The sequence below is a fragment of the Flavobacterium sp. genome, from assembly GCF_039932285.1.
Lineage (GTDB): Bacteria > Bacteroidota > Bacteroidia > Flavobacteriales > Flavobacteriaceae > Flavobacterium.
Map to the genome: position 1 here is coordinate 1 of NZ_JBDTQE010000008.1, position 57,671 is coordinate 57,671.

Below are 57,671 nucleotides of genomic sequence, written 5' to 3' on the forward strand. Positions count from 1 at the left end.
AACGTTTACGTAAAGAAAAAGCTGATGCCGATGCAAAAGCTGCCGCTGATGCTGCCGCAAAAGCAAAAGAAGCAGCTGATAAATTAAAATCAGAACAAGATAGAGCTAAAGCCGAAGCAGAGCGTTTGCGTAAAGAGAAAGCGGATGCCGATGCAAAATCTGCAGCTGATGCAGCTGCGGCAGCAAAAGAAGCAGCTGATAAATTAAAATCAGAACAAGATAGAGCTAAAGCCGAAGCAGAGCGTTTGCGTAAAGAGAAAGCGGATGCCGATGCAAAATCTGCAGCTGATGCAGCTGCGGCAGCAAAAGAAGCAGCTGATAAATTAAAATCAGATCAAGCAAATGCCAAAGCCGAAGCAGAACGTTTACTAAAAGAAAAAGCAGACGCGTTAGCTAATGAAGCAAAAGCAAAAGTCGAAGCAGAACGTTTACGTAAGGAGAAAGCAGATGCAGATGCAAAAGCAAATACAGCGGCCGAAGCAGAACGTTTACGAAAAGAAGCTGAAGAAAAAGCTAAAATTGATGCTGCTAAATCTGTAGAGGATAAAGAATTGGATAATTTAAGTCAAGTTTTAGATGACTCGAAGAAAAACCAAAAGGAATCTTTAAATAGATTAGACTCTATTACAAAAGCAAAAGACAATGAGCTTAGAGAACTTAGAAGAGTAAATGATTTATCTGATAAAGGTATTGTAAGTGAAGCAAAAGAGTTTCAAAGTACTTCTGCTGCAAACAGAGCACTTGAATCTTTGAAAATTGAGATAGCTGAGAACACTAAAAATCAAAGCAATTTCATTAAAGAATTTGAAACACGTACAAATGAAAGATTGAAAAAAGTTCCTAATAAAAATGATATTGTTAATCAAAATTATTTAAAAACGCTTGAAAAATTAAAAGCAGAAAAATTAGCGGCTGACAAACAAAATTTAGATTTATTAGCAAAACTTGAAACAATCAAGGCTGAAACTGATATCGAAAAGAAAAGAAGAATTAAACGTGCTGCATTTGATAGTGATGATACAAAATATCAAAAAGATAGAGAAACATTAAAACAAATTAAACTTAAAACAACTCCTACAGGTCAGGCTTATAAACCAGAAGACTTTGATTTTGGAGAAGAGCAAGCGGGTACACAAATTATCAAAAATAATGATAATGTAGGTGACGGATACTACCTTGTAGTAGCGGCTCATAAAGATGCAGCAAAAAGAGATGCATTTATAACAAAAGCAATACAAGCAGGTCAAACCAATATAGATTTCTTCTATAATTCAAGTAACGGAACATACTATATCTATTATCAAAAACTTACAGATATTCAAGATGCTACAAGTGCAATGGAATCTAAAGGAAGCAAGCCTTATAATGGTAAGATGGTAATTGTTAAGGTAGAGAAATAGTCATAAAAATATTTTTTAGTACTTTATTTTTAAAATAAAGTGCTAAAAAAATGTTAATTAAATAAAAAATAAATAACTTTAGCCCCATTTCTGAATTAAAAAGTTGTCCCATGAGAATAAAAAACTACATATTATCGGTCTTAATTTTACTGTGCAGTTACAATATAACAGCACAGGTTGTTACCCCATTTACACAAAGATTAGCCGGGGGAAGCTTAAAACTAAAAGGTGATATCGTATTTGTTGGTAATAATATTGTCAATAGGACAAATACCAATCCAACATACGATGGAGCAAATAATGTGACTAATCAAGCAGTACTTACTGCTGAAGCTAATACACCATACAATGGAACTTTAGCTAATAACAATTTTAATTTTGATTATATTGATATAGATGGCGATCCTACAACTTTTAGTTCTAGTACCGCTGATTTAAATATTGTATCACCATGTAAAAAAATTATTTATGCAGGACTTTATTGGACGGCTACCTACCCGTTTGAGAGAATAAAAAGCAATGGGACAATAACAATACCTAGACAAAATGATTGGAATCAAGTAAAATTCAAACTTCCAGGTGGTGCATATCAAACATTGGTAGCAGACAACGCCGCCGACCCTGTAGGACAAGAAGATGATATTATTGTAGATAACAATACAAGTAATACAAATGGAGTTTATGGTGTACCTTATGTATGTTACAAAAATGTAACAAGTTTGTTACAAGGTTTGGCAAATGCAAATGGAACCTATGCTGTTGCTAACCAAAGAGGACAATTAGGAAAATATACAAACACAGGAAGTTCTGCCGGATGGTCTATTGTAATTATTTATGAAGACCCGTCTTTACCAAGTAAGTATATATCTGTTTTTGATGGTTATGCTAATATTGATGGTGGAGCCCCTGTTGATTTTAATATAAATGGATTTCAAACACTGCCCCCACCTTTTCCTGTTAAAGCAAGAATTGGTGTTGGTGCATTAGAAGGAGATTATGAATATACAGGAGATAACCTTAGTTTTAAAGCTAACTCATTAGGAGGATTTACTACAATTACAAACGGATTAAACCCATTAAACAACTTTTTTAATTCCTCTATTACAAATAATAATGTTGCAATAACAAATAGGAATATAAATAGTAGTAATACGTTAGGTTTCGATTTAGATTTGGTGCAAGTTAATAACCCACTTAATGCGGTTATCCCTAATAATGAAACAGGCGCAACATTAAGACTTACAACAAATGGAGATTCTTACGGTGCATATATTACAACATTTGATGTTGAAATTATCGAACCAAAAATAATACTTACAAAAACAGTAGCCGATCTTTCTGGAGCGGATGTAGGAGGACAAAATGTAACTTTGTGCCAACCCTTAAATTATACTATCGGGTTTCAAAATATAGGAAATGATGCTGCTGATGTTTTTACTATTAGAGATGTACTCCCTCCCAATGTTTCTTTTAATCCAGCATCGGTTGTTTTGCCAACACCACCTGTTACTGTTCCTGTAACACCAGCTATTACTTTTGTTTATACTGCAGCAACAAGAACTATTGTTTTTACAATTCCAAAAGGATTCGTAACAGTAAATGCTCCAAGATATACAATACAACTTGGTGTAAAGGTATTATGTACATGCCTAGAATTAGATGACGCATGTTCTAATTTAATTACAAACCAAGCTTTTGCAACTTATCAAGGAGTTCTAAACACAGCTCAAATTTCAAATGACCCGAGTTTATCTTCATATACAGTTTGTAATTTAAGCGGAGCAAGTCCAACAAATACTTTGGTTGGTCTTGATTCTTGTAATTTTACTCAAGACGTAGTTTTATGTGGTACAACTGTAACACTGACGGCAGCTGGAGGTTATACGACTTATACATGGTCTGGTCCTCCTGGAGCAACAATAACACCTGTAGCGGGCACAAATAATCAAAGTGTAGTAGTAAACCAAGTGGGTACATATACTGTAAATAATTTGATTAATATAACACCTTGTAAATCTATAGTTCAAACGATAAATGTTGTAGATATTACAGGTACACCACCTCTAACAAATCCTGTTTTACCTTATGCGGATCAAATAGTAATTTGCCCTAATGACAATAAACAATTACCTCTTATATTTTTATGTGGAGCAGCAGATTCACAACTTATAGCCACAACTATTACAGGCGCTACTTCTATTAGTTGGGAACAATTAAATACAGGAAGTTGTGCTGCAGTTGTAAATCCTAATTGTGCAAACGAAAATGCCGCTTGTACTTGGACAAATGTAGGAACAGGACTAAATTATACTGCTAATAATGCTGGACAATTTAGAGTAGTAATAGTTTATCCAGGAGGTTGTCAGCGTATATTCTATTTTAATGTTTTCAAAAATTTATTAAATCCAATAGCGACTCCAAGAGATGCTGTTTGTTCTACACCAGGACAAATAACAATTACAGGAGTTCCTGCTGGTTATGAATATAGTTTAGACTGTACAGCAACTTGGCAAGCAAGTAATGTTTTCCTATCTGTTCCAGTTGGAGTTCACTCTGTTTGTATTCGTCAAACAGGAATAGTAGGCGGTTGTGTGTTTACATTAACAAATATTCCTATTGTAAATAGAGTTTTTACTGTTTCGGCAATTATTACACAACCTATATGTAGTGGCGATAAAGGAAGTATAAACTTAGCAGCTAACAATGTATTACCACAATATACCTTTAGTATAAATCAAGGAGCTGTATTAATTAGTACATTTGGTCCAACTAATAGTAGTAGTACTGTGTTTAATAATCTAACACCAGGAAACTATACTTATACAGTAACGACACAAGATGGTTGTAGTGTTACAACACCTTTTACAATTAATCAACCGCCATTACTAACAATAACTGCAGCGTTAACAAAACCATTAACTTCATGTGGACCTGGAGAGATTACGGTTTACCCAGTGGGCGGAACACCTCCTTACAATTTTAATGTAACAGGAGCGGTTACAGTCACACAATCAAGCCCAATAATTTCAGCACCAGTTGCTGGAATCTATAATATTCAAGTGGTAGACAATAACAATTGTACTGCAAATGTTTCGATTACAGTTGCATTGGTTCCACCACCTGTTTACACGGTTACACAAACAAATGTTTTGTGTTATGGTAGTAATACAGGAGCAATTAATTTTAATGTTACGAATGCTAATGGGTTTACTTTAGCATATAGTATAGACGGAATAAATTTTTTCCCAACACCTAACTTCCCTAATTTAGTAGCAGGTACTTATACTATAATAGTTAGATATACTTTAGGAACAGCTGTTTGTTTAACAACCCCAGTTACTATAACAATAACACAACCAGCAGCAGCTTTAACAGCTTCAGCAGGAGTTTCTGAATTAGCAGGTTGTGGTCCTTTAGGAGAAGGAAGAGTTAGAATTATAAATCCTCAAGGAGGCGTTCCTCCATATACTTACAGTTTTGATAATCAAGCAACGTATACCGCTGTAAACCAAGCTTATTTATTGCCAGGAACTTATACCGTATATATTAAAGATGCAAATGGTTGTATTTTTCCAATGACGGTAACACTAGATCCTGCACCTGCACCACCAACAATAGTGGTAACTCCTCCGGTTTTTGCTTGTAACGGTAATGCAACAAGCACAGTTACAGTAAATAATAACGGTGGTAGTTTTATATATACTTATTTGTTAGATGGCGTACCTAATACTCCTCCAACAAATAACGTATTTACCCCAGTTACTTGTGGACCTCATACTGTGACGGTAAACTATCAAGCTACAAATATTCCAACACCAAGTAACTTATTGTTTGAAGATTTTGGTATTGGTGCCAATACAACAACCCCAGGAATTGCGGCAGCTTATTGTTTTAACCCTCAGGCTTATCCAGCGGGACAGCCTTGTGGTAATGCTGTTGCTGGATTCCCAGCTTCTGCATGTGGTACATGGTTCGTAAATGACAATCAATATGTTGTAACACCTTTACTTAATCCTAATAATTGTGCTTGGTTCCCTTACCGTGATCACACATCGAACGGAACAAATCCAAAAGGAAGATTTTTAGCTGTAAATATTGGATCTGCAGCAGGTCCTAATGGTGTTTTATATAGTAAAACAATTAATAATGTTTTACCAAACCAACCTGTAATTGTAGATATTTATTTAGCAAATTTATTAACCGTGGGTAACGGAGGGGCAGATCCTTCTTTTATATTAGAATTAGTAGATGGAGCAGGAACAGTTATTGCTTCTCAATCTACAGGAATTATAGATAATACGGTAAATGCTTGGCAATTAAAATCATTAAGTTTAAATCCAGGTCCTAATACTACTCTTATATTTAAGATAAGATCTGGAAGTATTATTTATGGAGGAAATGACGCGGCTATAGATGATATAAATGTTTATCAGCAACCAATAGCTTGTATTACAACTAGAAATTTCCCTATAAATATAGCTTGTAATCAAGCATTTACAGCTCAAGTAACAGGTTCTAATAATGTATCTTGTAATGGTGGTAACAACGGTACTATCACAATTTCAGCTCAAAATTTTGCAGCTACAGGTTTTCAATATAGTACAAACGGTGGAGGTACTTGGATTACTTCATTAGTATCGCCAGTTACTATAAACGCTTTAACAGCAGCAACTTATAATATTCAAATTAGATATGATAGTAATCCAGCGAATACAGCTTGTAGTTTCCCTTTTACAACAGTAATTACACAACCAGCTGCACTAGTACCTTCTGTTATTGTAACACCAGCTACTTGTTTAACTGGAGCAACAATAACTGCATCAGCAGTTGGAGGTACACCAGCATATCAATACCAATTACAAACGTCTCCAGGAGCAGTAATAGTTAGGCCTTATCAAGCTAGCGGAATATTTACAAATGTTCCTGCAGGAAATTATGTTGTACTTATTCGTGATGCAAATTTATGTACAAGTAGTTCTATTCTTGTAAGTGTTGTTGCGGCAACACCACCAACAGCTACAATTTCATTAGCATCAAACTTCTGTTATTCTAGTCCATCGGGAGCTACAATTATTGTAACACCAGCAGGAGGAGTTGCACCATATACTTATACAATAAATGGTGTTCCAAACGCAACAAATGTATTTTCTAATTTAACACCAGGGTCATACACTATTATAGTAACAGATGCTTTTGGTTGTACTGTAACTTTGCCAGTACAAACAATTGCACCACAACTGACATTAAGCACAGTACTGACTAAGGATTTAGATTGTACCGCTTCACCTAACGCTGTTATTACAGGAACAATAGCAGGTGGTTACTCACCATATACTTATCAAGTAAGCTTTAATGGTGCTCCATTTGCAAATCTTGGAGCAACTACATCGCCATTTACTTATTCGACAGCAGTTGCTGGGACTTATCAGTTTCAAGTTACTGATTCGAGAGGATGTGTTGCACAATCTATTATTCATACTGTAAATGCGCTTGTTCCAGTGACAGCAACACATACACAAATAAATAATAAATGTTTTGGAGATACTGCAGGAAGTGTAACTATTACACCTTCTGGGGGTGTTGCACCTTATGTAATAAGTTTTAATGGAAGTCCTTTTACCTCTACAACAACTTATTCAGGATTATCCGCAGGGACATATCCTTATATTGTAAGAGATTCTAAATTTTGTACTTTTAACGGAAGTGTTACTATAACACAACCAGCACAAATTGCTTATACTGCAATAGTAAATCCTATTACATGTAGTATTGCTGGATCTGGATATGCTTTAGGATCTATTTGTGTAAATGGATTAACAGGAGGTGTTGCACCTTATACTTATACTTTAGTAGATATAACAAATGGTGGTGCAGTAATAAACCATGTTGAACCTTTGGGTGCTAATTATTGTTTTCCAAATGTAGATTTTGGTTTATATGATTTGAGTGTTAAAGACGCTAATGGGTGTACGATTGTAAAATCTAATTTAGTAATGGCTAGTCCGCCAGGTGGTTTGAATTTTACATTTGCTAGTGTTGCTAGTTGTGCTACAGGGGCTGATTTAACAGTTTCTATCTCTGGAGGTGTTATCGGTTCTGGACCTTATGAATTTGGTATAGTTAATTTAACAGCTTTTCCTTGGTCAAGTACTTTTATGCCAGCTAATCCAGGACCTGCAACTCATATTTTTACAAACCTAATACCTGGAACTATATATACTATTGTTGTTAGAGATTTAACTACAGGATGTTATTATTTTCAAACTGCTCCTACAGCAGCTACATTGTCTACAATAAATGTGACACCTTTGGTTGCAAATCCAGTTACTTGTAATGGAAGTGCAGATGGATCAGTAACATTTGGCTTAACAGGAATAGATCCAACAACAACATCAATTACTTACAGTGTACATTATGCATCAAATAATTTACCTGTTAGTGTTGCAACAACTGGAATTCTTACAGCTCCTTTTACGATGTTTCCTTTTACAACTGGACCATTATCACCAGGTAGTTATAATATTCAAATTGTTGAATATGTTGGTGCAGTTCGTGGTTGTGGAGTGACTTCAATTAATTTTACAATAGTAGAATCGGCAACTGCATTAACATTATCTGCAGCAACAACAAATGATAATTGTAATCTAAATGCAGGACACATTGCTCCTATTGCTTCAGGAGGAACAGGACCATATACATATCAATATTTACCTTCACCAAGTGTAGCTCCTACCGCAGCTTCAGCAGGATGGGTTGCTACCAATCCTTTTAATGGAGAAAGTGGTAATTATGATGTGTATGTTAAGGATGCGAATGGTTGTATTAAAGTAGTTACAGTTGTAATTGGACTAGATCCTTCACCAATTATTAATGCTACTTTAGTAAATGCTTGTGTGGCTCAAGGAACTTATCAAATACATGTAGAAATGCCTACAGCGGGTGTTGCGCCTTATACATTTAGTATAGATGGTGGTGCTTTTGTAACCAATACAACTCCATTTAATATTTCAGGATTATCTTCAGGAACACACACTGTAGAAGTTAGAGATAAAAATGGTTGTGGTAATGGTGTTCAAACTGTTACAATTCTAGCGCCACTTACAGTTTCGGCAGTATTTACAATACAACCAACTTGTTTTAACAATAATGGTACAATTACGGCATCAGCTTCTGGTGGTTCTGCGCCAGCAAACTACACTTATACTTTATTAACAAGTGCCTCGGTCGTAATTACAGGACCACAAGGAAGTAATGTATTTGCTAGTCAACCTGCAGGATGTTATATTATTAGAGTAACAGATTCTGCTACAGGTTGTAGTGCTAATACTCCATTTTGTCTTGCATTGCCAACACCAGTAACATTCACTGCTATTCCTACAAATGTAACTTGTAGCGGAGGAACCGATGGTACGATTACTATAAATTTACCAGCAGCAAATAATAACCCAGCTTATACATATCAAATTATTGCACCATTAGCCTTTGCTACAGGACCACAAGCATCGAATGTGTTTTTAGGTTTACCAGCTGGAACTTATACAGTTCAGGTAAATTCAGGCAGAGGTTGTACACTAATAGACAATAATGTAATTGTAGGAACACCAGCTCCTATTGTTGTACCAGCAACTACAATCACACAATTTGGTTGTAATGCAGGAACAAATGCTGTAAACCTTGCTACTATTACCGTAACTGGTGTTACAGGAGGTTCAGGAGTTTATACGAACTATGAGTTTATATTGGGTGGGGTTATACAACAAAGTGGATCGAGCAACACTTATTCTACAGCAAATGTTGCTGGAGGTACTTATACTATCAATGTTTATGATAATAAAGGTTGTTTGGGAACTACTACTGCAATAATAAATGCTTATATATCAATAAGTAATCCTACAGTTGTTGTAGATAGTCCAATTACTTGTACTACAAACGAACAAATCACGATTTCAGTTACTGTTGCTGGTGGAGCACCTCCAGTTTTCAGTTATACTGTTACTGGATATCCAACAAATGCAATTCCATATAATGTTACACAAAACTCACCAACGTTTACAGGTCTAACAATCGGTGATTACTTAATTACTGTTTTAAATCCTGTAACAGGATGTAGTGTGCAAACCATACATTATGTGTTTAATCCAAATACATTTGGTTTATTACTTAATAATGTGGTTGATGTTACTTGTTTTGGAGGTAATAATGGAAGTGTAGATATTACAATCGTAGATAATGATTTGACACCAACAAATGATGCTGGACCTTTCAATTATACAATTTTAGATAGTTTAGGAGCAACAGTTGCTTCAGGAGTTAGCCCTACTGTAGGACCTATAACAGTTTCAGGATTACCTTCAGGAATTTATACAGCAAATGTTTCACTAACTGCTACACCATTTTGTACAGTGACAAAAAATTTCACAATTTCAGGACCAACAAGTGCATTAGGAATTTCTGCAACTAGTTCTCCTATAACTTGTGTTACAGGAAATAATGATGGAACAATTACTGCATCAGCTACTGGTGGTTGGGGAGCTCCTTATGAATTCCAACTTCAGATAGGTGCCGCTATTGTAGGAACTTATACTTATAGTGCTAATGCAAACTTTACAGGATTAACACAAGCGACTTATACAGTTTATGTAAGAGATGTAAAAGGTTGTATCACATCAACTAATGTAACATTAACGAATCCAACTCCAATAAATGCTGTTATTACATCAAGCGGACCAACAGTAACTTGTTTTGGAGATTGTAATGCAACGATTAGTATTTCTTATCCAACAGGTGGACAAGGAAGTAATTATTCTTATGTATTACATTCTACAATACCAACAGTTTCTGATTCGGGTCCAATTGCAATACCTCTTGGAGGAATTGTGTTAACTGGATTATGTGCAGATACTTATAGTGTTACAATTACAGATGGTTTTGATTGTTCGTTTACATCAGCTAATATTGTAATTGCGCAACCTGCTAAAGTAGTTGCTAGTTTGTCTACTGCTACAACACAAACATGTTTAACACAAGCTACATTGACACTTACAGGTTCTGGAGGTACGCCACCATATAGTTATAGTGCCACAGTAGGTGGTCCGTTTATAGGATCATTTAATCCATCAACAGTAATTTCTGTTCCAGTTGGTACTTATAATTATTATATTCAAGATGCTAATGGTTGTAAGAGTTTAGTTTCTGGAGATGTCATTATAACACCTTTAGATCCATTAATAATTGCTCCACCAATACATCAAGATATTCTTTGCGGTGGAAGTGCAACAGGAACAATATCTGCAACAGCGACTGGCGGATTGTTAAACTATGTATATACACTACTTGATGGTGCAGGAAATCCTATTTTACCAGCACCAACACAAACAACGCCTGGAAACTTCTCTAACTTACCAGCAGGAACTTATATTGTTCATGTTCAAAGTTTAGATTGTGCGGTAAATTCAATAAGTGTAATAATTTTTGAGCCAACACCATTTAATGTTGTTCCAACTTCAATTCCAGTAAAATGTAATGGAGGTAATGATGGAGCTGTAAATCTTGTAATAACTGGAGGGACAGGAGCAATACAATATGCTATTTCACCTAATTTAAGTCAGTTTATAACAATTACAAATCCTTACGTGGCAGGTGGATTTAATGTTCCAAATCTTGCATCTGGTTCTTATACAATAATTATTCAAGATGAAAATGGTTGCTTTGTAACTTTTAATAATATTACTATCAACCAACCAACAGCTTTGACATATAATATCACATCTTTTGTAGATGAAGACTGTGCTGAGTTAGATTTAGGAGAAATTACAGTTGCAGGAATAGGCGGCGGTACAGCTCCATATAGTATAGGCTATACAGTCGTTTATCCAGGTTCTTCAACAGTTGTTAACGGTCCAATAGTTCCTTTAGCTCCGGGTGTTACAACATACACTTTTACAGGATTGAATGGAGGAAATTATACTGTTTTTGTGATAGATGGTAATAATTGTAATCCATCTGGAATAGATCAAATTATAGGAAGTGGTGTGTTATATGAACCGAGAGCGGAAGTTACTTTCCCTTGTGTTAGTAATAGTCCTGCAGTAAGAGTTGAGGTTCTTAATTTAAGTAACACTCCATCTTTAGCATTTACACCGCTATCTGATTATTTGTTTTCATTAGATGTAAACAGTTCAGCAGGAGCTCAGGCTAGTAATATATTTACTTCAGCAGCCTATCCAAGTTTATTAATTCCTGGGTCACATATTATTTACGTATTCCATGTAAATGGTTGTGATAAAGCAACAATTCCGTTTACAATTAATGCAACAGACATTGATCCTTTAAACCTAATTTTAACGCAGGTGTTCCTTAATCAGCTTGTTGCAACATTAAATCCTGTAACAGGAGGAACTGCACCATATACTTATACTTTCCAAGACGAAACAGGAGCAACTGTTCAATATGGTCCAAATAATATTCATATTTACGATCATACAGCAACATACACTGTAACAGTTACAGACAGTAAAGGATGTACAGATACAGAGACTAAAGCGGTAGTATTTATACCTATTAAAATCGATAATGTCTACACACCTGGTGACGGTAGTGGTTGGGGTCCAAAAAACACATCAAACTATCCAGACATTGTGACTTATATTTATGATAGATATGGTCGTAAAGTTGCTGAATTGTTAGAAGGACAAAAATGGTATGGTAAATATAACGGACAAGAATTGCCTTCTGGAGATTACTGGTATGTAATAAAAGTAGATGCGGGTAATAATAGCGAGTATGTAGGTCATTTTACATTGTACAGATAATTTTAATTCAAGAACTATGACAACGTCAAAAAATAAAATATTTAAAATGAAAAAGTTCCTGATTGCAATTATTTTACTATCGTTTACGAAGAATTTTGCACAAGAGTTAAATGTACCACCAGCAACACAATATTTGGCCGATAACCCATTTGTTATCGCGCCAGTGTATGCAGGAATAGGTGATAATTTTAGAATTAGGCTCAATGGATTTGCCCAATGGGTTGGGATAAAAGATGCTCCAGCAAATCAGGCATTATATGCAGATTTTAGAATTGCTAATCAATCAGGAATAGGACTTTCGTTATACAACGATAAGAACGGATATACAAGACAAACAGGGTTAAAACTTTCGTTTGCACACCATATTATTCTAGATTACTATTCTAAACAATATTTGTCTTTTGGTATTTCTTATAACTTTAATAGTTTCAAAATTGATACAGGAAATTTTGACCTTATCAATTTTCCATTAATTGTTAATGACAGATATACTTCTAATGACAACTTCGATGTGAGTATATTGTATAGAAGAAAGGCTTTTTATTTAGCATTTAACACAGCCAATTTACTAAATAAAAATCTTGAAAAATTCAAATCATCACCTATTAATCTAGAACCTAATTTGTTAAGAAATTATCAGCTTTACACAGGATATACCTTTAGAGGAAATAGAGATAGCAGAACGGAAATAGAACCATCAGCATTTTTTCAATATTTTCAAAGTGATGGTCGTTCTAGTACCGATTTGAATGTTAAGTTAAGATACTTAGACAATCAAAGAACAGGATATTTCTGGATGGGTGCAACGTATCGTTTTCTTAACGATCAGCCAATGAAACCACTTACGGTAGGGCCAATGCTAGGTCTTAAAAAAGGAGGCTTTTATTTAGGCTATTCTTATCAGTTAACATTAAACGAATTGTCAGCCTATAATTCAGGAACACATATGGTTACTTTAGGTTTCGATTTCTTACAACAAGCAAGTAATTGTCCTTGTACACAAAAAGAAAATAACGACGATTAGTCTTTTTTAAATATTAAAAATAAAATTAAACCATTAAGGTTTTAAGAATTTTAAGTAAAAAACTTAATGAGACTTAAAATTTTAATGGTTTAAAAATTCATAAAAATAAAGCTAACAATACAAACAATGAAAACGATATACGACTTCAATTTCCACAACAAAAAAGCTTTAATAAGAGTAGATTTTAATGTTCCACTAAATGAAAGCTTTCATGTTACCGATGCCACTCGTATTGAAGCTGCAAAACCTACAATAGATAAAATTCTTGCCGATGGTGGAAGTGTAATCTTAATGTCGCATTTAGGAAGACCAAAAGGAATTCAAACTGAATTTTCATTAAAACATATTGTAGCTAAAGTTTCAGAAATTTTAGGAGTTCCAGTTCAATTTTCTTCAGATTGTATTGGTGGGGAAGCAGAAAAAATGGCTTCAAATTTAAAATCAGGAGAAGTTTTATTATTAGAAAACCTTCGTTTTTATGCAGAAGAAGAAGCTGGTGATATCGAATTTTCTAAGAAACTAGCAAAACTAGGAGACATTTATGTGAATGATGCTTTTGGGACGGCTCACAGAGCACATGCTTCAACGACAATAATTGCACAATTTTTTCCTGAGCACAAATGTTTCGGCGCACTTTTAGCCAAAGAAATAGAAAGCTTAAATAAAGTGCTTACAAACAGTCAAAAACCAGTTACAGCAGTTTTGGGCGGAAGTAAAGTTTCCTCAAAAATTACAGTAATCGAAAATATCTTAGACAAAGTAGATCACATGATTATTGGTGGTGGAATGACATTTACTTTTGTAAAAGCATTAGGTGGAAAAATAGGAAATTCTATTTGTGAAGATGACAAACAAGAATTGGCTTTAGAAATTTTGCGTTTAGCTAAAGAAAAAAATGTTCAAATTCATCTCCCAGTCGATGTTATTGCTGCTAATTCTTTTTCAAATGAAGCCGAAACCCAAGTTATAGATGTTGACAAAATTCCTGATGGTTGGCAAGGTTTGGATGCTGGACCAAAATCGTTAGAAAATTTCAAAAAAGTAATTTTAGAATCAAAAACAATTCTTTGGAACGGTCCTCTGGGTGTTTTTGAAATGTCAAATTTTGCTAACGGAACTATTCAATTAGGGAATTTTATTGCTGAAGCAACTCAAAATGGAGCTTTTTCACTTGTGGGCGGTGGAGATAGTGTAGCGGCAGTAAAACAATTTGGTCTTGAAGACAAGATGAGCTACGTTTCTACAGGTGGTGGTGCCATGTTAGAAATGCTAGAAGGAAGAGTTTTGCCAGGAATTGCAGCTATTTTAGAGTAAAAAATACAATTTTAACAATTTTTTTACCGTTTTTACGTTTTAAGACTTTATGTTTGCATTCAGTCGCAACATATTGAAATATAACACTTTATAATACCTACTATTATGATGAAAAATAAATTTACTTTTTTACTTCTTCTATTTTCGGTCACAAATATATTTGCTCAAGATATTGTTTCACATGATTCCATAAAAAAAACAGAGCTAAAACTCTCATTTTTAGACTCATTAAAAACCACTTACGTGATAGACGAAATGTCTGCTTGCGTAGATGAAAAATGTTTTAAAGAACTCACAAACGATGATATTTCGAAGCAACTTTTTGATGACATAAAAAATATTGATTTAGACAAAACTGTCGATTTTGAACTACCAACTGAACTGTTAAAAGAAAGATTAAGATTAATGGACGAGAAATCTCCGTTTAATATCGAATACAATGTTGGTTTAGAAAATATTATCAAATCATTTCTTAAAAACCGAAAACATTCTTTTGAAAGGCTAATGGGAATTTCTCAATATTATTTCCCAATGTTCGAAGAAGCGATGGCGAGATATAATGTGCCATTAGAAATAAAATATCTGGCTATTGTCGAATCTGCATTAAATCCAAAAGCAGTTTCTCGTGTTGGCGCGACTGGTTTGTGGCAATTTATGTACGAAACAGGAAAACAATATAAGCTTAATGTAAATTCTTATATAGACGAACGTAGTGATGCACTAAAAGCGAGTGATGCTGCGGCACAGTATATGAGTAATATGTACAAGATTTTTGGCGATTGGGAATTGGTTCTTGCTTCATATAATTCGGGAGCAGGAAATGTAACCAAAGCCATTCGTCGCTCAGGTGGACATCAGAATTTTTGGAATATCAAGAAGTTTTTACCAAAAGAAACAGCATCTTATGTTCCTATGTTTCTTGCCACGATGTATATTTTCGAATACCATAAAGAGCACGGAATTGTGCCAGAAAAAGCAATTGCAAATCATTTTGCTGTAGATACTATAGCAATAAAAAGCAAAATGTCATTCAAACAAATTTCGGCCTTGTTAGATATGCCAGAATCTCAAATTGAGTTCCTGAATCCTTCATATAAAATGAAAGTCATTCCTTATGTAACTAACGAAACCCATTATTTGTGTTTGCCAAAAGACAAAATTGCCATTTTTGCTTCAAACGAAGATAAAATGTATGCTTATGTAAATTATCAGGAGAAAAACAGAGAAAGACCTTTTACATCAAAACCAAGAACAAAAATTTTTAAAGATTCTATTTCTGTTAATGATAACATAGACGAAGCATTGGTGGAAACTAAAACTATTATGAAAAATGTTTCTAGAACTAAATTTCATAAAGTAAAAAGAGGAGATAACTTAAGTGATATTGCAGATAAGTACAATGTTGCTATGTCAGATTTAAAAAAATGGAATCACCTAAAAAGCAATAAAGTACAACAAGGTAAAAGTTTAAAAATCATTACCGAAGAAAGAATTGCAGTGGTTCAGAAGGTTAAAAAACCAAGGGCAATTTTAGAAGCTAAAGTAGAATCAAAACCAGAATTAACAGAAGAAAAAGTAGTTGCTGTTCTTGATAAATCAGTTTCTAAAAAGGAAATAGCTAAAAAGCCTGAAACCGTAACAGAAAAGACAGTTGTTACTAACGAACATATTGTAAAACAAGGAGAAACCCTAACTAGTATAGCAAAAGAAAACAGATTATATGTTGCCGATTTAAAAAAATGGAACAATCTAAAAGACGGAAATATTAAACTGGGAGATAAACTAAAACTTTCTAATACTCCAGATATTGTTGTTGCAGTTGAAGAAGCAAAACCAAGTATTGAAACTACTTTTTATACTATAAAAAAAGGAGACAACATCTCATTAATTGCTAAAAATAATAATGTTACTGTTGATGATTTGAAAGAATGGAATAATCTAGACAATAATGTTGTAAAAGTAGGAGAGAAGCTAAAAATTGAAAAAACTATAGAAGTTGTTGCCGAAGTTTCTAAAAAAGAGACTAAGAAAAAAGACAAATACCAAGATCAAAAATTATATGTGGTACAAAAAGGAGATTCATTATTTAGTATTTCTCAAAAGCATCACACTACAGTTGCAGATATCAAGAAACTAAATGGCATTAAAGACGAAAACTTACAACCAGGAATGAAACTTAAAATAAAAGCATAAAAAAAGGGAATCGTGAGATTCCCTTTTTTATCACATTTGTAGTAAATAAATCTCACAATGTCATTACAATTCAAAATAAAGCGTTTTAAAGACCTTTCTATTCATGAACTATACGAAACCTTAAGATTAAGAAGCGAAGTCTTTGTAGTCGAACAAAACTGCGTCTACCAAGACATTGATAATAAAGACCAGAAAGCAATTCATGTTTTAGGTTATTACAATGAAGAATTGGTGGCTTATTGCCGATTATTTGATGCAGGTGATTATTTTGATAATGCTTCGATAGGGCGTGTTATTGTAGCACGAAAATTCCGTGACAAAAAATGGGGAAATAATCTTATGATTGAAGCTATTGCTGGAATAAAAGAATATTTTGGCAAAAGTAACATCACGATTTCTGCCCAATTGTATTTACAAAAATTTTACGAAAGTCATGGTTTTACGAAAACTTCCGAAATGTATTTAGAAGATGATATTCCGCACATTGAGATGAAAAAATCTTAAATCTTTGTAATCACTAACTCGACTCTGCGATCATACTGTGGTTCTTTTCCTAGGGGTTTTGCAGTACCATATCCTTTATAAATCATTCTTTTTTTGTCTATTTTTTTTGCAACAAAAAAATTGTAAACAATCTTAGCTCTATTAGTAGAAAGTTCTCTTTTTCTAGTATCTCTGTCTATTGCTTCTTTTTGGTATGGCGGTGTACAACAAACATGACCTTGTATTTCGAACTGTAAATTTTTATATTTAAGTAAAGCTTTCGAAATTTTTTCAAGATCATTTTTGGCATTAACACTTAGTTTGCTACTGCCTTTTTCGAAGAGAACATCACCTAAAAAAATTCTATCACCCACAATATGTTTTTTTTGTATCATATCAAACATACCCGGCATCTGAATTTTAGGCAACGGTTTCATGTTGAGAACCACATCTACGCGACGATTTTTAGACCGAACTTCGGGAAGATTTTCTATAATATCATCGTCAATCATGACGCGACCTTTGCCTTCAATAGTGACAATAATCTTGTTTTTGATACCATTCGCAACTAACTTTTTCTGAATAACAGAAGCCCGGTTGTTAGATAATTTAAAATTATAGGATTCTTTGCCACGATCATCACAATAACCAAAAATTTGAACAGATTCAATACGAGTAGAATCGATATTTTTTATAAAATTTACGGTTTCGTTTGCTTGTTTTTCGTCGAGTTTAAATTTATCAAAATCGAAATAAACAGAATGTATAATTTCTTCCTGAGCCATTATTTGCTCAGAAAAAGAAAGGAATATAAGTAAAAATAAAAAATTTCGCATGTTGTTTTTCCAGCCTTGTGTTCACTGGTAAATTTAACCATAATGTAGAATTTACCAACTAAAAAATCAAAAAACCTTACATTATTTCAAGAGAGTGTTTTTTGATTTTTCTTGGAATATTCCTCTGAATCTATTGGAGATAATAGATTCAGAGGAATATTCATGTATTATAATTGGTTTGGGAAGTTTTTTAATATAAGCAACAGCTTCTTTAATTTTTAAATCAGAATCTGACTCAAGAATGGGAATATTATAATAACTTTGATTGTATAAAGTCATTATTTTTTCTTCATTTATTCTTCGGTTTTTATTTTCAGCTTTATTTGAGTGCAAAAGCGACACCACACTTTTTATTTTGCCGTTTAATATAAAACTAAAAAACTCTTCATCCGTTGGATACGGAGTCAAATAACAATCTTCATCTAGTTTATATATGTTTCCACGTTCAAAACGGGATATTGTATCGAGATTTCGGGTTGTAAAATGACTGTTTATTTTAATGTTTTTATTTTCTTTTTCAATAATATTTCTAAAGACATTTACCCTATCTTTTCCTAAATAACAGTGCACATAATACTTGCCTTTTGCATTATGCGCTAATTTCTTTATTTGGCTCACGGCAGAATCATTGCCAATTATCCATGGCAACATAGGTATTGATATTATTTTTAGTCTTAATTTTTTTGCGCTTTTTAATTCTTTTTCCATTAAAACTGGTTCGGCAGGAATAACTAAAGGATGAAGCAATGATATAATAGCAGTATATTTTTCAGCTACAAGATTAGCCATTTTATCTTCATCTGGATAGCTTCCAAAATGGAATTCGATAGCTGTATTTTTTTCAATAATAACTTTTTCTGTCGATTTTACAATCAATATTTCTGGTTTGAAAGTAAAGATGTAAAGAGCAGTAAGGAGTGAAGTGGCACAAATGCCAAAAATTATATATTTTTTAATATTACTTTTTAAAATAATAAAATAGCGGGTTAAATATAAACTTGCAATAAAAATCAAGACACAAAAAACAACAATTATAATTTTCTGAACAAAATTTTCACTGTTTTCCGACCAATGATTATTATGTGCTTTGTTAGCAATTATTCTAGACGGACCTGATGTCAATGTGTATATTCCCATAGGTAGCGCAAGACTTAACCCGAAAAATAAGAAATAACTGCTGTTTTTTAGATTTATCTTAACTCTGTTCATATTCTATTTTAAAAAAACCTAAATATCGTGAAAAGACTTTTAGAAAAAGCAATTATTTTATGATACATTTAGTTTTATTGAGATTTCCAATGTTCTCAAACAAGCTCAATTCGATTCCTTTTTTTAATTTATTGTTGGTAATGTTTACCTGTTAGAGCTAAATGTTCAACCATACGAATATGAGCAATTTTAGTTAACGGGAGTAAAATTTTATCTAATAAACTTTATCAATTCTCACCACTGGTATCCTGCCGATTTCTTCTTCTTGGTTGATTACTTTCATGTAGTACATTTTCGGAATGTAGAAACTGTGCGGCGGCTGATGAATCTTTTACTTTAGAAGCACTTCGTTCTAACATTTCTGATTCAAATTCAGTCAATACACTTTTTCGAATTCCAATTTCTCTCCATTTTGATGATGCGCCGCATCCTTTTGTTATTGCCCGAGCCAAAGCCAAAGCATCTAGCAACGCTTGATTTGCTCCTTGTCCTTTGAATGGACTCATTGGGTGAGCCGCATCTCCAATCAGAGTCGATTTTTCTCCTTTCTCTAACAATGCCGGTTCGAGTAATTCTCGGTCATACACAGGATATCCAGTAATCTGAGATTCTAGCGTTGCTGCTACTATTTGTGGAATGGGATTGTGCCACGGTGTTCTTCGACAAGCTTCTTCTTTAAGTGCTTTCGGACCTTGAGCACTCAAGTTTTTAGCCTCATTTTCTGGCATTGGAAAACTAAGTTGCCACATTACAGAGTTTGACGTATAAGGCATGATGTAGATTCGCTCATTACCATTGGCAGTTTGAAAAACCGTCGCCGAATCTAACAAAGAACTAGTAAGCCCATCGAGATCACTCAAAGGACAAATACCCAATATCACAATACAACCTAGGTAACGCAAAGGATTAGTATCTTCACCAATGAGTATATTGCGAACTGAACTGCGAATGCCATCGGCTCCAACGATAAGATCTGCCTTATAACTCTTTATTTCTCCGTTTACTTGAAAGCTTAGATCCACACAATTATCTGTACCTTCTTTAAAATCGATTAATTGATGTCCCCATTGTACTTTCTCCTGTCCGCCGAGTTGTTCCAGTAGTTCAAAACGTAAAGATTGTCTTGAGATATGCACATTGGAACGTTTCGAAGCGCTTTTCGCCTCTGATGGTATCCATTTCCTCATTCCCCATTCTCCAATCACTTTTCCATCTGTAGTGTGAACCACGTGTTTTGTTGAAACCACGCCTTCTTTTAAGGTGAGTATTCCCAATCCTCTAATTGCTTTGCTAGCTTGTTGCAAGGTGAGTCCGTAGCCTTGAGATCGCGAATCGAAGTTGTTATCGCGCTCATAAAGTGTAAAAGGGATTCTGCGGTGCAAACAAGCCACAGCCAGCGCGACACCACCTATACCAGCACCAATAATAGCAACATGTGGGTAATTTTCTTTATCTGCTATGGGAGGACTAGCGGCAGAAATAATCCCAGAACCAGAACATTGCAAACAGGAACCAAGGTGCGCTTTAGGGCGAACAGGAGTAGTTCCTTCGGTATTTGTTTTCTCATATTGTTCGAGTTCTATTTGGTAGCGAAGTCGCACTTTCTTAGAAAGTCTTTGACTTTTTTTGCCGCGTCCCTGACATTCTAGACAAATAGTCCAGCTAGTATTTTTATTTTCTATCTTTTTCACTTCTGTTTTATAGTATCATTAGTAAATGATTTGCGGCTAACCAGATCTGGCGATTTTGGAACGGAAAATTTTATGTTGTGCTATAATTTTTTGCGAAATATAAAAATTAATTTACTACATAATTTGCTCACGAGGCTGAAATATGAACAGATAAATAATCTCACTAAACAATTGTTGGTAGATCTGTTTTTCTTTAGAATTCAGTTCCACATTTCGGACATTTGCATTCAGTTTTGCTTAACTTTTCATTTTGCATTCTACTAATAAACGCAGAACTTATTATTCCTGTTGGCAAAGCAACAAATCCAATTCCGATAATTGCAATTACAGAACTTAATATTTTCCCCAAACCAGTAATTGGATAAATATCTCCGTAACCAACAGTTGTTAAAATTGCAACTGACCACCAAAGAGATTGTCCAATATTTTCAAATTTATCAGGTTGCGCTTCGTTTTCTACATAATACATTAAAGTTGATGATAAAATCAGCAATATAAATGCAACAAAAAGAGTAATTGATAATTCAGATTTTGAATCTTTTAAAACGCTTGTAATTGTTTGAAGTGATTTTGATAAACGTCCAAGTTTAAATATCCTCAAAAGCCTGAATAAACGTAATATTCTCAAAACTCTTAAGTCGAATGGAAAAATTAAAGGCAAATAGAAAGGAAGAATTGCAAATAAATCAATTAAACCAAAAGCTGAAAAACTAAACTTTAATCTTTTTGAAAATGAAGAGTCTTTTCCGTAATCTAAATCAGCAGTAAAAAACCTTAAGATATATTCTATTGTAAAAATCGTAACAGAAAAAGTCTCAAAGTTTTCAAAATACAATTCAAAGTTTGAATAAATTTCTTTGTATGATGCGAGAATTAAAGAAAAAACATTCAAGATTATCAGCGTGTATATGAACTTCTGAAAATGTGGATTTGTATGTATAAATTCGTGGATTCTTGCTTTCAACATTTTATCGGGCTTCCTTATATTTTGTTATTTTTATTGATTTCTGCATTTTTTCGCAACTTTCTGCCAACTTAAAATCAGTCAAATAATCAACCTATTTTTTTAATATTCTATTGTATTCAGCAACATTGCTTAGCAATTGGGTTGCTTTTTTTATCTCAGAATTATTTTTGGTATAAAACATATACAATCCTTCTTTGTACTGGTTTCTTGTTATAATTTCGTCACGCAATAAGTCTAATATTTCGGGTTTGTTTTTGTCTACTTCTTGATCTTCTGCTTTTTGAAGCGAAGCTAATAAAGTGTCATATTGCAGTTTTATAGCCGAGTCTATTTTTTCTTTTTTAGCTTCTTCGAGCATATCTTTTAGCGCCAAATCTGTTTTTGTATCAAAAGAGAAAGACTGAGATTTTAAGAATTTCTTGAATTCTAAAAAATTAATATCGGTTAATGCTGGTATTTTTGCTCCTAAATTTGGGTTTTTAGTACAATATTGGGTTGCGAAATTAAAAATCGCATCATTTCTTGTTAAAGCATCAATAATGGTGTTGGTTTTCGTTTCTTCTAATTCGATATCTGGCAAAACGCCTCCACCATCAAAAACGGGACGACCTTTTCGGGTTTTAAAAGCATTATAATTTTTGGCTTCGGTACGAATAGCCTTGCCGTTGGCATCTTTTTTGGTGTAATCTAAAGCCTGAATACATCTGCCGGAAGGCGTATAATACCTAGAAATAGTTACTTTTAGTTGGGTTCCGTAAGTTAAATCGACATAACGTTGCACCAATCCTTTACCAAAACTTCTCGAACCAATAATAACGGCTCGGTCTAAATCCTGCAAAGCACCAGAAACAATTTCGCTTGCCGAAGCGCTATGACCATCGACTAATATCGCCAACGGAATCTCTAAATCGACAGGATTTTTCGATGTTTTATACGTATTATTGTGTTTTGCAATGTGCGATTTTGTGGTTACAATAATTTCGTTATTGGGTACAAATAAGTTGCAAACATTTACGGCTTCGGCTAGTAAACCACCTGGATTTCCTCGCAAATCGAGAATAATTTGTGTCGCACCTTGTTCTTTCAATTTTTCTAGTGCTTCTTTTGTTTCTGACGATGCTTTGGCATTAAATTTTTCTAAAACGATATAACCTGTTTTGTCATCTATTTTTCCAAAAAATGGTACAGCTTTAATTTCGACTTCTTCTAGAACAAGTTGTGTGGTTTTTATTTCGCCATTTCGTTTGTATTTTAAATCGATTTTTGCATTTTTTCCGCCTTTTAATAATTGCGTGGCATCGTCTTTAAAATCGATGAGGTTTACATCACCAATTTGAATTATTTCGTCGCCCGCTTTTAAACCTGCTTTGTCTGCAGGATAATTTTTGTAAGGTTCGCGAACGATTAGTTTTCCGTCTTTTCTGGTTAATATCGCACCAATTCCGGTGTATTCGCCCGTGTTGTTTATCTTGGCTTTTACAACATCTTGCTCGTTAAAATAGTTGGTGTATGGATCCAGTTGTGCCAACATGCTTTTTATGGCTTTATCCATTAATTCGCCAGGATTGGTCTCGTCAACATAGTTCATATTGACCGTTTTGAACAGCGTAGTGAAGATTTCTATTTGTTTGGCAATTTCAAAAAAATCTTCTTTAAAACTTACTCCTACAAATAAGAAAGCACTTGCTATTACTGGAAATATATATTTTTTCTTCAAAAGTGAAATCATGTCTTATCGTGTTTTTTTCTTAAATCTTCGTTTGATAAAGATAAATAGTACTACGAAAATAATGATAAAAGGCCAAATGCCGATAATTCCGAGTAAAAAACTTGACAATCCGTTGAAACCTGATTTTATTTCGTTCCATATTTTCCCACCATAAGAAACTGTAACGCCACTTTCGGAAGGATTATTCGTGTACATTTCTATATTAATTGTACTCATAGAAACCTGACTTTGCATGTATTTTAGTCGGCCTTCTTTTGCTTCTATTTCTTCACGAATTTCGGCCAGTTGTTTTTCTATTTCTAGCATTTCTGAAACTTTATTTGCTTTTGTTAGCAATTGAATATAACGTGCTTCAAGTTTCTTTTTAGCATTCATTCTGGCTTCTATATCTACATATTCTTCGGTTACATCTTGCTGAGAAATTTCTTTTTTATCAAAATGGGAAACACCTTGACTTATTTCGCTTATAAAAGCATCAAAATCTTGATTGGGAATTCTAATGGTGAAATTTCGGTAAACCGAATAATCATCTTTTCCCGAATCATCATTTTGAATAATGGCTTTGTGTTTTGCTACTGCTTTTTGAACGGTTTGAAAAGAACTTTCTAAATTAGAACTTTCGAAACGAAGATTTCCAGTTTTAATTATTTTGGTTTCAGTTGTTTTTTCAGGAGAATTAGTAATGTTGGATTCGTCGCCAGTTTCTGGTTTATCCAAATCTACTGCCGAAGCTGCTTCGTCCATAACAGCAGGAGCTTCCGCCATTTCGGTAATACTTATTTTAGCTGGACTTGCTTCGGCAGCTACATCTTTACAAGAAATGGCAAAAAATAAAATAGAGAGGCAAACGAATAATTTTTTCATAGTGATAAATTTAGGAAAGTTGGTAATTTTCTTAAATTGTTATCAAAAATGCAGCCAAAATTTTAATATTCTAATTTTCCAACTGATTTCATCACTCGTAAAGTTTTGTTTTTCCTTTTTTCGACATAAGCAGAAGAATTAGTTGCTTTATATTTTCTGGGATTTGGGAGAATTGCTGCGATAGAAGCGGCTTCGTATTTGGTTAAATTCTTTGCGCTTTTGTGAAACCAGTGTTTGCTTGCAGCTTCGGCACCATATACGCCATCGCCCATTTCGATACTATTCAGATAGACTTCCATGATGCGTTCTTTGCCCCAAAAAAGCTCTATAAGTACTGTAAAATAAGCTTCTAATCCCTTTCTTAAATAACTTCGACCTTGCCACAGAAAAACATTTTTTGCGGTTTGTTGAGAGATAGTACTACCGCCTTTTAGTTTTTTACCTTTCAGATTGCTTTTGAAAGCTTTATTCATGGCACTAAAATCGAAACCATTATGTTTTAAGAAATGACCGTCTTCACTTGCTACAACTGCTTTGGGTAAATTGAGCGAAATATCCTCGAGCGAAACCCACTGGTGACTGCAAACCATGTCTTTTCCCGCTTCATTATGTTCGAATGCTCGAATAATCATAAGAGGTGTGTAAAACACAGGAACAAATCTAAAAATGATAACCATAAGTACCGAAAGTCCCACGAACCATAAGGTAAATTTGAAAATAAAACTTTTTACTTTACTCCCAAAACTAGTTTTTTCTTTTTTAGGAGCTGGTTTTGCTTTTGGTTTTGTTGCTTTTTTTGTCGCCATTATATTAAATCTGCTAATTCTTGTCCTACTAAACTCCCTATGGCTACACCCATGCCACCCAATCTCACGCCACAATATACGTTCTCTGATAAGGATTCTACGATGGGTCTTTTGCTATTGCCTAAACCCATAATGCCAGACCAACGGTGGGCAATTTTGAAATCGGTGTTGGGCAAAATTACGGTTTTTAAGATTTCTTCCAGTTTGTTTTGTATTATTTCTGTTTGACCAAATTGCGAAGTATTTTCTCTTTCAAAATCAAGGTTTCTACCACCGCCAAATAATATTCGATCATTTATATTTCTGAAATAATAGTACCCTTTGTCTAAATGAAAAGTGCCTTTTATATCTAAATTCGGAATAGGTTCGGTGATTAAAACCTGTGCCCTGGCTGGTTTTACTTCATTTTTGGTTATTTCTCCAGCAAAACCATTGGTAGCAAACAACAACTTTTTTGTTGTAAAACTATAATCGTTTACCTGAATTTGCACACCATTTCCATTGTCATAAAAGTTAGAAACCGGCTGATTATTCAAAATTAAAATTCCATTTGCTTGCGCTTTTTTTAGTAAAGCTTGCATCATGTTTCCAGTATCTATTTGTGCTTCAAACGGATTGAAAATGGTATATTCTTGAATATTTTGAAAACCAAATCGATCGATGTTCTTCTCGAAAACATCAGCTCTAAAAATTGGTTTTAAAACATCGTTGATGAACGGTAATTTCTGTAAACATTCGTTATAAGTAGATTCATCATTTTTTAAAAACAGTTCATAACCACCAAAAGGTTTAAAATCGATCGCTTCGTCACTCAAATTTTTTCTGAGTAATTGTAATCCTTGCCAACGTTTTTGTACCAGTTGAATTACTTCTTCTTCAGTATGTGATTTTAAATCATCGATAATTTCAGATAAACTTCCAAAACAGGCAAAACCCGCATTTTTTGTACTTGCTCCTTCGGGTAACATGCCTTTTTCTAGGATAAGAATTTTACTTTCAGGAAATTTTTCACGCAAACGCAATGCAGTATGAAGTCCAACAATACCGCTTCCTACAATCGTATAATCTACATTTGTAAACCAGTTTTTGAGTTCCCAATAACTTAAATTCATCGTTTAAAACTTATTTGAATTGTTGTTCCTTTATTTATTTCAGATTGTAATACTTTTATTCTTCCGTTGTGGTATTCTTCGACAATTCTTTTGGTTAACGAAAGTCCCAATCCCCAACCTCTTTTTTTGGTTGTAAAACCAGGCTCGAAGATGGTTTTAAATTGATTTTTAGGTATTCCTTTACCAGAATCGGTTACTTTTATTTTAGTGGTTTTCCAATCATCTTCAATTGTTATGTCTATAGAACCTCGACCTTTCATGGCATCGATGGCATTTTTGACCAAGTTTTCTATCGTCCAGCTGTGCAATATTGGATTCATTGAAATTGGAATTTGATGTTCAGGCGCTTTAAAAGTAAAAATTACTTGTTTAGAAAATCTAGATTGTAAATATTCGTAGGCTTTTTGGGTTTCTTCAACTAAATCTGTCTGTTCTAAAACAGGTTCTGAACCAATTTTAGAAAAACGATCTGTAATATTTTGAAGTCTGTGAATGTCTTTTTCTATTTCTTCGACTGTAGTTTCATCTACATTATCAGCTTTCATAATTTCGACCCAACCAATGAGTGATGACAATGGCGTTCCTATTTGATGTGCTGTTTCCTTTGCCATTCCTGCCCAAAGTTTGTTTTGCCCAGAAATTTTATTGGTTTTATAATAATTATAAACCAATGCGCCAAACAAGAAAATGATCAGTAATAAAGCAATGGGATAATATTTTAATTTGTTTAATAATGGGGAATTGGTGTAGTACAAATAATGAAATTTCCCTTTTGCATACTGCATTTCTACACGTTTGTTGGCATTTTTGAAACTTTGTAAAAGTGCTTTTGCTTTTATCGAATCTTTGATGATATTTTCGTCAATATTAATCGACTGAAGAATACTATCCTTCTGATTGGTTAATAAAATGGGAATGGTATTGTTGTTTGTAATAATGTTAAAAGCAAGATCGAGATCAGTGTCTGAAGAGGCATTATTGATGCTTTTTTGTGCTTCGGCCCATAATTCTATTTTTAAACGTTCTTCGTTTTTAAAAATTTGAAAAAAAGTATAAGTATTCCATAAAATCAGCACGGTGATTAGGAACGAGCAGATGATTAGAACCCAACGGGTTGTGTTATTTTGATTTGAAAACCGCATATTTTTTCTTGAGTGTATAAATATATAAAAAAAGACATTAATGATTTAGTATAATTATTTCTATTCAATTGCTTTTCTTATTTTTGTAGAAAACAAACAATTATGCTTAGCATTTCTCCAAAAGACATTACCACAGCGCAACTACAAGGTTATTTGCAAGGTGCTGTAAGCCCTAGACCTATTGCGTTTGCAAGCACAATAGATGCTGATGGAAAACCAAATTTATCGCCATTTAGTTTTTTTAATGTTTTTAGTGCAAATCCGCCAATTCTTATTTTTTCGCCAGCAAGACGTGTGCGTGACAATACTACAAAACACACTTTAGAAAACGCAAAAGTCACTCGAGAAGTGGTTATAAATGTTGTAAATTATGATATTGTACAGCAAACCTCATTATCAAGTACAGAATATGCTGAAGGGGTTAACGAATTTCTAAAAGCTGGTTTAACACCTATCGCTTCCGATGTTGTAAAACCTTTTCGTGTGGCAGAATCGCCTGTTCAGTTTGAATGTAAAGTAAATGAAATCATCGAACTAGGGCAAGAAGGTGGTGCTGGGAATTTAATTATTTGTGAAGTAGTTCGTATTCATATTAATGAAGAAATTTTAGACGAAAAAGGCGCCATCGACCAATATAAAATCGATTTAGTATCAAGATTAGGTGGAAACTGGTATTCTCGTTCCAATCAAGGTTTGTTTGAAGTGCCAAAACCATTGGTAACATTAGGAATTGGAGTCGATCATATTCCAAATTTTATTAAAGAAAGCTCCGTTTTTGATGGAAATGATTTAGGCATGTTAGGAAATATTGAAGCTTTGCCTACTGAAGAAGAAATTACTATATTTGTAAACGAAAATTTTGCTGTAAAAGGTGTTTTAAGTTCCGATGATGAGCAAAAAATACAGTTGAAAGCAAAAGAATATTTGAATAATCAAGACATACTTTCAGCATGGAAAGTACTATTAGCAAAACGATAAGTTATGGAAGTTACAGGAAAAATTAAAGTGGTTGGGGCAGAACAACAAATTAGTGCCTCATTTAAAAAAAGAGAATTGGTTGTAACCACAGACGAGCAATATCCACAATCGATAATGATAGAATTTGTTCAAGATAAAGCTGATTTATTAAACAGTTATAATGTTGGAGAAGACGTAAAAGTATCTATTAATTTAGGTGGAAGAGAATGGGTGAATCCTCAAGGAGAAACTAAATATTTCAACAGTATTAAAGGTTGGAGAATAGAGCGTTTGGCAGCTACACAGGCACCAAATACACAATCGCCACCAATGCCAACAGCTGAAACATTTGAGCCGGCAACAAACTTTAAAGAAGAAGAACACGACGATTTACCGTTTTAATTTTAGATAAAAGAAACAAGAATAAAGAGAAAAGACTATCATTCTGAACTAAGCAATATTTCTAGTTCAGAATGATTTTTTTGTTTTTTTATCATTGTTGTCCGATAAAAATATGATTTCATTCGATAAGCATTGATTTTGCTGAATTATTCACTTTTTAGCTTGTTTTTGAAAAAAACTACGCAAAGTCGCAAAGTCGCAGAGTCGCAAAGAATATCAATCATAACCTTGGCGACTTCGCGCCTTTGCGTGAAATAAATCATTTACTTTTTTTTATCAGACAACAGTGTTTTTTTATATTGATTTTTGCGATTGCGATTGATTTTTGAAATTATTATTAATTATGCATTTTTTAACCGAAGAATTATCTTTTCCTAATACAAACGAATCTTCGCCCGACGGTCTTTTAGCTATTGGTGGCGATTTATCTACCGAAAGGTTATTATTGGCTTACCAAAACGGAATTTTCCCTTGGTTTGAAGAGTGCGATCCCATAATGTGGTGGTCGCCAAAAGAAAGAATGGTTTTGTTTTTAGAGGAATTAATCGTTTCTCACAGTATGCGAAATATCATCAATAAAAATGTTTTTCAAGTAACTTTTAATAAAGCTTTTCGTGAAGTAATCCAGAATTGTCAAAGCGTAAAACGAGAAGGACAATACGGCACTTGGATTACCGATGAAATGATTGGATCTTATTGTAAACTACACGAATTAGGCAAAGCAATGTCGGTTGAGGTTTGGCAAAATGATGTTTTAGTGGGCGGATTATATGGTGTAGATATGCATCCTGTTTTTTGTGGAGAAAGTATGTTTTCTAAGGTAAGTAACGCTTCGAAAATGGCATTTATTTCATTGGTAAATTATCTAAAAACAAATCATTATAACTTATTAGATTGTCAGATTTATAACGATCATTTAGATAGTTTGGGTTGTAGAGAAATTCCTAGAGAAGATTTTTTGAGGATTTTGAGTAAAAATATTTGAATTAGATAGGAGATATATAAATAAGTTGTGGCAAGCTTAAGTAAACATAAAAAAATGGCAAACAGAGACGATTTTAAAAAAACAACCATTGAAGTTTTACCGAAAAGAGTTGGATATTTATGTTCTAATCCTGATTGTAGAAAATTGACAATTGGTGCAAATGAAGTCGCAGAAAAAGCAACTTCTATTGGTAATACAGCTCATATTACTGCTGCTTCAAGTGGTGGCCCGAGATATGATGAAAATTTAACAACTGAACAAAGAATTCACATCGATAATGCAATTTGGCTTTGTAGTAATTGTGCAACATTAATTGACAAAGACGAAAAGAAATATACTGTTGAAATATTAAATAACTGGAAGAATTTAGCTGAAGAAGAAAGTGCAAAAAAGCTAAATGGAGAAATTAAAAATAAAAAAGTTGAAGCTCCTTTTCTTGAAGCTGATTTGATTTGGAAAAATGGAGGTCGTTACAATCAAGGCTATAGCACTAAAAACCCTAAAGAAGTAGTAGATGGAAGAACAGTTTATAGTGTTAGTAACCATCCAATTATTTATTGGGAAATCGAATGGAGATTTAACTTTACAATTTATAATAATTCAAGTTTTCCAGCTTTTAATGTAATTATAGAAAGTATTGGAAAAGAACACTTTACACATATTGACGAACTAAACAAAGTAAATAATATTCCTCCATTTCAAAATATAGATTTGACAGCGAAATATTCTTTATATCATGAAGGAAAAAGCACCGAGGCGGATGAAATAATGAATCATAGAATTCCTGAAAAATTTAACGACTTAATACTGAGAATAAAATATCTTGATGAAGATAGAAACGAACATATTACACTATTAAAAATTGTAAATGGAGAATTAGTAAACGAAAAAGCAAGCCACTAACAACATTTTGAAATAATTAAGGTTTTTTTAGTCATCGATTTATCCTATCGTCCAACAATCTTCTACATGATCGTTTACCATTCCTGTTGCTTGCATGTGTGCATACATCACAGTCGAGCCCACGAATTTGAATCCACGTTTTTTTAAATCTTTGCTCAAAGCGTCTGATATGGCTGAGGTTGCAGGTACCTCTTTGAGTGTTTTTGGTTTGTTTAAGATAGGTTTTCCATCTACAAAACCCCAAATATATTTGCTAAAACTGCCAAATTCTTCCTGAATTTCCATAAAAGCAATCGAATTTGTTACTGCCGATTTTACTTTGAGTTTGTTTCTAATAATTCCCGAATTTTGCAATAATTCTTCTTGTTTTGCTTCAGAATAATTTGCAATTTTTTTGTACTCGAAATTATCAAAAGCCAGTCGAAAATTTTCTCTTTTGTTCAAAATAGTTATCCAACTCAAGCCGGCTTGAAAAGTTTCAAGGATTAAAAATTCAAATATAGTTGCATCATCGTAAACGGGTTTTCCCCATTCGTTATCATGATATTCTTTATATAAATCACTGGATAAACACCAAGCACAACGAGTTTTCATAAATAAAGAGTTTTTCCAAATGTAATAATTTGTTTTAAAATAATTTGTAAATTTACTTTAGTAATTTAGATCGTATGAAGACAATTATAGCTCAAAGCTTTTTAAATGCACTTAGTTATTTAGAATATCGGAATATTATTTTTGAGCTAATTCAACAAGGAAAATCTACAGGTGATGAGCAATCAGATGATTTGCTTCATTATAGTAAGTTGAATGAAACCAGAATGAACAGACTAGATAAAACTCTTCATGTAGGAATTGAAAGTATGCAAGGGTTAAATTCGCTAAAACATCAATATTATTGGTTAGTTCTTACTGAAGGTTGGTGCGGTGATGCTGCGCAATTAATTCCTATTTTTAATAAAATGTCCAATGCATCAAATAATATTGAGTTAAAAATATTGTTTAGAGATGAAAATAAACCATTAATGGATTTGTTTTTGACTAATGGCAGCAAGTCTATTCCGAAATTAATAATTCTCGAAAAAGAAACCTTACAGTTTAAAGGAACTTGGGGGCCAAGACCTGAAGGCGCCACAAAACTTATAAAAAGCTATAAGCAACAATATGGAGTGATTGATAATACTGCAAAGACCGAATTACAATTATGGTATTTGCATGACAAAGGTTTGAGCACACAGAATGAATTAACTACATTGATGCATCATTTGGAGGAATTGACTCATCAAACAAAGTAACATCAACAGCATTTTTTACATCATAATCGCCAATTTTTGTTCTTCGTAAAACTGTAAGATGTCCGCCAGATTGCAAAGCTAATCCAAAATCATAAGCCAACGAGCGAATATAAGTTCCTTTGCTACAAACCACTCTAAAATCGATTTCAGGCAATGCTATTCGCGTAATTTCGAATTCGTGTATTTGTGTTTTTCTGGAAGCAATCTCGACTTCAACTCCTGCCCGAGCATGTTCGTACAATCGCACGCCATCTTTTTTGATGGCCGAAAAAACAGGTGGTTTTTGGTCTATTTCGCCTAAAAATTGTTTGACTGTTTCGTGAATTAAACTTTCTGTAATATGTTCGGTAGGGAAAGTAGCATCTATTTCGGTTTCTAAATCATACGAAGGCGTCGTGGCACCAATGTAGAAAGTCCCAGTATATTCTTTGGCTTGACCTTGTATTTCGGAAATACTTTTGGTAAATTTTCCTGTACAAACAATTAACAAACCAGTTGCTAAAGGATCTAAAGTTCCCGCATGACCAATTTTAAACTTTTTGGGCAAGCCTAATTTGTTAATAAGCGAATATTTTAGCTTATTTACAGCTTGAAACGAACTCCATTTTAATGGTTTGTCTATCAGTAAAACTTGACCGTTTAGGTAATCTTCTGGCGTCATTAAATGATGGTAAGCGGATGAATAAAAAAGTGTATAAGTAGTAATGCAATTCCAGCTATGATTCGGTAATAACCAAAAATTTTGAAACCATGTTTACTTAAAAAATCAATAAATGTTTTAATTGCTAAAAGTGCCACAATAAATGCCACTATATTTCCAATAATTAGCATATTTATTTGGTCATGACTCAGTACAAAGCCATCTTTATAATAATCGTAACATTTTTTAAGCGTTGCGCCAAGCATCGTTGGAATGGCAAGAAAAAAAGAAAATTCGGCTGCCGATGTTCTGGCTAGTTTTTGAGACATTCCACCTACAATACTCGCCCCACTTCTAGAAACACCAGGAATCATGGCAATACATTGAAACAATCCGATTTTGAAAGCTTTTAGGTAAGTAATTTCAGTTTCAGATGAATTATTAAACCAATCATCTACTTTTAATAAAATAATTCCGCCAATAAGAAGAGAAACCGCAACGGTAACTGGACTTTCTAATAAAGCATCAATTTTTTTGCTAAAAAGCAGTCCTAAAACAACCGCTGGAATAAAAGCAACTAATAATTTAAAATAAAAATCTAAAGTTTGAAAAAACCTTTTAAAATACAAAACCACCACCGAAAGTATCGCACCTAATTGAATGACAATGGTAAAAAGTTTGGTAAAATCTTCGTGAGCAATTCCAAAAAAAGAACTGGCTATAATCATATGCCCTGTTGACGAAACAGGTAAAAATTCGGTAATTCCTTCTATAATAGCAAGAATTATGGCTTGAATTGTGTTCATTTTTTAGATTTTTAGATTTTTAGATTTTCGGACTTCTTAGATGTAGTTAAATGTAATTTTAATATAATACACGAGCGACAGCGAACTGACGCAGTAATCTAAGAAGTCTAACGGTCTAATTATCTTTTTTAGATTTTTTCAAAATAGAATAAACGGTAATTCCAAAACCAATTAAAACCATGGTTGGTGCTAATCGTATTCTTCTAAAGCTAAAAATCTCTTTATTAAAAACTGCTGGATTATCACTTCCACCACCAGACATTAGTATAAATCCGACTGCAATAACTGCAATTCCTATGAGTAGAATCTTATAATTTACTTTTTCGAAAAGAAATCCTTGTTCTTTATTTTCCATGTTTTTATTTTTAACGATTAACCAAATAACCGATTAACCAAATAACCGATTAACCAAATCAACTTTTAATATAAATCGTCCGTTCTTAAGTTCAAAAATCTTTGTGTTGCAAAATAAGTGCTTAGTAAAGTAATTAAAATACCTGTTCCCAAAACGCCCAACAATATTGCAGCTATAGCTAATTTGTCATTAAGTATTCCGAAATTAGGATAATTAGTGTCAACATAAAACAACACACCAAGTAAAGCAACAATAGCAATTCCCGCACCTATCATTCCTAGTTTTATACCGCGCCAAATAAAAGGTTTTCTAATAAATGATTTTGTTGCGCCTACCATTTGCATGGTTTTTATGATAAATCGGTTAGAATGTATCGACAAACGCATCGAACTATTGATAAGCAAAACGGCAATCACACAAAAAATTCCGCTAATGATAAGAATCCATAAACTTACTTTTTTGATGTTATCGTTTACCATATTTACCAATTGCTTGTCATAAACAATATCCGAAATTAAGGTGTTTTCGCGCATTTTACTTTCAATTTTTGAAATACTATCCGCCACAACATAATCTGCTCTTAAGTGAATATCAAAAGAATTTTGCAAAGGATTCATGCCTAAAAACTCCATAAAATTTTCTCCAATAATGTCTGTATGTTCTTTTGCCGCTTGGTCTTTAGACACATAAGCAAATGTTTTAGCAAATTTCGAAGCCTTCAATTCTGTTTTAAAATTGGCTAAAGTCGTATCTTTTGCTTCATCTTTAAAATAAACCGACATCGCAATTCCTTCTCTAAAATCATCAGACAATTTTTTAGAATTTATAATAAAAAACCCTAAAAGTCCCAGTAAAAACAATACAAGGAAAACACTTAATACTACTGAAAAATAAGACGTGATTAATCTACGTTTTTGAAAATTATCGAAAGAAGAACTCATACTAAATAAAATTATTGGGTAAAAATAATAAAGTATTTCTTTATTTAAAGTTATTAACGTTCAAACTTTCCATTTTCTTATAATAAATGTAAATTTGTCGCAATAAAATATTTTCTTGAAGCGAATGGCTTGCGCATTTTTGCCAACCATATTCCTGCTGTTTGTTCCAATCTTTTGTTTTTTAAAGAAAAAAACAAAAGGATTTCCACTTCCATCAGGGCTAAAAGACCAATCATTTTTGTATCAGAATTTTTATAAAACCTCTGAGCCTTAATGCCTCAGAACCTTAGTACCTTAAACAATGAAATATACTCCGAACGAAATAGATGCCAAATGGCAAAAACACTGGGCAGACAACCAAACATTTGCCGCAAGCAATACATCAGATAAACCCAAATATTATGTTTTAGACATGTTTCCTTATCCTTCAGGAGCAGGATTACACGTTGGGCATCCACTGGGATATATTGCTTCGGATATTGTAGCCAGATTCAAACGCCACAAAGGATTCAATGTTTTGCACCCACAAGGCTATGATTCTTTTGGACTTCCGGCGGAACAATACGCTATACAAACTGGGCAACATCCAGACAAAACGACCAAAGAAAACATTGCTCGTTACCGTGAACAACTAGACAAAATAGGATTTTCATTCGATTGGAGTCGTGAAGTGCGCACCTCAAATGCCGATTATTACAAACACACCCAATGGATTTTTATTCAATTATTCAATTCGTGGTACAATAAAGACACTGATAAAGCCGAAGACATTTCAACGTTGATTTCTATTTTTGAAATGGCAGGAAATGCAACAGTTCATGCAGTTTGCGACGATAATGTTGAAATATTTTTCCCATCAGATTGGGGATTTTATTCGGAAGAGAAAAAGCAACAAATACTATTACAATACCGATTAACTTATTTGGCCGAAACCGAAGTAAACTGGTGCCCAGGATTAGGAACCGTTTTAGCCAATGATGAAATTGTAAATGGCGTTTCCGAACGTGGTGGACACCCAGTTATTCGTAAAAAAATGACCCAGTGGAGCATGCGAATTTCTGCGTATGCCGAACGTTTGTTACAAGGACTAAATGATATCGATTGGAGCGAAAGCATCAAAGAAAGCCAACGCAACTGGATTGGAAAATCAGTAGGAGCCATGGTTTCATTCGATTTGAAAATGTATAAATATCATATTGAAGTTTTCACGACTCGTCCCGACACTATTTTCGGCGTTACGTTTATGACATTGGCTCCAGAACATCCTTTGGTTCAAGAAATCACCACTCCAGAACAAAAAGATGCTATCGATGCCTATATCGAAAAAACAGCAAAACGTTCCGAAAGAGAGCGTATGGCCGATGTAAAAACCATTTCGGGCGTATTTACTGGTGCTTATGCCGAACATCCGTTTACTAAAGAACCTATTCCAGTTTGGATAGGTGATTATGTACTCGCAGGTTACGGAACTGGTGCAGTAATGGCAGTTCCTTGTGGCGATGAAAGAGATTATGCTTTTGCAAATTTCTTCAAAGGTCAAAACGGAATGCCAGAAATTAAAAACATTTTCGATAAGGTAGATATTTCTACCGAAGCGTATGGTTCGAAAGACAATGTAATTATTGCCAATTCCGATTTCTTGAACGGATTAAATTATAAAGAAGCAACCAAAAAAGCGATTTCAGAATTAGAAAATATAAACCAAGGAAAAGGAAAAACAAATTATCGTTTGCGTGATGCAGTTTTCTCTCGCCAGCGTTATTGGGGAGAACCATTTCCGGTGTATTATGTAAATGGATTGCCACAAATGATTGATGCCAAACATTTGCCAATTAAACTCCCAGAAGTAGAGAAATATTTGCCAACCGAAGACGGACAACCACCATTAGGAAATGCTACAAATTGGGCTTGGGATAGTGTTCAGTGTTCAGTTGTTAGTAATCAGTTGATTGATGATAAGACAATTTTTCCTTTAGAATTGAACACCATGCCAGGTTGGGCGGGTTCGTCATGGTATTGGATGCGTTACATGGACGCACACAATGAGAACGAATTTGCAAGCAAAGAAGCCATAAAATATTGGGAAAACGTTGATTTATACATTGGCGGAAGCGAACATGCTACTGGTCACTTATTGTACTCTCGTTTTTGGAACAAATTCCTAAAAGATAGAGGTTACGCACCAACAGAAGAACCATTCAAGAAATTGATTAATCAAGGAATGATTTTGGGGGAAAGTGCTTTTATTCATAAAATTGGATTTGGATTATTCAAAAAGCAATCTGTAATCTTTTCTACTCAAGAGGAAGCTGAATTTAAACGAATTGAGGATAAATATAAAATTCTAGATACTATCTGTTCTAATGAATTAATAGAAGAGATAAAAAAGAACGAAAGCATAGCTAAATCTGAAATAGAAGAAAAATTAAATAAGCCAATTTGGGATGAACTAAAAGAGTCTGGGCTTGATGAAAAGGTTACTATTGGAGCTTTTGGAAATATTTTATATAAAATTCATGTCCCTGTAGAATATGTTGATTTAAAAAATGAATTAGATATTGAAAAGTTAAAAACTGAAAATTTTCAATATCAAGATTTAGATTTTGTTCCATATAATGGTAAATTCACAGTATCTCGCGAAGTAGAGAAAATGTCTAAATCAAAATACAACGTTGTCAATCCAGATGACATTTGTAACGAATACGGAGCAGATACTTTACGTTTGTACGAAATGTTTCTTGGCCCGTTAGAACAATCAAAACCTTGGAATACTGCCGGAATTACAGGTGTTTTTGGATTCCTAAAAAAACTTTGGCGTTTGTATTTTGATGATAATGGGTTAATTGTAACAAACAACGAACCATCGAAAGAAAGTCTAAAATCGTTACACAAAACCATCAAAAAAGTAACAGAAGACATCGAGAATTTCTCTTTCAATACTTCCGTTTCGCAGTTTATGATTTGTGTCAACGAATTGGGAACACAAAACTGTCACGAAAGAGCCATTCTAGAACCATTAGCGATTATACTTTCGCCTTATGCGCCGCATATTTCTGAAGAATTATGGAATCAGTTAGGGAATTCAGAGTCGATTTCGACAGTAGCATTCCCAATTTGTGACGAGAAATATTTGGTAGAAAGCGACAAAGAATATCCTGTTTCGTTTAACGGAAAAATGAAATTCACGATCAATTTGCCTCTGGATTTAACACCAGCACAAATTGAAGAAATCATCATGAAAGACGAGCGAACCATCAAACAACTCGACGGAAACACACCTAAAAAAGTGATTATTGTTCCTGGAAAAGTGATAAATTTGGTTGGGTAAATAACAATATAATACCATAATGTATATAAAATAGTCTTACTTAATTTCCTTAAATATCTTAATGGTTCAAAAAAGAAGCTAATTTTTATACTAATTTATAAATGTGTTTGGTATAAACCACATAGAAACATAGATGTTTTTGATTTTTGGGTATTAAAAAATCTATGTTTCTATGTGATTAAAAAAAACTCCCGTCAAAATGACATTCAAAAAAAATGGCGCACAATTTGATGTTATTTACATAAATTTATAGTTTAATTTAAAAAAAATAAGAATATGTATAGTTTACCTTCAATGATTTTAATGGGAGTAATCATGCTTGCAAGCTGGTTAGTCAGTTCACGACTAAAAAGTAAGTTTGAACATTATTCCAAATTGCAATTGCAAAACGGAATGTCGGGAAAAGAAATTGCCGAAAAAATGCTTGCCGATAACGGAATTCGTGATGTTCAAGTCATTTCGGTTGCGGGACAACTAACAGATCATTACAATCCAGTAGATAAAACCGTAAACTTGAGTGAAGCAGTTTACAATCAACGAAATGCAGCAGCGGCAGCAGTTGCAGCTCACGAATGTGGTCACGCTGTGCAACATGCTGTAGGTTACGAATGGTTAACGATGAGGTCAAAACTAGTTCCTGTCGTAAACATTGCTTCAAGTTACATGCAATGGATATTGTTAGCAGGAATCTTGATGGTTAGAACTTTTCCATCATTATTATTGGTGGGAATTGTAATTTTTGCCGCAACAACTTTATTTACTATTATTACTTTACCTGTAGAATATGACGCTAGTAATCGCGCTTTGGCATGGTTAGAGAACAAACATATGCTGAATCCAGCAGAACAAGCTGGAGCCAAAGATGCTTTAAAATGGGCCGCAAGAACTTATGTCGTTGCTGCTTTAGGATCTATTGCAACCCTATTGTATTACATTTCTATCTACATGAATAGAAGATAAATTTAAAAAACAATGAACTAGAATCCGTTTCGAAAGAAGCGGATTTTTTTATAACTGAATTTGTCTTTCTATTTGTTGGTCTAAAGATATGAATGTTTCCGTTCTAGAAACACCGGTAATGGGCTGTATTTTTTTGTTCAGTAAGTTCATCAAATGCTCATTGTCACGACAAATAATTTTGATAAGAATACTCCAATTTCCTGTGGTATAATGACATTCTAATACTTCGGGAATTCTCTTTAATTCTTTAACAGCTTCAGCATTACTTGATGCTTTGTCTAGATAAACACCCACAAAAGCCATCGTATTGTAACCCAAAACTTTTGTGTTTACAATTAGTTTTGAACCCGAAATAACCTTTGCATCTTCTAATTTTCGCAATCGTTGGTGAATGGCTGCGCCAGAAATTCCTATTTTATTAGCAATTTGAAGTATCGGTTTTCGTGCGTCTTCCATCAGGAAACGAAGTATCTCTTTATCGATGCCATCTATTTCTATTTGCAACTGATTTATCTTCATGAGTTATAAATTTAAATCAAAAATAGAGATTTGGTTTTAAAAAAACTGTATTTCAACACGAATTCCACTAATTATTTTGTGGAAATTAGTAGAATTCGTGTTGAAAAAAGAAATATCAGTTTAAATTAATTTCTAGCTTTATCTGGATTGTAACCTACATAAGGCATTTCCGTTTCTTTAAAGTGAATACCAAATTCTTCTAGTTCTTTCAGAATAGGTAAATACACTTCCTCTTTTATTGGTAACTGAACACCAGGAGTTGTAATTTTTCCGTTTAGGATTTGTAAAGTTGCCATAGCTACCGGCAATCCTACAGTTTTTGCCATGGCGGTATAAGTTTGGTCGTCGCCAATACAAACCATTTTAGAATCTATTTGATGTTGTTTTCCGTTTAGCTCATAACCAAATTTATGATACATGACAATCATGTCTTTGTCTTGTGGTTGCAAAGTCCAACTATCGGTCAATATTTTTTCGAGAATTTGTGCTGGTGTAGCATCTTTTAGACCCACAATTTTATTTTTATTAAATAAATCGAGTTCTAATAATTTGTCCCACATAATATCATCTTGTTCGATACCAAGACTTAAACGAAGTTTTATTTCGACAGAATCGGTTGGGTGATAAGGTAAAAATAGGTTTACAAATTCACGATAACTTATAGTTTCAGAATCATCTATTATATACGAATCGTCAGTCATTCCTAATTGCACAAACATATTCCATGCTTTCGAATAACCTACTTTTCTAATCGTTCCTCGATACAAAGTTAGGACATCGTCTAAACCATAAATGCTTCGGTATTTTAAAGAATCACGATTGGCATAACCTTCAAAGCGTCCGTATCCTTCTACTTCTAAAAATTCGGTTCTACGAAATAGTTTGTGGTATGGAATATATTTGTAAGTTCCTTCTTGTATAAACTTTGCTGCGCCACCTTGTCCGGCCAAAACTACATTTCTTGGTGCCCAAGTAAATTTGTAGTTCCATAGATTGTTGTCGGATTCTGGAGCTACTAGTCCGCCACAAAAGGATTCGAAAAGTATCATTTTTCCGCCTTTGTCACGAATTTCATCAATAACTTTCATAGCACTCATGTGATCTATACCTGGATCGAGCCCAATTTCGTTCATGAAAACTAAATTATTTTCTTTGGCAGCAGCATCTAATTCTTGCATGGCATCACTAATATAAGAAGCGGTCACCATGTGTTTTTTATAAACAACACAATCTTTTACTACTTCAATATGCATGTGCGCAGGCAACATAGAAATGACAATATCTGCTTTTTGAATTTCTGATTTTCTCTGATTTGTATCAAAAATATCTAAAGCAATGGCAGTAGCATTTTTATGATTTTTTGTTTTGCGTTGGGCTAACTCTAGCGATAAGTCACCAATGGTTAGATGCAAATTTTCACTTTCAGACTTGTCTAAAAGATATTTTATAAGTGATGAAGCTGAGCGTCCAGCTCCAATAATAAGTACATTTCTCATTTTTTGATTGTAAAAAAGTGACGCAAATGTAATGAAATGTTATATTTTTGACGAAAGAAAACAGAAGTTTTAATTAAAAAGATTATGGACAAGAAAATCATTCTCACTGCATTAGTTTTTGGATTTATTTCGATTATATTGGGTGCTTTTGGAGCACACGCATTAAAAAAAGTTTTAACACCGGAACAATTATCTTCATTTGAAGTTGGTGTGCGTTACTTGATGTACCACGGATTTTTTTTATTGTTTATAGGAACCACACAAATGCTTTTACCTGAACAGAAAAAGATTGTTTTTTATCTGACTTTATCGGGAACAATATTATTCTCAGGATCTATATTTTTGTTAGCATCGAGCGGAGTAATGGGTTTGAATTTTAAATTTCTAGGGCCAATAACGCCAATAGGAGGATTGTTTCTTATAATTTCTTGGGTAATTTCTTTTTATTATATAAGCATAAAAAAGGCATAATATTAAATCTGTTTGAAATAATATTTATACTTTTGCACTTTGTTCAAGTATTCACACATAAAATTATTTATGGAAACATATAAACAATCTACGAAATCGATTTCGTTAGAAAAGTACGGAATAACAAACGCTTCAGAAATAATTCATAATCCTTCGTTTGAATTTTTATACCAAGAAGAACTAAATCCTGCTCTTGAAGGATACGAAAAAGGACAGCTAACCGAACTTGGCGCTGTAAATGTAATGACAGGCGAATTTACAGGTCGCTCCCCAAAAGATAAATATATTGTAAAGGATGCTGTTACCGAAAACACGATTTGGTGGACATCAGACAAAGCAGTCAACGATAACAAGCCAATTTCTCAAGATACTTGGAATGCACTAAAAGAAACCACAGTTAATCAATTGTCTGGAAAAAGACTTTTTGTAGTAGATACATTTTGTGGTGCTAACGAAAATTCCCGTCTAAAAGTTCGTTTTATTGTTGAGGTAGCTTGGCAAGCACATTTTGTAAAAAATATGTTTATCCGTCCTACCGATGCTGAAATGGAAACTTACGGAGAGCCTGATTTTGTGGTAATGAACGGTTCTAAAACTGAATTTAAAGATTTTGAAGCACACGGATTAAACTCAGAAGTATATGTAGCATTCAACTTGACCGAAAAAATTCAATTAATTGGAGGAACTTGGTATGGTGGCGAAATGAAAAAAGGATTGTTCTCGATGATGAACTATTACTTGCCATTACAAGGAATGGCTTCGATGCATTGTTCTGCTAATAAAGGAAAAGATGGTGATGTTGCGGTTTTCTTCGGATTATCAGGAACAGGAAAAACAACTTTATCTACAGATCCTAAAAGAGAATTAATAGGTGATGATGAACATGGTTGGGATAACGACGGTGTTTTCAACTTTGAAGGCGGTTGTTACGCAAAAACAATCGATTTAAGCGAAGCAAATGAACCAGACATCTATAAAGCTATTCGCAAAAATGCGTTACTTGAGAACGTAACAGTTGATGCTAATGGGAAAATAGATTTTAAAGACGGATCGGTTACTCAAAACACAAGAGTTTCTTATCCAATAGATCATATTGACAATATTGTAAGACCAGTATCTAAAGCAGGTCATGCAACAAAAGTAATATTCTTAACTGCTGATGCTTTTGGAGTGATGCCTCCAGTATCTAAGTTAACACCAGAACAAACAAAATACTATTTCCTATCTGGATTTACTGCAAAATTAGCAGGAACAGAAAGAGGCGTAACGCAACCAGAGCCAACATTCTCGGCTTGTTTCGGGAAAGCATTTTTATCATTACATCCAACACAATACGGACAAGAATTGGTAAAAAAAATGGAAGAACACAACGCAACAGCTTATATGGTAAATACAGGTTGGAACGGTACGGGAAAACGTATTTCTATAAAAGACACTCGTGCTATTATTGATGCCATTTTAGATGGTTCTATCGAAAAAGCAGAAACTAAAATAGTGCCCATTTTTAATTTTGCAGTTCCAACATCTTTAAATGATGTGAATTCAGAAATATTAGATCCAAGAAACACTTATGCTGATGCTTCAGAATGGAATACAAAAGCAGTAGATTTAGCAGGTAGATTTGTTAAAAACTTTGTTCAATATACAGATAATGAAGAAGGGAAAAATCTAATAAAAGCAGGACCACAATTATAATACGTTATTAATTCGGTTTATAAAAAAAGAGTTACTCACTAGAGTAACTCTTTTTTGTTTTCCACTTTTTTGTCATTCCCGCGCAGGCGGGAATCTATTTTGGCTTCCCACCTTCGTGGGAAAGACAGGTCTTGAAAATAAACCGTTACTCTTTTATCGAAGCCACGAATTTCTCAAACAGTTGAATTGTCTTTTCGTTAATTTCTTGATAAGATAAGCGGTCTTTGGTTTGATAAAAAAACATAAACCCATATATTTTTTCTGAATTCTCTAACAACAAATGTTTGTTTAAGCGATAAGTTTCTCGCAAAACACGTTTGAAATAATTTCTATCTACCGCTTTTTTGAAATATTTTTTAGAAACTGAAACGCCCATTTTTATTTGCTCTTCATTTTCTAAATCAATTGGAACATAAACCAATCGCAAAGGGTATTTAGAGACTGATTTTCCTTCCGAAAAAAGTAAATCGATAGTTGTTTTGCTTTTTAGCTTTTCGGTCTTTGGATACGTGTTATTCATTAATGATATAAAAGAAGCAAAAATACGAAGTTAAGTGGTATGATTTTTTTCAAACCAATATTTTTTAAATAAAAAAATCCCGATTTTTAAATCGGGATTTTCAATTTATTTTTGTTCTTTCATAACAAAAGTATCCATAAATGCTGTGGTGTAATCACCTGCAACATATCTTTCATCATCCATTAATTGTCTGTGAAAAGGAATGGTAGTTTTTATTCCTTCTATTACGAATTCGTCTAAAGCACGTTTCATTTTATTGATAGCTTCTTGACGTGTTTGCGCAGTTGTAATTAACTTTGCAATCATTGAGTCATAATTTGGTGGGATGGTATAACCTGCGTAAACATGAGTATCTAAACGAACTCCGTGACCTCCTGGCGAATGTAATACGGTGATTTTTCCTGGTGAAGGACGGAAATCATTGTAAGGGTCTTCCGCATTAATACGACATTCGATAGCGTGCATATTTGGGAAATAATTTTTTCCTGAAATAGGAATTCCTGCAGCTACCATAATTTGTTCACGAATTAAGTCATAATCGATAACTTGTTCTGTAATTGGGTGTTCTACTTGGATACGAGTATTCATTTCCATAAAGTAGAAATTACGGTGTTTGTCAACTAAAAACTCCACCGTTCCTGCACCTTCATATTTAATATATTCAGCAGCTTTTACAGAAGCTAATCCCATTTTATTACGAAGTTCATCGGTCATAAATGGCGATGGTGTTTCTTCTGTTAGTTTTTGGTGACGACGTTGTACCGAACAATCTCTTTCTGACAAATGACAAGCTTTTCCAAAAGAATCTCCAACAACTTGAATTTCAATATGTCTAGGTTCTTCAATTAGTTTTTCAAGATACATACCATCATTTCCAAAAGCAGCGGCAGACTCTTGACGAGCCCCTTCCCAAGCTTTTAGTAAATCTTCTTGTTTCCAAACAGCACGCATTCCTTTTCCACCACCTCCAGCAGTTGCTTTAAGCATTACTGGGTAGCCAAATTCAGAAGCCAATTGCTCTGCTTGTTCGTATGACTCTAAAATCCCTACTGAACCTGGAACACAAGGTACTCCTGCTTCTATCATAGTCGATTTTGCCGAAGCTTTATCTCCCATACGATCAATCATTTCTGGTGAAGCACCAATAAACTTGATATTATGTTCGTGACATATTTTAGAAAACTTAGCATTTTCAGACAAGAATCCGTAACCTGGATGTATTGCATCTGCATTTGTAATTTCAGCAGCAGCAATAATATTAGACATCTTTAAGTAAGATAAATTACTCGGTGGTGGTCCAATACAAACTGCTTCATCAGCAAATTTTACGTGTAAACTTTCAGCATCAGCTGTAGAATAAACCGCAACGGTTTTTATTCCCATTTCTTTACAGGTTCTAATAATACGAAGTGCTATTTCGCCCCTGTTTGCTATTAATATTTTTTTAAACATCTTTTTTTATTTAGATTATTAGACAATTAGATTATTAGACAATTAGACTTTTCAAAAAACTCTAAAATCTGAAATCTGAAATCTAAATTTAAGAAGGGTCTACTAAGAATAATGGTTGGTCAAATTCTACTGGTGACATATCATCTACCAATACTTTAACGATTTTACCTGAAACTTCAGATTCGATTTCGTTAAATAATTTCATAGCTTCTATCACACAAAGAACATCTCCTTTTCCGATTGTGCTTCCAACTTCTACAAACATTGCTTTGTCTGGAGAAGGTTTTCTGTAGAAAGTTCCAATAATTGGTGATTTTACAGTAATGTATTTAGCATTTTCGTCTGCTGCTGGTGCAACTGGAGTTTGAGCAACTGGAGCAATTTGTTGTGGAGCAACTGCTTGTTGTAACATGTTTTGGGCAGGCATTTGTTGTACATAAGTTGTTTCTGTACTACCTTCTAAAGTTGTTCTAATGGTGATTTTTACATCTCCTGTTTCCAATTTTACTTCTGCAACACCTGAGTTTGCTACAAATTTGATTAGATTTTGAATTTCTTTTAAATCCATGGTTATTCGTTTTAGTTATGGTTTTTATTATTTTAAAAACGGAAAGATTACAGTAATAACTTAATCTTTCAATTCTCGAATCATTTAATCCTTTTTATTATATGCCCATTTTAAATAGATAGATCCCCAAGTGAACCCGCCACCAAAAGCAGCAAAGATAAGGTTATCTCCTTTTTTTAATTGATTTTCGAAATCACTTAATAATAATGGTAAAGTTGCTGAAGTTGTGTTCCCGTAACGGTGAATATTTAACAATACTTTCGATTCGTCAAGATTCATACGTTGTGCTGTTGCATCGATAATACGTTTGTTTGCTTGGTGTGCGACTAGCCAGTTTACATCATCGTTAGATAAATTATTACGTTGCATAATTTTCTCACTTACATCAGCCATACCTGAAACGGCATATTTGAAAACTGTTTTACCATCTTGAAAAACAGTATGCTGACCGTTTTCAACTGTTTCTTTTGAAGAAGGAAGCATAGAACCTCCAGCGTCAATTTTTAAGTAATCGCGACCTATTCCGTCTGAACGTAAATATTCGTCTTGTAATCCTAATCCTTCGGTATTTGGTTCGAATAAAACAGCTCCTGCTCCATCTCCAAAGATGATACAAGTAGCTCTGTCGGTATAATCGATTATTGATGACATTTTATCAGCACCAATTAATAATACTTTTTTATAACGTCCTGATTGTATGTAAGCTGCGGCAGTTGACATTCCGTATAGGAAACTAGAACAAGCTGCTTGTAAATCATATGCAAAAGCATTTACAGCACCTATTTGACTAGCAACAAAAACTCCAGTTGATGCCACTGGCATATCTGGTGTTGTAGTTGCCATTATTACCATATCTATTTCTGCAGGGTTTATTCCTGATTTTTCGATTAGGTTTTGTGCTGCTTTTATGGCAAGAAAGGAAGTTCCTTTGCCTTTTTCTTTAAGAATTCTTCTTTCTTTGATTCCTGTACGAGTTGTTATCCATTCATCGTTAGTATCGATCATGGTTTCCAACACTTGGTTAGAAAGTACAAAATCAGGTACGTATGCGCCAACGGCTGTAATTGCGGCTGTAATTGTATTCATAAAATTCAAATAATGCTTCTAAAAAGAAGATTTTAAAAGACGATGAAGTTACAAAAAAACTTTAAACTAAAAATTTATTTGTTTCAATTTTTATTTTTCGGTTATACCCAACAAAAAAACTCTCACTTAGTGAGAGTTAGGTGTTTTATACAAAAAATGTATTAAGCAACAGCTGTTTGTTTGTCGATAACTACTTGACCTCTGTAGTACATTTTACCTTCATGCCAGTAAGCTCTGTGGTATAAATGTGCTTCACCAGTTATAGGACAAGTTGCGATTTGAGCAACAGTTGCTTTATAGTGAGTTCTTCTTTTGTCTCTTCTTGTTTTGGAGATCTTTCTCTTAGGATGTGCCATTTTGCAAAATTATTTATCCGTTAATAGTGTTTTCAATTTGTCCCAACGCGGGTCTGTATTCTCTGCTTTTATTTCTGTTTCTTCTTGAACGTTTTTTTCTTGTGTTTGTTCAGTAACACTTATTTCTTTCAGTTTTGATAGGGCTTTAGTTTCTAAAGTACCATCTTTTATACCTGGATGAATTTTCTTGAGCGGTATAGACAAGACAATCATTTCATAAATATACTGTGCTACATCTATTTGGTGTTCTCCTATGGGTAAAATGAGTAAATCCTCATTTTCGTCATTGAATGTTTCGCCAAATCTAACGATGAGTTTTAGATTTCCTTTTATTGGTAAATCAAAATCTTCGCTAGTTAAATCACACGGAACATTTATGGTTCCTGAATGTTTGAAATTTAATTCAAGCATTGTGTTTTTCTTTTCTAATACTATGTTTACTTTGATGTTGGCGCTTTCAAATTCGTCAAACTCAAAGTGCTCAAAGAACGCTTTACTAATTTGGTATTCAAACTGATGTTTACCTAGCTTTAATCCTATGAATGGGATTAAAAATTCATTTGTAACTTTCATCTTAACAACAATTTGTTCCTTTATTAGGGAGTGCAAAGATATAAATTTTTTATAAACTTAAAAGCGTTATCAACATTTTTTTGTTTATAACTGCTTTTCTTTTGTTTTAAGTGGCTTTATTGTCATTTCCGCGTATTCATTTCTAGATTTAAAAATATCTATAGCTGCATATATTGCTTCTAGAAACGAATTATTATCGGCAATTCCTTTTCCTGCAATTTCAAACGCTGTTCCATGGTCGGGTGATGTTCTTACTTTGTTTAAACCTGCGGTATAGTTGACTCCTTTTCCAAATGACAAGGTTTTAAAAGGAATTAATCCTTGATCGTGATAAGTTGCAATCACGGCATCATAATTTTCATATTGATTGCTTCCGAAGAAACCATCGGCAGAAAACGGACCAAAAACCAGCGTTCCTTCGTCGAAAATTTTCTTTAAAGTGGGCTTGATTACTTTATCTTCTTCGTCACCAATAACACCATTGTCTCCAGAATGTGGATTGAGTCCTAAAACTGCAATTTTTGGTTTTCTGATGCCAAAATCTTGGATTAATGATTTATTTATTGTTTTTATTTTTTTTCTAATTAATTCTTCTGTCAAATGTTTTGCTACCTCACTTAACGGAACATGATCCGTAAGCAATCCGACACGTAAATTATCTTGAATCATAAACATTAGCGCATCTCCTTCTAATTCTTGGTCTAAATAATCGGTGTGGCCAGGAAATTTAAAATCTTCGGCTTGAATATTCGATTTGCTTATTGGCGCCGTTACTAAAACATCTATATCGCCATCTTTCAGTGCTTTGGTTGCGGCCACAAAAGATTTTATTGCATATTTACCCACTTCATTATCAAGCTGACCGTAATTTATATTTACACCTTCTTTCCAAACATTTAACACATTTATTTTACCAATAACCATTTGGTCCAATCGATCTATTCCGTGTAAAGGCGCTTCTAATCTAAGTTCTTTTTTAAGAAATGAAAGGATTTTTACATTAGCAAAAATTATGGGTGTGCATAGCTCTAACATTCTCGAATCTTCAAACGATTTTAGGATTACTTCGCTACCTATTCCGTTTAAATCTCCTATAGAAATGCCTACAATTATATTTTCTGCTCTTTTTGTCATCAGTTCAACGTATTTATTGCTAATTTTGAATGCAAATTTACTAAAATAAAACCAGCAATGTTCACAGGAATCATAGAAACTCTCGGTACAATAAAAGCATTAGAAAAAGACGGCGAAAATATTCATATTAAAGTAGCGTCTAACATTACAAACGAACTTAAAATAGACCAAAGTGTAGCGCATAATGGTGTTTGTCTGACCGTTGTAAATATTGATAACGATATTTATACCGTAACCGCCATCAAAGAAACGATTGATAAAACTAATTTGTCAAATTGGAATGTGAATGATGTGGTAAATCTGGAACGTGCGATGAAGCTTGGCGACAGACTTGACGGACATATTGTACAAGGACATGTGGACCAAATTGCGATTTGCACAACTATTGAAGAAGCTAATGGAAGCTGGTATTTTACTTTTGAATATGATAAAAACCTGCACAATATAACTATCGAAAAAGGTTCGATTACCGTAAATGGTGTGAGCCTAACGGTTGTAAACTCTAAAGAAAACCAATTTAGCGTGGCTATTATTCCTTATACTTATGCCCATACAAATTTTAAAAATTTTAAAATTGGAACAAAAATAAATTTAGAATTTGATGTTATTGGAAAATATGTGGCAAGATTACATGGTTTACATCTTGATAAATAGGATTTTATTCAAAAAAATATATATGAAAAGGAATCCCAACTATTAGTTGGGATTTTTTTTTATATAAGTACTATTTTAATCTAAAAACCATAATTTACGCCTAAACCAAATACTTCTCTAATTTGGAAAGCGCCTCTAGCATTGTCATCGTACAAGGCTTGGAATGCTACATTTGTAGAAATATATTTATTGACTTTCATAACTAAATTCATTTGATAATCGATATCTACATTTTGTGGTTTGTCTAGATAATTAGAATATAAATTTAAAATGTTTTCCATCGAAATGTTTTCCATCAAGTTTAATTTATAATATCCGTTTAGAGCCGCACCAAATTCATATCGACTAGATTTTCCTTGTTCTACTCCAAAAGCGGAACCTAATTGCGTAAAATGATCATGAACAAATATTAATTTTGAGGTTGCTGGTGCAATATTCAATTTTAGGTTATCGCTTTTTTTCCATAACATACCTGGACCTGATTGGAAATAAGCTGGTGAGAAAAAATGCGATATTTTTACACCTGTTTTAGGGTCGAAACCAGAATCCATTTGTGTTTTAAAGTTCAAATACCATGAATAATACCAGTTTCCTTGTCCTGCTTTTCTTCCGAAAAGTGAGGTGAATTCTAGCCTATCATCTGATTTTACCATGTCTTGTCCCTTAAGTTTGGTTAAACCATAAGAGCCAATTATTTTGTTATCCCAAACTATTTTTCCAGCTTTGTAATTAAAATCGTAGTTAAGTCCTAAACTCCCAGCCATGTTTGCTGTTCCGCCACCCAACCAATCATTATTAAACGCCGATTGATTGAATAAAAATACAATGTTTCCGCCACGTTTCCAACCTACATTTGTAGTGTCATCTGCTTTTTTTGCGGCTTCTGCGTTTTTATTAAGTAATTCTTTTTCATTTACTTGAGCATTAGCATTAATGCCAAAAAGTAAAATTGTTACTACTAAAATTATTTTTCTCATATTCTTTGTCTTTAAATTTCCTACAAATTTATAAAAAATAAAGAAAAGAGTAGTTTTATTTTCTTTTAAACAAAGGAACTGCAGAGCAAGCCTCGCCATACATAATGCTTTTTGCAAAGGGTTGGAGTTTCTGTACGGCAAGAATATATGCACTTTCTGGAACCGGTTTTTTAGAGCAACCTTTTATAATTACAGGTTTATCTTGGTATTTAGAATAATCGATAACAGATAGTATTTCTTGGTATAAACTAGTTTCTAAATCTTGCAAATTACCACTTACTATTTTTTTAGCAAATGGAAAAACATGAATTGTAACCAAAACACTAGCCCATGCAGGAATAATAGCATCTGTTGAACAATGTATGGCTACATAATGGTTTTCATATTGTGACCAATCATGATTTTTTAGTGCTTCACGAAAGTCTTTTTCTTTTAACAAAAAACCTTCATAAAGCCACTGCGAAATATCTATTTGAGTCCGAATTTCTTTTGCATAATAATCCTCTAAATCGAAAACTTCGAGTACAGAATTAGCAACCTTATTTATTATTTCGTCTTGCATTTTATAGCATCCCTAATTCTAATTTTGCTTCTTCACTCATCAAATCTTTTGTCCATGGTGGATCGAATGTGATTTCGACTTCACAAGATTTTACAGTATCTATTTTTTTGATTTTGTCTTCTACTTCTCTTGGTAAAGTTTCGGCAACTGGACAGTTTGGTGAAGTAAGTGTCATTAAGATTTTTACATCTAATGTTTCATTTACAAAAACATCATAGATTAGACCTAGTTCATAAATATCTACAGGGATTTCTGGGTCGTAAATAGTTTTTAAAACTTTTACCGCTGCTTCTCCTAAATTGATTGTATCGTTAAATTCTTCCATAATATTTTTAATTTTTAGCTTGAAAAGCCAATGCATACATTTTTATTTGTTTTATCATCGAAACCAATCCGTTGGCTCGTGTTGGTGACAAATGTTCCTTCAATCCAATTTCGTCAATAAAATTCATATCGGCTTCGAGAATTTCTGAGGCGGTTTTATTAGAAAAAGTTCTAATTAATATGGCAATTATTCCTTTGGTTAAAATAGCATCACTATCGGCAGTAAAAACGATTTTGTCATCATGTTGCTCCCCTTGTAACCATACTTTCGATTGGCAACCTTTGATAATATTTTCATCGGTTTTGAATTCTTCTTTTATTAAGGGAAGGTTTTTTCCTAAATCGATGATGTATTCGTAACGTTGCATCCAGTCATCAAACATTGAAAACTCATCTACAATTTCTTCTTGAATTTCTTTTATTGTCATTATTTTTTCTCTGAATAGGAAACTAATTTTGAAACTAATTTTGCGATGTCGGATGGTGGATTTCCAGCGTCAAAACCAGCTCCAGTATATACTGTCCCGTTTGATGTAATAGTTAAGTTTGCGTGTGGTGCGCCGTCATACGTTCTTGCTTCTGATGGTGCTTTTAGATTTGGCAATTCGTCTAGATTTACTGCCTTAATTAAATTTGATATTTCTGAAACATCTTCTTTAGTAAGCATAACAACGGTAACTTTTTCTGGATTGTTTCTATCAGAAGCAATTGTTATCTGATTGTTTTCGAATATGATTTTGCTAAAAAAACCTCTAGACGTTGCTTCATATTCAACTTTTGTTCCTGTTTGAACTTTATTTTCAGGCATTTCGGTTTTATTTTCTTCAATTTTAGTTGCCTCAATAGCCTGAGCATTTTCAACTAACTCCTTTTTATTCTGACATGATTTAGTCAAAAATAAACTTAAAAATACTAATGCAATTGTTTTCATAATGTTTGTTTTTTAGAGTTTTTAGCCCTGATGGTCGAATTGCTCTCGCAATTACCTTTTTCTTGCTCCTTTAGCAAGGAAAAGATATAGCGCACAGCAGGAATAGCTTCAAATAATTTTAAGACAACATTGTTTTTGCTTTTTTGACAGCTTCTACAAATATATCAATTTCTTCTTTTGTATTATAAAACGCAAAACTGGCTCTTATAGTTCCTGGAATTTTAAAATAATTCATAATGGGCTGAGCACAATGGTGACCTGTACGAACTGCTATTCCTAGCTTGTCAATAATTGTACCAATGTCGTATGGATGAATTCCGTCAATATTAAAAGAAATTACCGATGTTTTTTCTTTGGCTTGACCGTAAATTTTTAGACCTTCTATTTCTAATAATCGTTCAGTTCCGTAGGCTAATAATTCTTTTTCTTGTTGTTGTATGTTTTCGAAACCTATCGAATTCATATAATCGACAGCAGTTCCTAGCACAATTCCGCCTGCAATATTGGGCGTTCCTGCTTCGAATTTATGTGGCAAATCGGCATACGTTGTTTTCTCGAAAGTCACTTCTTTTATCATTTCGCCACCACCTAAATATGGTGGAAGTTTATTTAGCCAAGCTTCTTTTCCGTACAAAATCCCTACTCCTGTTGGACCGCACATTTTGTGTCCTGAAAAAACATAAAAATCGCAATCTAGTTCTTGTACATTGGGTTTAAGATGTGGGACAGCTTGCGCTCCGTCGATTAGGATGGCGGAACCTACTTCATGGGCTTTGTCAATCATATATTTTATAGGATTAACAGTTCCTAGCGCATTCGAAATATGATTTACAGTAACAATTTTGGTTTTATTAGAAAGTAATCGGTCGTATTCAGATAGGATTAATTCTCCATTTTCATTCATAGGAATTACAACCAGTTTCGCACCTGTTTTTTCGCATAACATTTGCCAAGGCACAATATTACTATGATGTTCGAGTGCCGAAACCATAACCTCATCATTTGGTTTTAAAATAGATGCAAATCCGTTGGCAACAAGATTTATTCCAAATGTTGTCCCTGATGTAAAAAGCACTTCGTGAGCGAATTTTGCATTAATATGGTTTTGAATTTTAATGCGTGATTCTTCATAAGCATCGGTTGCCAATTGGCTTAGCGTATGCACACCACGGTGAATATTGGCATTTATTTCTTGGTAATACGTCGCAATAGCATCAATTACTATTTGTGGTTTTTGAGAAGTGGCACCGTTATCGAAATAAACCAATGGTTTCCCGTTTACTTTTTGAGTAAGAATTGGAAAATCGGTTCTTATTTTATTTATATCTAACATAGTTATTTAGAAAAATTCTAAATACAAAAGTAATACAATTGCTTTATATTTTAATGAAACATTCGTTAATAAATTTTAATATTTATTAAACCACATAAGACATTTAAGGACATGTAAGTTTGTTTAGATTCACTTATATTTTCTTAAATGTCTTATATGGTAAATTTTCTTAACTTGCGTTAAGTTATAAATTTTCCTATATGAAAAAAGCATTCAAAATTCTGGGTTTAGCGTTACTTTTATTTTTAGTTTATTTCGGTTTTACAACGTATCCTAAATTGGATTTAATTTCTGGCTTTTCTGCTAAAAGTGTGGCTTCAGGCCATTTTATTGATAACCGAAGTCTTGATATGATTGAAAAAGGCGACAATGATATTGATATGATTGATTTAGCAAAAAACGAAATTGGAGAAACTTCTAAATCAGCTTCAGCTTCCGTTTATGGTTTGAAAGAACGAAAAGCAATATACCGAGAAGGATTAGGAGCTACTTTGATAAATGATGATTTTGATGAATCCAAACCTTATGAAATGCCAAAAAGAACAAAACTAAACAACAATTTAGTTTTTCCTTATGGAAATAAGGAAGCTGAGAAAGTTGTTTTTGAGAATATTGATTATACAAAATTAGACAAAGCTGTAGCAAATGCTTTCGATAAAAAAGGAGAAAAAAAGAAACGAACTCGCGCTTTATTAGTCATTTATAAAGACAAAATTATTGCCGAAAAATACGATACTGGCTTTACAAAAGATTCTAAAATTCTAGGTTGGTCTATGACAAAAAGCATTACGGCGACTTATTTCGGAATTCTTCAAAAACAAGGGAAGTTCGATATTAATAAACCCGCTCCAATTGCAGAATGGCAAAATGATGAACGCAAAAATATTACCACAAACGATTTGTTACACATGAATTCTGGATTGGAATGGGAAGAAGATTACGAGAAAATATCTGATGCAACAAAAATGCTTTTTCAAGCAGAAGACATGTCGAAATCGCAAATTGTAAAACCTGCAAAGTTTAAACCCAACACACACTGGAATTATTCCTCTGGAACGACCAATTTATTGTCTGGAATTTTAAGAAACCAGTTTAAAACACACCAAGAGTATTTAGATTTTTGGTATTCGTCGTTAATTGATAAAATAGGAATGAATTCGATGGTGATAGAAACCGATATGGCCGGAAATTATGTTGGTTCTTCATACGGCTGGGCAACGGCTCGTGATTGGTCAAAATTTGGCTTGCTTTATTTGCACAAGGGAAATTGGAATGGTGAACAAATTTTTGATGAAAGCTGGGCAAAATATGTAGCCACACCAACTAATGATTCTAACGGTGTTTATGGCGGACAATTTTGGCTAAATGCAGGAGGAAAATATCCAGATGCTCCTAAAGATTTATATTCTGCCAATGGTTTTCAAGGGCAAAATGTGTTTATTATTCCGTCGCTAGATATTGTTATTGTGAGAATGGGACTAAAAGAAGACGGAGAGTTTGATTTTAATGGTATGTTGAAAGGTATTTTGGGGAGTTTGAAGAAGTAATTTTAAGCGTGAATAATATAAGTTTTTATCAGAATCCTATAACACTGTGCTACAATTTTGTAACTATCTTTAACATCTCGGTTAAACAGTTTAACTTACATATCATTAAAAACCATGAAGTCATGAATATAAAAAGAATCTTCGGTTCCTTACTTACTGTTCTCGGAATAGCAGGTCTAATTTATACAGCAGTAATATTTACAGGAACCTCTGGAAGCGAAAAAGATGTTAAATCCCTAATTATTTATGGAATTTTGGGTGCTGTATTTTTTATTTCTGGTATTAGTTTAATCCGAACTACCAAAGACGAATCATAATTCTTTGTATGAACCTAAAATAGAATAAATAAGAAAGGTTGCCTTTCGACAACCTTTCTATTATAAATCAAATCCCATTTTCACGCCTAATTTGTCGGCAATGATTCGGGCTATTTTACTTCTCAGTTCTGGTATTTTTATACTTCCTGTTACTTCACTTGTAAAAGCATACATCAATAAAGCTTTGGCTTCTTTTTTAGGAATTCCGCGTTGTTGCATATAAAACATGGCATTTTCGTCTAGTTGTCCTATCGTGCAACCATGAGAACATTTTACATCATCTGCAAAAATTTCTAGTTGTGGTTTTGCATTAATCGTGGCTTTGTCGCTTAATAGAATATTGTTATTTTTCTGAAAAGCATCCGTTTTTTGAGCTTCTTTTTCTACAAAAATCTTTCCGTTAAAAACGCCCGTTGATGATCCGTCAAGAATGGTTTTGTAATTTTGATGGCTTTCGCAGTTTGGCGTAGCATGCTGTACCAATGTATAATGATCTACGTGTTGTTTGTCACCAATAATGGTAACACCTTTCAGCGTAGAATCGATTCTTTCGCCTTGATGGTAAAAATTCAGGTTGTTTCTTGTAATGTTTCCACCAAAAGAAAAAGTATGAACAGATACGTTACTTTCTTGTTTTTGTGAGATGTATGTATTGTCAATCAAATTGGCAGTTTGCACATCATTTTGTACTTTATAATAATCGACAATCGCTCGTTTTTGAGCAAAAATTTCAGTAACCGAATTGGTTAAAACAGGATTGTCATTTAAACTTTGATGACGTTCGATGATTTGTACATGTGCATTTTCGCCAACGATTACTAAGTTGCGAGGTTGCACCATGAGTGCCGCTTCTGAACCTGTCGAAAAATAAACAATTTCAATAGGTTTCTCTACCACTTTACTTTTCGGAATATGTATGTACGCCCCTTCGCTAGCAAAAGCCGTATTTAAGGATGTTAAACTTTCTTCTTTACTCGCTATTTTGTTAAAATATTCGTCGATGTACATTTTGTATTTCGGTTTATTTAATGCCGATGACATTAAACAAACATCCAAACCATCGTGTGAGGTTGAAGATAAAAATGAACTAAATATTCCGTCGATAAAAACTACTTTGTAAGTGTCTATTTCGTGTAGGAAATATTTTTTTACTTCGGCAAATTCGATGCTGTTTTCTTTTTTAGGAAATACACTAAAATCATTTTTTAAAATGGTATTTAGCGAGGTGTATTTCCAAGCTTCTTCTTTTTTAGTTGGAAAACCTTTGTTTTCAAAGTTTTTTATAGCTTGACTACGCACATCGTGAAGCTCTTGATGAAAATCTATTTTTTCTTCAAAAGCCATAAATGACGATAATAATTTTTCTTTCAATTCCATCTTAGTTAACTTCTTGTTTTAACCAATCGTATCCTTTTTCTTCTAACTCTAACGCCAATTCTTTTCCTCCCGATTTTACGATTTTTCCATCATGAAGAACGTGTACAAAATCTGGAACTATATAGTCTAACAAACGTTGGTAATGCGTAATTACGATTACTGCGTTGTCTTTGCTTTTTAGTTTGTTTACTCCGTTTGCTACAATACGCAAAGCATCAATATCAAGACCAGAATCGGTTTCGTCAAGGATTGCTAATTTAGGTTCAAGCATCGCCATTTGAAAGATCTCGTTACGTTTTTTCTCTCCTCCAGAAAAACCTTCATTAAGAGAACGAGATAAGAATTTACGATCTATTTCTAATAGTTCTGATTTTTCACGAATTAGTTTCAGCATTTCATTGGCAGGCATATCTTCTTGTCCACGTGCTTTACGAGACTCGTTAATAGCTGTTTTCATGAAATTTGTTACCGAAACTCCTGGAATTTCAACAGGATATTGAAACGATAAGAAAACGCCTTTATGTGCTCTTTCTTCTGGCGCTAATTCAGAAATATCTTCTCCTTCTAGGATAATTTCTCCATCAGTTACAGTATAATTTTCGTTTCCAGCAATAATTGCCGAAAGCGTG

At 33.6% G+C, this 57,671-nt stretch carries 49 protein-coding genes and 1 pseudogene (1 of these 50 running past the window's edge); 18 read left to right on the forward strand and 32 right to left on the reverse strand.

The genetic code is table 11. From position 1 onward, the window contains the following. The 6 genes and pseudogenes from ABI549_RS03040 to ABI549_RS03065 all read left to right on the forward strand — a co-directional run. Window positions 1–1,400 (forward strand): annotated as a pseudogene (locus ABI549_RS03040) (hypothetical protein); the annotation flags it as partial. Between the two features lie 110 nt (window positions 1,401–1,510). Beyond that, window positions 1,511–12,211, forward strand: coding sequence for a T9SS type B sorting domain-containing protein (locus tag ABI549_RS03045; protein WP_348074979.1), 10,701 nt, complete (start codon window positions 1,511–1,513; stop codon window positions 12,209–12,211). Between the two features lie 46 nt (window positions 12,212–12,257). After that, entirely contained in the window at window positions 12,258–13,235 is a 978-nt protein-coding gene (locus ABI549_RS03050; protein ID WP_348074980.1) for a type IX secretion system membrane protein PorP/SprF, read from the forward strand. Between the two features lie 126 nt (window positions 13,236–13,361). Then, the gene (locus ABI549_RS03055; RefSeq protein WP_348074981.1) at window positions 13,362–14,549 is read left to right on the forward strand and encodes a phosphoglycerate kinase; all 1,188 of its coding nucleotides are present in this window, start codon (window positions 13,362–13,364) and stop codon (window positions 14,547–14,549) included. A 105-nt stretch (window positions 14,550–14,654) separates the two neighbouring features. After that, window positions 14,655–16,742, forward strand: a complete 2,088-nt coding sequence (locus ABI549_RS03060) for a LysM peptidoglycan-binding domain-containing protein (RefSeq protein ID WP_348074982.1) — start codon at window positions 14,655–14,657, stop codon at window positions 16,740–16,742. Window positions 16,743–16,799: 57 nt separating this feature from the next. Then, the gene (locus ABI549_RS03065) at window positions 16,800–17,246 is read left to right on the forward strand and encodes a GNAT family N-acetyltransferase (protein ID WP_348074983.1); all 447 of its coding nucleotides are present in this window, start codon (window positions 16,800–16,802) and stop codon (window positions 17,244–17,246) included. On the opposite strand, the gene ABI549_RS03070 is transcribed toward ABI549_RS03065, so the two are convergent. From ABI549_RS03070 to ABI549_RS03110, 9 genes are all read right to left on the reverse strand, one after another. Then, complete coding sequence (locus ABI549_RS03070) at window positions 17,243–18,061, reverse strand: OmpA family protein (RefSeq protein ID WP_348074984.1); 819 nt, start codon at window positions 18,059–18,061, stop codon at window positions 17,243–17,245. The two genes, ABI549_RS03065 and ABI549_RS03070, sit on opposite strands and share 4 nt — an antisense overlap. 81 nt (window positions 18,062–18,142) lie before the next feature. Beyond that, window positions 18,143–19,270: a hypothetical protein gene (locus ABI549_RS03075; RefSeq protein ID WP_348074985.1), complete on the reverse strand. Its 1,128-nt coding sequence runs from the start codon at window positions 19,268–19,270 to the stop codon at window positions 18,143–18,145. Between the two features lie 227 nt (window positions 19,271–19,497). After that, window positions 19,498–20,961: an NAD(P)/FAD-dependent oxidoreductase gene (locus ABI549_RS03080; protein ID WP_348074986.1), complete on the reverse strand. Its 1,464-nt coding sequence runs from the start codon at window positions 20,959–20,961 to the stop codon at window positions 19,498–19,500. 193 nt (window positions 20,962–21,154) lie between these two features. Continuing rightward, window positions 21,155–21,925: an ion transporter gene (locus tag ABI549_RS03085; protein ID WP_348074987.1), complete on the reverse strand. Its 771-nt coding sequence runs from the start codon at window positions 21,923–21,925 to the stop codon at window positions 21,155–21,157. Between the two features lie 94 nt (window positions 21,926–22,019). Further along, a complete protein-coding gene (locus ABI549_RS03090) occupies window positions 22,020–23,657 on the reverse strand; it encodes a S41 family peptidase (RefSeq protein WP_348074988.1) in 1,638 nt (545 codons plus the stop codon). A 3-nt stretch (window positions 23,658–23,660) separates the two neighbouring features. Beyond that, window positions 23,661–24,521 carry a DUF4349 domain-containing protein gene (locus ABI549_RS03095; protein ID WP_348074989.1) on the reverse strand — a complete coding sequence of 287 codons (861 nt, stop codon included), beginning with the start codon at window positions 24,519–24,521 and terminating at the stop codon, window positions 23,661–23,663. Between the two features lie 62 nt (window positions 24,522–24,583). Continuing rightward, window positions 24,584–25,327, reverse strand: coding sequence for a monofunctional biosynthetic peptidoglycan transglycosylase (mtgA, locus tag ABI549_RS03100; RefSeq protein ID WP_348074990.1), 744 nt, complete (start codon window positions 25,325–25,327; stop codon window positions 24,584–24,586). After that, window positions 25,327–26,439: an FAD-dependent oxidoreductase gene (locus ABI549_RS03105; protein ID WP_348074991.1), complete on the reverse strand. Its 1,113-nt coding sequence runs from the start codon at window positions 26,437–26,439 to the stop codon at window positions 25,327–25,329. The genes mtgA and ABI549_RS03105 overlap by 1 nt, the downstream gene beginning before the upstream one ends. After that, window positions 26,436–27,581 (reverse strand): HAMP domain-containing sensor histidine kinase, encoded by a 1,146-nt coding sequence (locus ABI549_RS03110; RefSeq protein WP_348074992.1) that lies wholly within the window; start codon window positions 27,579–27,581, stop codon window positions 26,436–26,438. Before ABI549_RS03110 ends, ABI549_RS03105 begins: the two co-directional genes overlap by 4 nt. A gap of 102 nt (window positions 27,582–27,683) precedes the next feature. Between ABI549_RS03110 and ABI549_RS03115 the strand changes: the two genes are divergently transcribed. From ABI549_RS03115 to ABI549_RS03130, 4 genes are all read left to right on the forward strand, one after another. After that, window positions 27,684–28,559, forward strand: a complete 876-nt coding sequence (locus ABI549_RS03115) for a flavin reductase family protein (protein ID WP_348074993.1) — start codon at window positions 27,684–27,686, stop codon at window positions 28,557–28,559. Window positions 28,560–28,562: 3 nt separating this feature from the next. Then, complete coding sequence (locus tag ABI549_RS03120; protein WP_348074994.1) at window positions 28,563–28,940, forward strand: DUF3127 domain-containing protein; 378 nt, start codon at window positions 28,563–28,565, stop codon at window positions 28,938–28,940. 343 nt (window positions 28,941–29,283) lie between these two features. Continuing rightward, the gene (gene aat, locus ABI549_RS03125; protein ID WP_348074995.1) at window positions 29,284–29,925 is read left to right on the forward strand and encodes a leucyl/phenylalanyl-tRNA--protein transferase; all 642 of its coding nucleotides are present in this window, start codon (window positions 29,284–29,286) and stop codon (window positions 29,923–29,925) included. Between the two features lie 54 nt (window positions 29,926–29,979). Continuing rightward, a complete protein-coding gene (locus ABI549_RS03130) occupies window positions 29,980–30,828 on the forward strand; it encodes a hypothetical protein (protein WP_348074996.1) in 849 nt (282 codons plus the stop codon). Between the two features lie 39 nt (window positions 30,829–30,867). On the opposite strand, the gene ABI549_RS03135 is transcribed toward ABI549_RS03130, so the two are convergent. Further along, window positions 30,868–31,422: a DNA-3-methyladenine glycosylase I gene (locus ABI549_RS03135; protein ID WP_348074997.1), complete on the reverse strand. Its 555-nt coding sequence runs from the start codon at window positions 31,420–31,422 to the stop codon at window positions 30,868–30,870. A gap of 74 nt (window positions 31,423–31,496) precedes the next feature. Here ABI549_RS03135 and ABI549_RS03140 point away from each other — a divergent pair, with 74 nt between their 5' ends. Continuing rightward, window positions 31,497–32,120, forward strand: a complete 624-nt coding sequence (locus ABI549_RS03140; RefSeq protein ID WP_348074998.1) for a thioredoxin family protein — start codon at window positions 31,497–31,499, stop codon at window positions 32,118–32,120. Here the strand turns inward: ABI549_RS03140 and truB are convergent. The 5 genes from truB to ABI549_RS03165 all read right to left on the reverse strand — a co-directional run bounded on the left by truB (window position 32,074) and on the right by ABI549_RS03165 (window position 35,098). Then, on the reverse strand, window positions 32,074–32,781 hold the full coding sequence (gene truB, locus ABI549_RS03145) for a tRNA pseudouridine(55) synthase TruB (RefSeq protein WP_348074999.1): 708 nt from the start codon (window positions 32,779–32,781) through the stop codon (window positions 32,074–32,076). The genes ABI549_RS03140 and truB overlap by 47 nt on opposite strands. After that, window positions 32,781–33,566: an undecaprenyl-diphosphate phosphatase gene (locus ABI549_RS03150; protein WP_348075000.1), complete on the reverse strand. Its 786-nt coding sequence runs from the start codon at window positions 33,564–33,566 to the stop codon at window positions 32,781–32,783. Before ABI549_RS03150 ends, truB begins: the two co-directional genes overlap by 1 nt. Before the next feature lie 115 nt (window positions 33,567–33,681). Beyond that, on the reverse strand, window positions 33,682–33,921 hold the full coding sequence (locus ABI549_RS03155; RefSeq protein WP_348075001.1) for a DUF3098 domain-containing protein: 240 nt from the start codon (window positions 33,919–33,921) through the stop codon (window positions 33,682–33,684). A gap of 65 nt (window positions 33,922–33,986) precedes the next feature. After that, complete coding sequence (locus ABI549_RS03160) at window positions 33,987–34,862, reverse strand: permease-like cell division protein FtsX (RefSeq protein WP_348075002.1); 876 nt, start codon at window positions 34,860–34,862, stop codon at window positions 33,987–33,989. A 77-nt stretch (window positions 34,863–34,939) separates the two neighbouring features. Beyond that, entirely contained in the window at window positions 34,940–35,098 is a 159-nt protein-coding gene (locus ABI549_RS03165) for a hypothetical protein (RefSeq protein WP_348075003.1), read from the reverse strand. A 65-nt stretch (window positions 35,099–35,163) separates the two neighbouring features. Here ABI549_RS03165 and ABI549_RS03170 point away from each other — a divergent pair, with 65 nt between their 5' ends. Further along, window positions 35,164–38,190: a class I tRNA ligase family protein gene (locus ABI549_RS03170; RefSeq protein WP_348075004.1), complete on the forward strand. Its 3,027-nt coding sequence runs from the start codon at window positions 35,164–35,166 to the stop codon at window positions 38,188–38,190. A gap of 276 nt (window positions 38,191–38,466) precedes the next feature. After that, the gene (locus ABI549_RS03175) at window positions 38,467–39,150 is read left to right on the forward strand and encodes a zinc metallopeptidase (protein ID WP_348075005.1); all 684 of its coding nucleotides are present in this window, start codon (window positions 38,467–38,469) and stop codon (window positions 39,148–39,150) included. Between the two features lie 48 nt (window positions 39,151–39,198). On the opposite strand, the gene ABI549_RS03180 is transcribed toward ABI549_RS03175, so the two are convergent. Both ABI549_RS03180 and ABI549_RS03185 read right to left on the reverse strand, forming a co-directional pair. Beyond that, window positions 39,199–39,669, reverse strand: a complete 471-nt coding sequence (locus tag ABI549_RS03180; protein ID WP_348075006.1) for an Lrp/AsnC ligand binding domain-containing protein — start codon at window positions 39,667–39,669, stop codon at window positions 39,199–39,201. 125 nt (window positions 39,670–39,794) lie between these two features. Next, window positions 39,795–41,165 carry a saccharopine dehydrogenase C-terminal domain-containing protein gene (locus ABI549_RS03185; protein WP_348075007.1) on the reverse strand — a complete coding sequence of 457 codons (1,371 nt, stop codon included), beginning with the start codon at window positions 41,163–41,165 and terminating at the stop codon, window positions 39,795–39,797. An 84-nt stretch (window positions 41,166–41,249) separates the two neighbouring features. Between ABI549_RS03185 and ABI549_RS03190 the strand changes: the two genes are divergently transcribed. Next, entirely contained in the window at window positions 41,250–41,636 is a 387-nt protein-coding gene (locus ABI549_RS03190) for a DUF423 domain-containing protein (protein ID WP_348075008.1), read from the forward strand. 69 nt (window positions 41,637–41,705) lie between these two features. Continuing rightward, complete coding sequence (gene pckA, locus ABI549_RS03195; RefSeq protein WP_348075009.1) at window positions 41,706–43,331, forward strand: phosphoenolpyruvate carboxykinase (ATP); 1,626 nt, start codon at window positions 41,706–41,708, stop codon at window positions 43,329–43,331. A gap of 145 nt (window positions 43,332–43,476) precedes the next feature. Here pckA and rnpA read toward each other — a convergent pair whose 3' ends face one another. The 7 genes from rnpA to pdxA form a co-directional block, all read right to left on the reverse strand. After that, the gene (gene rnpA / locus ABI549_RS03200) at window positions 43,477–43,851 is read right to left on the reverse strand and encodes a ribonuclease P protein component (protein ID WP_348075010.1); all 375 of its coding nucleotides are present in this window, start codon (window positions 43,849–43,851) and stop codon (window positions 43,477–43,479) included. Window positions 43,852–43,956: 105 nt separating this feature from the next. Beyond that, window positions 43,957–45,303 (reverse strand): acetyl-CoA carboxylase biotin carboxylase subunit, encoded by a 1,347-nt coding sequence (accC, locus tag ABI549_RS03205; protein WP_348075011.1) that lies wholly within the window; start codon window positions 45,301–45,303, stop codon window positions 43,957–43,959. Window positions 45,304–45,391: 88 nt separating this feature from the next. Then, window positions 45,392–45,871: an acetyl-CoA carboxylase biotin carboxyl carrier protein gene (gene accB, locus ABI549_RS03210; protein WP_348075012.1), complete on the reverse strand. Its 480-nt coding sequence runs from the start codon at window positions 45,869–45,871 to the stop codon at window positions 45,392–45,394. Between the two features lie 84 nt (window positions 45,872–45,955). Next, window positions 45,956–46,957, reverse strand: coding sequence for a beta-ketoacyl-ACP synthase III (locus ABI549_RS03215; protein ID WP_348075013.1), 1,002 nt, complete (start codon window positions 46,955–46,957; stop codon window positions 45,956–45,958). Window positions 46,958–47,118: 161 nt separating this feature from the next. Then, the gene (rpmF, locus tag ABI549_RS03220) at window positions 47,119–47,313 is read right to left on the reverse strand and encodes a 50S ribosomal protein L32 (protein WP_011964469.1); all 195 of its coding nucleotides are present in this window, start codon (window positions 47,311–47,313) and stop codon (window positions 47,119–47,121) included. 9 nt (window positions 47,314–47,322) lie between these two features. After that, window positions 47,323–47,886: a DUF177 domain-containing protein gene (locus ABI549_RS03225; protein ID WP_348075014.1), complete on the reverse strand. Its 564-nt coding sequence runs from the start codon at window positions 47,884–47,886 to the stop codon at window positions 47,323–47,325. Between the two features lie 84 nt (window positions 47,887–47,970). Next, window positions 47,971–49,020, reverse strand: coding sequence for a 4-hydroxythreonine-4-phosphate dehydrogenase PdxA (gene pdxA, locus ABI549_RS03230; RefSeq protein ID WP_348075015.1), 1,050 nt, complete (start codon window positions 49,018–49,020; stop codon window positions 47,971–47,973). 57 nt (window positions 49,021–49,077) lie between these two features. On the opposite strand from pdxA, the gene ABI549_RS03235 reads away from it, so the two are divergent. Beyond that, complete coding sequence (locus ABI549_RS03235) at window positions 49,078–49,674, forward strand: riboflavin synthase (protein WP_348075016.1); 597 nt, start codon at window positions 49,078–49,080, stop codon at window positions 49,672–49,674. 80 nt (window positions 49,675–49,754) lie between these two features. On the opposite strand, the gene ABI549_RS03240 is transcribed toward ABI549_RS03235, so the two are convergent. The 6 genes from ABI549_RS03240 to ABI549_RS03265 form a co-directional block, all read right to left on the reverse strand. After that, window positions 49,755–50,651, reverse strand: coding sequence for a DUF3078 domain-containing protein (locus ABI549_RS03240; RefSeq protein ID WP_348075017.1), 897 nt, complete (start codon window positions 50,649–50,651; stop codon window positions 49,755–49,757). 55 nt (window positions 50,652–50,706) lie between these two features. Then, window positions 50,707–51,213, reverse strand: coding sequence for a DUF2480 family protein (locus tag ABI549_RS03245; RefSeq protein WP_348075018.1), 507 nt, complete (start codon window positions 51,211–51,213; stop codon window positions 50,707–50,709). A gap of 1 nt (window position 51,214) precedes the next feature. After that, the gene (locus ABI549_RS03250; RefSeq protein ID WP_348075019.1) at window positions 51,215–51,538 is read right to left on the reverse strand and encodes an SUF system Fe-S cluster assembly protein; all 324 of its coding nucleotides are present in this window, start codon (window positions 51,536–51,538) and stop codon (window positions 51,215–51,217) included. 7 nt (window positions 51,539–51,545) lie between these two features. Further along, window positions 51,546–51,965 (reverse strand): SufE family protein, encoded by a 420-nt coding sequence (locus ABI549_RS03255; protein WP_348075020.1) that lies wholly within the window; start codon window positions 51,963–51,965, stop codon window positions 51,546–51,548. Next, window positions 51,965–52,468 (reverse strand): hypothetical protein, encoded by a 504-nt coding sequence (locus ABI549_RS03260; protein ID WP_348075021.1) that lies wholly within the window; start codon window positions 52,466–52,468, stop codon window positions 51,965–51,967. Before ABI549_RS03260 ends, ABI549_RS03255 begins: the two co-directional genes overlap by 1 nt. A 118-nt stretch (window positions 52,469–52,586) precedes the next feature. Continuing rightward, the gene (locus ABI549_RS03265; RefSeq protein ID WP_348075022.1) at window positions 52,587–53,801 is read right to left on the reverse strand and encodes a cysteine desulfurase; all 1,215 of its coding nucleotides are present in this window, start codon (window positions 53,799–53,801) and stop codon (window positions 52,587–52,589) included. Between the two features lie 200 nt (window positions 53,802–54,001). Here ABI549_RS03265 and ABI549_RS03270 point away from each other — a divergent pair, with 200 nt between their 5' ends. Further along, complete coding sequence (locus ABI549_RS03270; RefSeq protein WP_348075023.1) at window positions 54,002–55,348, forward strand: serine hydrolase; 1,347 nt, start codon at window positions 54,002–54,004, stop codon at window positions 55,346–55,348. A 122-nt stretch (window positions 55,349–55,470) separates the two neighbouring features. After that, a complete protein-coding gene (locus ABI549_RS03275) occupies window positions 55,471–55,665 on the forward strand; it encodes a hypothetical protein (RefSeq protein WP_348075024.1) in 195 nt (64 codons plus the stop codon). A 60-nt stretch (window positions 55,666–55,725) separates the two neighbouring features. Here the strand turns inward: ABI549_RS03275 and sufD are convergent, their stop codons facing one another. Both sufD and sufC read right to left on the reverse strand, forming a co-directional pair. Next, window positions 55,726–57,042: a Fe-S cluster assembly protein SufD gene (gene sufD, locus ABI549_RS03280; RefSeq protein WP_348075025.1), complete on the reverse strand. Its 1,317-nt coding sequence runs from the start codon at window positions 57,040–57,042 to the stop codon at window positions 55,726–55,728. A 1-nt stretch (window position 57,043) separates the two neighbouring features. Then, window positions 57,044–57,671, reverse strand: the 3' portion of a protein-coding gene (sufC, locus tag ABI549_RS03285; protein WP_348075026.1) for a Fe-S cluster assembly ATPase SufC. 122 nt of this gene lie beyond the right edge of the window; the window shows 628 of its 750 coding nt (coding positions 123–750); its start codon lies off the right edge, out of view; it ends in the stop codon at window positions 57,044–57,046.

Coding starts and splice junctions, on each gene's coding strand:
- rnpA (WP_348075010.1), bottom strand. CDS start 43,851: ATGAATAACACGTATCCAAAGACCGAAAAGCTAAAAAGCAAAACAACT.
- ABI549_RS03180 (WP_348075006.1), bottom strand. CDS start 39,669: ATGAAGATAAATCAGTTGCAAATAGAAATAGATGGCATCGATAAAGAG.
- ABI549_RS03160 (WP_348075002.1), bottom strand. CDS start 34,862: ATGAGTTCTTCTTTCGATAATTTTCAAAAACGTAGATTAATCACGTCT.
- truB (WP_348074999.1), bottom strand. CDS start 32,781: ATGACGCCAGAAGATTACCTAAACGGTCAAGTTTTACTGATAGACAAA.
- ABI549_RS03215 (WP_348075013.1), bottom strand. CDS start 46,957: ATGAATACAATTACAGCCGCAATTACAGCCGTTGGCGCATACGTACCT.
- pdxA (WP_348075015.1), bottom strand. CDS start 49,020: ATGACAAAAAGAGCAGAAAATATAATTGTAGGCATTTCTATAGGAGAT.
- ABI549_RS03065 (WP_348074983.1), top strand. CDS start 16,800: ATGTCATTACAATTCAAAATAAAGCGTTTTAAAGACCTTTCTATTCAT.
- ABI549_RS03060 (WP_348074982.1), top strand. CDS start 14,655: ATGATGAAAAATAAATTTACTTTTTTACTTCTTCTATTTTCGGTCACA.
- ABI549_RS03185 (WP_348075007.1), bottom strand. CDS start 41,165: ATGAGAAATGTACTTATTATTGGAGCTGGACGCTCAGCTTCATCACTT.
- sufD (WP_348075025.1), bottom strand. CDS start 57,042: ATGGAATTGAAAGAAAAATTATTATCGTCATTTATGGCTTTTGAAGAA.
- ABI549_RS03050 (WP_348074980.1), top strand. CDS start 12,258: ATGAAAAAGTTCCTGATTGCAATTATTTTACTATCGTTTACGAAGAAT.
- ABI549_RS03055 (WP_348074981.1), top strand. CDS start 13,362: ATGAAAACGATATACGACTTCAATTTCCACAACAAAAAAGCTTTAATA.
- accC (WP_348075011.1), bottom strand. CDS start 45,303: ATGTTTAAAAAAATATTAATAGCAAACAGGGGCGAAATAGCACTTCGT.
- ABI549_RS03110 (WP_348074992.1), bottom strand. CDS start 27,581: ATGCGGTTTTCAAATCAAAATAACACAACCCGTTGGGTTCTAATCATC.
- ABI549_RS03120 (WP_348074994.1), top strand. CDS start 28,563: ATGGAAGTTACAGGAAAAATTAAAGTGGTTGGGGCAGAACAACAAATT.
- pckA (WP_348075009.1), top strand. CDS start 41,706: ATGGAAACATATAAACAATCTACGAAATCGATTTCGTTAGAAAAGTAC.
- ABI549_RS03260 (WP_348075021.1), bottom strand. CDS start 52,468: ATGAAAACAATTGCATTAGTATTTTTAAGTTTATTTTTGACTAAATCA.
- accB (WP_348075012.1), bottom strand. CDS start 45,871: ATGGATTTAAAAGAAATTCAAAATCTAATCAAATTTGTAGCAAACTCA.
- ABI549_RS03270 (WP_348075023.1), top strand. CDS start 54,002: ATGAAAAAAGCATTCAAAATTCTGGGTTTAGCGTTACTTTTATTTTTA.
- aat (WP_348074995.1), top strand. CDS start 29,284: ATGCATTTTTTAACCGAAGAATTATCTTTTCCTAATACAAACGAATCT.
- ABI549_RS03245 (WP_348075018.1), bottom strand. CDS start 51,213: ATGCAAGACGAAATAATAAATAAGGTTGCTAATTCTGTACTCGAAGTT.
- ABI549_RS03170 (WP_348075004.1), top strand. CDS start 35,164: ATGAAATATACTCCGAACGAAATAGATGCCAAATGGCAAAAACACTGG.
- ABI549_RS03140 (WP_348074998.1), top strand. CDS start 31,497: ATGAAGACAATTATAGCTCAAAGCTTTTTAAATGCACTTAGTTATTTA.
- ABI549_RS03190 (WP_348075008.1), top strand. CDS start 41,250: ATGGACAAGAAAATCATTCTCACTGCATTAGTTTTTGGATTTATTTCG.
- ABI549_RS03130 (WP_348074996.1), top strand. CDS start 29,980: ATGGCAAACAGAGACGATTTTAAAAAAACAACCATTGAAGTTTTACCG.
- ABI549_RS03090 (WP_348074988.1), bottom strand. CDS start 23,657: ATGATTTCACTTTTGAAGAAAAAATATATATTTCCAGTAATAGCAAGT.
- ABI549_RS03045 (WP_348074979.1), top strand. CDS start 1,511: ATGAGAATAAAAAACTACATATTATCGGTCTTAATTTTACTGTGCAGT.
- ABI549_RS03175 (WP_348075005.1), top strand. CDS start 38,467: ATGTATAGTTTACCTTCAATGATTTTAATGGGAGTAATCATGCTTGCA.
- ABI549_RS03275 (WP_348075024.1), top strand. CDS start 55,471: ATGAATATAAAAAGAATCTTCGGTTCCTTACTTACTGTTCTCGGAATA.
- ABI549_RS03070 (WP_348074984.1), bottom strand. CDS start 18,061: ATGCGAAATTTTTTATTTTTACTTATATTCCTTTCTTTTTCTGAGCAA.
- ABI549_RS03235 (WP_348075016.1), top strand. CDS start 49,078: ATGTTCACAGGAATCATAGAAACTCTCGGTACAATAAAAGCATTAGAA.
- ABI549_RS03155 (WP_348075001.1), bottom strand. CDS start 33,921: ATGGAAAATAAAGAACAAGGATTTCTTTTCGAAAAAGTAAATTATAAG.
- ABI549_RS03165 (WP_348075003.1), bottom strand. CDS start 35,098: ATGATTGGTCTTTTAGCCCTGATGGAAGTGGAAATCCTTTTGTTTTTT.
- ABI549_RS03250 (WP_348075019.1), bottom strand. CDS start 51,538: ATGGAAGAATTTAACGATACAATCAATTTAGGAGAAGCAGCGGTAAAA.
- rpmF (WP_011964469.1), bottom strand. CDS start 47,313: ATGGCACATCCTAAGAGAAAGATCTCCAAAACAAGAAGAGACAAAAGA.
- ABI549_RS03075 (WP_348074985.1), bottom strand. CDS start 19,270: ATGAACAGAGTTAAGATAAATCTAAAAAACAGCAGTTATTTCTTATTT.
- ABI549_RS03095 (WP_348074989.1), bottom strand. CDS start 24,521: ATGAAAAAATTATTCGTTTGCCTCTCTATTTTATTTTTTGCCATTTCT.
- mtgA (WP_348074990.1), bottom strand. CDS start 25,327: ATGGCGACAAAAAAAGCAACAAAACCAAAAGCAAAACCAGCTCCTAAA.
- ABI549_RS03225 (WP_348075014.1), bottom strand. CDS start 47,886: ATGAAAGTTACAAATGAATTTTTAATCCCATTCATAGGATTAAAGCTA.
- ABI549_RS03115 (WP_348074993.1), top strand. CDS start 27,684: ATGCTTAGCATTTCTCCAAAAGACATTACCACAGCGCAACTACAAGGT.
- ABI549_RS03135 (WP_348074997.1), bottom strand. CDS start 31,422: ATGAAAACTCGTTGTGCTTGGTGTTTATCCAGTGATTTATATAAAGAA.
- ABI549_RS03255 (WP_348075020.1), bottom strand. CDS start 51,965: ATGACAATAAAAGAAATTCAAGAAGAAATTGTAGATGAGTTTTCAATG.
- ABI549_RS03265 (WP_348075022.1), bottom strand. CDS start 53,801: ATGTTAGATATAAATAAAATAAGAACCGATTTTCCAATTCTTACTCAA.
- ABI549_RS03105 (WP_348074991.1), bottom strand. CDS start 26,439: ATGAATTTAAGTTATTGGGAACTCAAAAACTGGTTTACAAATGTAGAT.
- ABI549_RS03150 (WP_348075000.1), bottom strand. CDS start 33,566: ATGAACACAATTCAAGCCATAATTCTTGCTATTATAGAAGGAATTACC.
- ABI549_RS03240 (WP_348075017.1), bottom strand. CDS start 50,651: ATGAGAAAAATAATTTTAGTAGTAACAATTTTACTTTTTGGCATTAAT.